At 40.1% G+C, this 57,671-nt stretch carries 53 protein-coding genes (2 of these 53 only partly in view); 27 read left to right on the top strand and 26 right to left on the bottom strand.

Annotated elements, in window-relative coordinates; translation table 11 throughout:
• From PSPO_RS12025 to rpmG, 6 genes are all read left to right on the top strand, one after another.
• Positions 1 to 318: the final stretch of a YggN family protein gene (locus PSPO_RS12025; RefSeq protein ID WP_010562027.1), read on the top strand. 465 nt of this gene lie to the left of the window's left edge; 318 of the gene's 783 nt are visible here — the last part of the coding sequence; the start codon falls outside the window, past its left edge; its stop codon occupies positions 316 to 318.
• A complete protein-coding gene (locus tag PSPO_RS12020; protein WP_010562026.1) occupies positions 318 to 1,175 on the top strand; it encodes a sulfurtransferase in 858 nt (285 codons plus the stop codon). Before PSPO_RS12025 ends, PSPO_RS12020 begins: the two co-directional genes overlap by 1 nt.
• 163 nt (positions 1,176 to 1,338) lie before the next feature.
• Positions 1,339 to 4,461 (top strand): efflux RND transporter permease subunit, encoded by a 3,123-nt coding sequence (locus tag PSPO_RS12015; protein WP_010562025.1) that lies wholly within the window; start codon positions 1,339 to 1,341, stop codon positions 4,459 to 4,461.
• 11 nt (positions 4,462 to 4,472) lie between these two features.
• Complete coding sequence (locus PSPO_RS12010) at positions 4,473 to 5,531, top strand: efflux RND transporter periplasmic adaptor subunit (protein WP_010562024.1); 1,059 nt, start codon at positions 4,473 to 4,475, stop codon at positions 5,529 to 5,531.
• 361 nt (positions 5,532 to 5,892) lie between these two features.
• Positions 5,893 to 6,129, top strand: coding sequence for a 50S ribosomal protein L28 (rpmB, locus tag PSPO_RS12005; protein WP_010562023.1), 237 nt, complete (start codon positions 5,893 to 5,895; stop codon positions 6,127 to 6,129).
• 12 nt (positions 6,130 to 6,141) lie between these two features.
• Positions 6,142 to 6,297: a 50S ribosomal protein L33 gene (gene rpmG / locus PSPO_RS12000; RefSeq protein ID WP_005493124.1), complete on the top strand. Its 156-nt coding sequence runs from the start codon at positions 6,142 to 6,144 to the stop codon at positions 6,295 to 6,297.
• 248 nt (positions 6,298 to 6,545) lie between these two features.
• Here the strand turns inward: rpmG and PSPO_RS11995 are convergent, their stop codons facing one another.
• Positions 6,546 to 8,558 carry a tetratricopeptide repeat-containing diguanylate cyclase gene (locus PSPO_RS11995; protein WP_010562022.1) on the bottom strand — a complete coding sequence of 671 codons (2,013 nt, stop codon included), beginning with the start codon at positions 8,556 to 8,558 and terminating at the stop codon, positions 6,546 to 6,548.
• A 124-nt stretch (positions 8,559 to 8,682) separates the two neighbouring features.
• Positions 8,683 to 9,603, bottom strand: coding sequence for a manganese-dependent inorganic pyrophosphatase (locus PSPO_RS11990; RefSeq protein WP_010562021.1), 921 nt, complete (start codon positions 9,601 to 9,603; stop codon positions 8,683 to 8,685).
• 166 nt (positions 9,604 to 9,769) lie between these two features.
• Here PSPO_RS11990 and PSPO_RS11985 point away from each other — a divergent pair, with 166 nt between their 5' ends.
• Both PSPO_RS11985 and mutM read left to right on the top strand, forming a co-directional pair.
• Positions 9,770 to 10,231 (top strand): hypothetical protein, encoded by a 462-nt coding sequence (locus tag PSPO_RS11985; RefSeq protein ID WP_010562020.1) that lies wholly within the window; start codon positions 9,770 to 9,772, stop codon positions 10,229 to 10,231.
• 7 nt (positions 10,232 to 10,238) lie between these two features.
• Positions 10,239 to 11,048: a bifunctional DNA-formamidopyrimidine glycosylase/DNA-(apurinic or apyrimidinic site) lyase gene (gene mutM, locus PSPO_RS11980; protein ID WP_010562019.1), complete on the top strand. Its 810-nt coding sequence runs from the start codon at positions 10,239 to 10,241 to the stop codon at positions 11,046 to 11,048.
• A 49-nt stretch (positions 11,049 to 11,097) separates the two neighbouring features.
• On the opposite strand, the gene PSPO_RS11975 is transcribed toward mutM, so the two are convergent.
• The 3 genes from PSPO_RS11975 to PSPO_RS11965 are packed head-to-tail and all read right to left on the bottom strand — an operon-like array spanning position 11,098 to position 13,632.
• Complete coding sequence (locus PSPO_RS11975; protein ID WP_010562018.1) at positions 11,098 to 11,598, bottom strand: DUF3299 domain-containing protein; 501 nt, start codon at positions 11,596 to 11,598, stop codon at positions 11,098 to 11,100.
• A 7-nt stretch (positions 11,599 to 11,605) separates the two neighbouring features.
• Positions 11,606 to 12,949, bottom strand: a complete 1,344-nt coding sequence (locus tag PSPO_RS11970) for an ABC transporter permease (protein WP_010562017.1) — start codon at positions 12,947 to 12,949, stop codon at positions 11,606 to 11,608.
• Positions 12,946 to 13,632, bottom strand: a complete 687-nt coding sequence (locus PSPO_RS11965; protein ID WP_010562016.1) for an ABC transporter ATP-binding protein — start codon at positions 13,630 to 13,632, stop codon at positions 12,946 to 12,948. The genes PSPO_RS11970 and PSPO_RS11965 overlap by 4 nt, the downstream gene beginning before the upstream one ends.
• 199 nt (positions 13,633 to 13,831) lie before the next feature.
• On the opposite strand from PSPO_RS11965, the gene PSPO_RS11960 reads away from it, so the two are divergent.
• Positions 13,832 to 14,932, top strand: coding sequence for a phosphoribosylaminoimidazolesuccinocarboxamide synthase (locus PSPO_RS11960; RefSeq protein WP_010562015.1), 1,101 nt, complete (start codon positions 13,832 to 13,834; stop codon positions 14,930 to 14,932).
• Between the two features lie 151 nt (positions 14,933 to 15,083).
• Positions 15,084 to 15,767, top strand: coding sequence for a CPBP family intramembrane glutamic endopeptidase (locus tag PSPO_RS11955; protein ID WP_054980534.1), 684 nt, complete (start codon positions 15,084 to 15,086; stop codon positions 15,765 to 15,767).
• Positions 15,768 to 15,774: 7 nt separating this feature from the next.
• On the opposite strand, the gene PSPO_RS11950 is transcribed toward PSPO_RS11955, so the two are convergent.
• From PSPO_RS11950 to PSPO_RS11940, 3 genes are read right to left on the bottom strand one after another with little or no spacing between them, the layout of a single operon-like run.
• Positions 15,775 to 17,028 (bottom strand): PH domain-containing protein, encoded by a 1,254-nt coding sequence (locus tag PSPO_RS11950; protein ID WP_021032975.1) that lies wholly within the window; start codon positions 17,026 to 17,028, stop codon positions 15,775 to 15,777.
• Positions 17,009 to 19,366, bottom strand: coding sequence for a bifunctional diguanylate cyclase/phosphodiesterase (locus PSPO_RS11945; protein ID WP_010562012.1), 2,358 nt, complete (start codon positions 19,364 to 19,366; stop codon positions 17,009 to 17,011). Before PSPO_RS11945 ends, PSPO_RS11950 begins: the two co-directional genes overlap by 20 nt.
• 6 nt (positions 19,367 to 19,372) lie before the next feature.
• Positions 19,373 to 20,026 (bottom strand): cupredoxin domain-containing protein, encoded by a 654-nt coding sequence (locus PSPO_RS11940; RefSeq protein ID WP_010562011.1) that lies wholly within the window; start codon positions 20,024 to 20,026, stop codon positions 19,373 to 19,375.
• Positions 20,027 to 20,770: 744 nt separating this feature from the next.
• Here PSPO_RS11940 and queC point away from each other — a divergent pair.
• Genes queC through PSPO_RS11895 form a run of 9 tightly spaced genes read left to right on the top strand, consistent with a single transcriptional unit; the run spans position 20,771 to position 38,025 of the window.
• On the top strand, positions 20,771 to 21,436 hold the full coding sequence (gene queC, locus PSPO_RS11935; RefSeq protein ID WP_010562010.1) for a 7-cyano-7-deazaguanine synthase QueC: 666 nt from the start codon (positions 20,771 to 20,773) through the stop codon (positions 21,434 to 21,436).
• Positions 21,433 to 24,528, top strand: a complete 3,096-nt coding sequence (gene dpdE, locus PSPO_RS11930; RefSeq protein WP_010562009.1) for a protein DpdE — start codon at positions 21,433 to 21,435, stop codon at positions 24,526 to 24,528. Before queC ends, dpdE begins: the two co-directional genes overlap by 4 nt.
• Complete coding sequence (gene dpdF, locus PSPO_RS11925) at positions 24,528 to 26,939, top strand: protein DpdF (protein ID WP_010562008.1); 2,412 nt, start codon at positions 24,528 to 24,530, stop codon at positions 26,937 to 26,939. The genes dpdE and dpdF overlap by 1 nt, the downstream gene beginning before the upstream one ends.
• Before the next feature lie 2 nt (positions 26,940 to 26,941).
• Entirely contained in the window at positions 26,942 to 27,943 is a 1,002-nt protein-coding gene (gene dpdG, locus PSPO_RS11920) for a protein DpdG (protein WP_010562007.1), read from the top strand.
• The gene (gene dpdH / locus PSPO_RS11915; RefSeq protein WP_010562006.1) at positions 27,943 to 31,089 is read left to right on the top strand and encodes a protein DpdH; all 3,147 of its coding nucleotides are present in this window, start codon (positions 27,943 to 27,945) and stop codon (positions 31,087 to 31,089) included. Before dpdG ends, dpdH begins: the two co-directional genes overlap by 1 nt.
• Positions 31,079 to 31,813 carry a protein DpdI gene (gene dpdI, locus PSPO_RS11910; RefSeq protein ID WP_010562005.1) on the top strand — a complete coding sequence of 245 codons (735 nt, stop codon included), beginning with the start codon at positions 31,079 to 31,081 and terminating at the stop codon, positions 31,811 to 31,813. Before dpdH ends, dpdI begins: the two co-directional genes overlap by 11 nt.
• Before the next feature lie 11 nt (positions 31,814 to 31,824).
• Positions 31,825 to 36,279: a protein DpdJ gene (gene dpdJ, locus PSPO_RS11905; RefSeq protein WP_010562004.1), complete on the top strand. Its 4,455-nt coding sequence runs from the start codon at positions 31,825 to 31,827 to the stop codon at positions 36,277 to 36,279.
• The gene (dpdK, locus tag PSPO_RS11900) at positions 36,276 to 36,839 is read left to right on the top strand and encodes a phospholipase D-like domain-containing protein DpdK (protein WP_010562003.1); all 564 of its coding nucleotides are present in this window, start codon (positions 36,276 to 36,278) and stop codon (positions 36,837 to 36,839) included. The genes dpdJ and dpdK overlap by 4 nt, the downstream gene beginning before the upstream one ends.
• Positions 36,823 to 38,025, top strand: coding sequence for a hypothetical protein (locus PSPO_RS11895; protein ID WP_148665245.1), 1,203 nt, complete (start codon positions 36,823 to 36,825; stop codon positions 38,023 to 38,025). Before dpdK ends, PSPO_RS11895 begins: the two co-directional genes overlap by 17 nt.
• Before the next feature lie 234 nt (positions 38,026 to 38,259).
• On the opposite strand, the gene dbpB is transcribed toward PSPO_RS11895, so the two are convergent.
• The 4 genes from dbpB to queD are packed head-to-tail and all read right to left on the bottom strand — an operon-like array spanning position 38,260 to position 41,884.
• Positions 38,260 to 39,354 (bottom strand): DGQHR domain-containing protein DpdB, encoded by a 1,095-nt coding sequence (dbpB, locus tag PSPO_RS11890; protein WP_010562001.1) that lies wholly within the window; start codon positions 39,352 to 39,354, stop codon positions 38,260 to 38,262.
• Positions 39,355 to 40,584, bottom strand: a complete 1,230-nt coding sequence (dpdA, locus tag PSPO_RS11885) for a tRNA-guanine transglycosylase DpdA (protein WP_010562000.1) — start codon at positions 40,582 to 40,584, stop codon at positions 39,355 to 39,357. It abuts the gene before it with no gap.
• A 2-nt stretch (positions 40,585 to 40,586) separates the two neighbouring features.
• Positions 40,587 to 41,522, bottom strand: coding sequence for a hypothetical protein (locus tag PSPO_RS11880; RefSeq protein ID WP_021032977.1), 936 nt, complete (start codon positions 41,520 to 41,522; stop codon positions 40,587 to 40,589).
• Positions 41,522 to 41,884 carry a 6-carboxytetrahydropterin synthase QueD gene (queD, locus tag PSPO_RS11875; protein ID WP_010561998.1) on the bottom strand — a complete coding sequence of 121 codons (363 nt, stop codon included), beginning with the start codon at positions 41,882 to 41,884 and terminating at the stop codon, positions 41,522 to 41,524. The genes PSPO_RS11880 and queD overlap by 1 nt, the downstream gene beginning before the upstream one ends.
• A gap of 139 nt (positions 41,885 to 42,023) precedes the next feature.
• On the opposite strand from queD, the gene PSPO_RS11870 reads away from it, so the two are divergent.
• Together PSPO_RS11870 and PSPO_RS11865 are read left to right on the top strand one after the other, a co-directional pair.
• Positions 42,024 to 42,218: a hypothetical protein gene (locus PSPO_RS11870; RefSeq protein ID WP_010561997.1), complete on the top strand. Its 195-nt coding sequence runs from the start codon at positions 42,024 to 42,026 to the stop codon at positions 42,216 to 42,218.
• A 505-nt stretch (positions 42,219 to 42,723) separates the two neighbouring features.
• Entirely contained in the window at positions 42,724 to 43,209 is a 486-nt protein-coding gene (locus PSPO_RS11865) for a hypothetical protein (RefSeq protein ID WP_010561996.1), read from the top strand.
• A 135-nt stretch (positions 43,210 to 43,344) separates the two neighbouring features.
• Here the strand turns inward: PSPO_RS11865 and PSPO_RS11860 are convergent, their stop codons facing one another.
• Both PSPO_RS11860 and PSPO_RS11855 read right to left on the bottom strand, forming a co-directional pair.
• Positions 43,345 to 43,659, bottom strand: a complete 315-nt coding sequence (locus PSPO_RS11860; RefSeq protein WP_010561995.1) for a hypothetical protein — start codon at positions 43,657 to 43,659, stop codon at positions 43,345 to 43,347.
• A gap of 112 nt (positions 43,660 to 43,771) precedes the next feature.
• A complete protein-coding gene (locus tag PSPO_RS11855) occupies positions 43,772 to 43,993 on the bottom strand; it encodes a hypothetical protein (protein WP_010561994.1) in 222 nt (73 codons plus the stop codon).
• A 197-nt stretch (positions 43,994 to 44,190) separates the two neighbouring features.
• Here PSPO_RS11855 and PSPO_RS11850 point away from each other — a divergent pair, with 197 nt between their 5' ends.
• Positions 44,191 to 44,850 carry a recombinase family protein gene (locus PSPO_RS11850; protein WP_010561993.1) on the top strand — a complete coding sequence of 220 codons (660 nt, stop codon included), beginning with the start codon at positions 44,191 to 44,193 and terminating at the stop codon, positions 44,848 to 44,850.
• Positions 44,851 to 44,981: 131 nt separating this feature from the next.
• Here the strand turns inward: PSPO_RS11850 and PSPO_RS11845 are convergent, their stop codons facing one another.
• From PSPO_RS11845 to PSPO_RS11820, 7 genes are read right to left on the bottom strand one after another with little or no spacing between them, the layout of a single operon-like run.
• Positions 44,982 to 45,530: a glycine-rich domain-containing protein gene (locus PSPO_RS11845; RefSeq protein ID WP_010561992.1), complete on the bottom strand. Its 549-nt coding sequence runs from the start codon at positions 45,528 to 45,530 to the stop codon at positions 44,982 to 44,984.
• A gap of 1 nt (position 45,531) precedes the next feature.
• Positions 45,532 to 45,666, bottom strand: coding sequence for a hypothetical protein (locus tag PSPO_RS21955; protein WP_010561991.1), 135 nt, complete (start codon positions 45,664 to 45,666; stop codon positions 45,532 to 45,534).
• A gap of 41 nt (positions 45,667 to 45,707) precedes the next feature.
• Positions 45,708 to 45,971, bottom strand: a complete 264-nt coding sequence (locus tag PSPO_RS11840) for a hypothetical protein (RefSeq protein WP_010561990.1) — start codon at positions 45,969 to 45,971, stop codon at positions 45,708 to 45,710.
• A 59-nt stretch (positions 45,972 to 46,030) separates the two neighbouring features.
• Positions 46,031 to 46,756, bottom strand: a complete 726-nt coding sequence (locus PSPO_RS11835) for a hypothetical protein (RefSeq protein WP_010561989.1) — start codon at positions 46,754 to 46,756, stop codon at positions 46,031 to 46,033.
• Between the two features lie 6 nt (positions 46,757 to 46,762).
• Positions 46,763 to 47,224: a hypothetical protein gene (locus PSPO_RS11830; RefSeq protein ID WP_010561988.1), complete on the bottom strand. Its 462-nt coding sequence runs from the start codon at positions 47,222 to 47,224 to the stop codon at positions 46,763 to 46,765.
• The gene (locus tag PSPO_RS11825) at positions 47,221 to 47,928 is read right to left on the bottom strand and encodes a hypothetical protein (protein WP_010561987.1); all 708 of its coding nucleotides are present in this window, start codon (positions 47,926 to 47,928) and stop codon (positions 47,221 to 47,223) included. Before PSPO_RS11825 ends, PSPO_RS11830 begins: the two co-directional genes overlap by 4 nt.
• A gap of 27 nt (positions 47,929 to 47,955) precedes the next feature.
• Complete coding sequence (locus PSPO_RS11820; protein WP_010561986.1) at positions 47,956 to 48,486, bottom strand: HEPN domain-containing protein; 531 nt, start codon at positions 48,484 to 48,486, stop codon at positions 47,956 to 47,958.
• Between the two features lie 775 nt (positions 48,487 to 49,261).
• Between PSPO_RS11820 and PSPO_RS11815 the strand changes: the two genes are divergently transcribed.
• On the top strand, positions 49,262 to 49,633 hold the full coding sequence (locus tag PSPO_RS11815) for a DUF6957 family protein (protein ID WP_010561985.1): 372 nt from the start codon (positions 49,262 to 49,264) through the stop codon (positions 49,631 to 49,633).
• 46 nt (positions 49,634 to 49,679) lie between these two features.
• On the opposite strand, the gene PSPO_RS11810 is transcribed toward PSPO_RS11815, so the two are convergent.
• Positions 49,680 to 49,973, bottom strand: coding sequence for a hypothetical protein (locus PSPO_RS11810; protein ID WP_010561984.1), 294 nt, complete (start codon positions 49,971 to 49,973; stop codon positions 49,680 to 49,682).
• Positions 49,974 to 50,193: 220 nt separating this feature from the next.
• Between PSPO_RS11810 and PSPO_RS11805 the strand changes: the two genes are divergently transcribed.
• A complete protein-coding gene (locus PSPO_RS11805) occupies positions 50,194 to 50,472 on the top strand; it encodes a helix-turn-helix transcriptional regulator (RefSeq protein WP_010561983.1) in 279 nt (92 codons plus the stop codon).
• Positions 50,473 to 51,229: 757 nt separating this feature from the next.
• Here PSPO_RS11805 and PSPO_RS11800 read toward each other — a convergent pair.
• Both PSPO_RS11800 and PSPO_RS11795 read right to left on the bottom strand, forming a co-directional pair.
• Positions 51,230 to 51,517, bottom strand: coding sequence for a helix-turn-helix transcriptional regulator (locus PSPO_RS11800; protein ID WP_010561982.1), 288 nt, complete (start codon positions 51,515 to 51,517; stop codon positions 51,230 to 51,232).
• Positions 51,514 to 52,848, bottom strand: a complete 1,335-nt coding sequence (locus PSPO_RS11795; protein ID WP_010561981.1) for a tyrosine-type recombinase/integrase — start codon at positions 52,846 to 52,848, stop codon at positions 51,514 to 51,516. Before PSPO_RS11795 ends, PSPO_RS11800 begins: the two co-directional genes overlap by 4 nt.
• 405 nt (positions 52,849 to 53,253) lie before the next feature.
• Here PSPO_RS11795 and PSPO_RS11790 point away from each other — a divergent pair, with 405 nt between their 5' ends.
• Positions 53,254 to 53,574: a hypothetical protein gene (locus PSPO_RS11790; protein ID WP_010561980.1), complete on the top strand. Its 321-nt coding sequence runs from the start codon at positions 53,254 to 53,256 to the stop codon at positions 53,572 to 53,574.
• A gap of 386 nt (positions 53,575 to 53,960) precedes the next feature.
• On the opposite strand, the gene PSPO_RS11780 is transcribed toward PSPO_RS11790, so the two are convergent.
• A complete protein-coding gene (locus PSPO_RS11780) occupies positions 53,961 to 55,163 on the bottom strand; it encodes a tyrosine-type recombinase/integrase (protein ID WP_010561978.1) in 1,203 nt (400 codons plus the stop codon).
• 204 nt (positions 55,164 to 55,367) lie between these two features.
• The gene (locus PSPO_RS11775) at positions 55,368 to 56,228 is read right to left on the bottom strand and encodes a YicC/YloC family endoribonuclease (RefSeq protein WP_010561977.1); all 861 of its coding nucleotides are present in this window, start codon (positions 56,226 to 56,228) and stop codon (positions 55,368 to 55,370) included.
• A 188-nt stretch (positions 56,229 to 56,416) separates the two neighbouring features.
• Here PSPO_RS11775 and rph point away from each other — a divergent pair, with 188 nt between their 5' ends.
• Both rph and pyrE read left to right on the top strand, forming a co-directional pair.
• A complete protein-coding gene (gene rph, locus PSPO_RS11770; protein WP_010561976.1) occupies positions 56,417 to 57,130 on the top strand; it encodes a ribonuclease PH in 714 nt (237 codons plus the stop codon).
• A gap of 11 nt (positions 57,131 to 57,141) precedes the next feature.
• A protein-coding gene (pyrE, locus tag PSPO_RS11765) for an orotate phosphoribosyltransferase (protein ID WP_010561975.1) crosses the window boundary here: on the top strand, positions 57,142 to 57,671 show its 5' portion. Its footprint extends 115 nt past the window's final position; the window shows 530 of its 645 coding nt (coding positions 1-530); it begins with the start codon at positions 57,142 to 57,144; its stop codon lies off the right edge, out of view.

Raw genomic sequence — 57,671 nt, 5'->3', positions numbered from 1 at the left:
TTTGAAAAAGAAATCAGTCAAAAAATTCACTCTGCTGTGCATGGTTCTCTCGGCGCTATTTTAGTTGCGCTTGGTGATGCATTTGAGTCAAATGAAGGCAATATCGAGCAGAAAATCACAGGCATGGGTGAGCGTATTGATATTATCGCCAGCGAAATTGATAAGTCATTACAAAAGAAAGTTGTGCAGCTAGAACAAAAAGCGAATCAATATTGCGGTTGTTTACGTACCTTAAATGAGACTGAAGATAAACTACAACAGCTAGTACCAGAACTTGCTGATTTTGATTTAGTACAAGTAAAAGGGTTGAGTTTGTAATGACTAATTCAGTATTTGATAAAACGGATTTTCAAGTGGATTGTACTTGGTTAAAGCAACACCTCGATGACACTAACTTAGTTGTTCTTGATGCCAGTATGGATAACCCGGTAAATAAATTAAAAGATCAAAGTTGTGGCGTGATCCCAGGCGCAATCCGTTTCGACTTTAGTAAATATATTGTAGATGTCGCCGCAGCATCACCTAATACCATGCCAAGTGCGCACGTTTTTGAAGATAAAATACAGCAGTTAGGAATTAATCAAGATTCGCATCTAGTTGTATATGATAAACAAGGTTTGTTCTCTGCAGCGCGCGCTTGGTTTATGTTTAAAACCATGGGCTTTGATAATGTTGCTATTTTACGTGGCGGCTTACCTGCATGGCAGCAACAGGGTTTTGACGTTGTTGAAAGTTACGCGATACCAGCATTGAAAGGTAATTTTAAAGTTCAGCAAGATAAGCAACTATTTGTTGATAAGCACTATGTATTGAATGCAATTAACAATGACGATATTCAAATTGTTGATGCGAGAGGTTATGGACGTTTTAGCGGACAAGAAGCTGAACCGCGTGAAGGGATGCGCAGTGGTCATATTCCAAACTCGCTTAACTTACATTACGCCAGCTTGCTCGAACAAGGTGAGTTGTTAGATAAAGCTGCGCTCAAACAAATTTTTAACGAACTTGTTCCCGCACCTAAAGAATTTATATTTAGTTGCGGTTCAGGTGTAACCGCGTGTATTTTGGCATTAGCCGCCGAGGTTGCGGGGTTTGAAAATGTGAAAGTGTACGATGGCAGTTGGAGCGAATGGGGTAAAGATAAGCTGTTACCAATCGATACTGTGTCAAACTAAATCATATAATAATACGAACTTTTAGATGATTTAGTTTGTTTCTATGTCATTTATCTTGGTTCTTTGTGTGTTCAACTTTTCGAAATATTTACACACAATTTACAACTAGCAATGATGATACAAACAACTAGACTACACCTAGTTATACCCCTGTATTATCATTATGAATATCACAAGAAGTTCCTTAAAAAACCCAGCCAGCGTGCTGGTGATTTTAGTGCTAATTATGCTGTTTGGTACAATTAGTATCTTTAAACTACCTATCCAATTAACCCCCGACATCGAGCAACCACAAATCACGATTATTTCAGGTTGGCGCCAAGCTGCTCCAGAAGAAATCGAATCAGTGATCATTGAGCCGTTAGAAAATGCGGTAAAAAATACGCCTGGTGCGCTTGAAGTAAATACGCAAATTAACCAAGGGCAGGGTTTTATTAATTTAACCTTTGCTGTTGGCAGCGATATGCAAGAGGCGATGCTAAATGTGCTAAACAGCTTAAATCAAGCACCGCCTTTGCCTTTAGATGCAATGGACCCAATTGTTACGGCAGGTGGTAATGCAGGCCCTGGCTCTGGTGGGCCAACCGCAGCAACGTTGTTGGTGGTACCTACTGAAAGTAGTGGCCAGCTTGATATGGCACGTTATCAAAAACAAATTGATGAATTAATTCAACCGCGTTTGGCTAAAATCCCTGGTGTGGCCTTTGTTAACTTAGCGAGTGAAAGACCACGTGAGCTGCGTGTTACTTTTGACCCCCATAAAGCGGCCGCGTTGGGTATAAGTTTAAGCCAAATTAGTCAAACCTTAGCGTCGTCAACTGACACTTCAGGTGGCATTGCTGATGTTGGACGTCGTCAATATACCGTCCGTTTCACTGGACAATATGATTTAGATAATATGGCGCAGATGCGCATTGGCTATTCAGGTGAGCGTGCTATTTTCTTAGGCGATGTAGCGAAAATTGAGAATACCGTAACAGACCGCCGTGCAATGTCACAACGAAATGGTAAACCTGCTTATTACATCACCCTTACCCGTGCCAATGAATCTAATACTGTTGCGGTACTTGATGAACTGAATGCCACAATTAAAGAATTAAACGAAGGTATACTAGCTCAAGAAGGCTTAGCGATTGAATTAAGTTACGATGCATCCGTGCATATTCGTAACGCATTACAGTTGGTAAAAAGTAACCTTGGCCTAGGTGTGCTATTGGCCTGTGGTATTTTGTGGTTGTTTTTTAGAGGTTGGCGTACAACGTTAATTATCGCATCGACAATTCCGGTATCGTTAATGGTGGCTTTTTTAGCGCTAAGTATTTTTAACCGTAGTTTAAATGTGGTGTCGTTGGCAGGATTGGCGTTTGCTGTAGGTTTAGTGCTTGATGCTGCGATTATTGTGCAAGAAAATATCACGCGATTAATGCAAACAGGCATGGCACGAAAGCAAGCCGTGTTAAAAGGCGCGGTGCAAGTAAGTGGTGCGTTATTTGCCTCAACTGCGACCAGCGTAGCGATTTTCCTACCGATTTTATTTATGGCGGGTATTGAAGGTCAGCTCTTTTCAGATTTAGCGTTAACGCTTTCTATTGCGGTAATTGCCTCATTAATTAGTGCTATCAGTATTATTCCTATTGCCAGTAAATATTTATTGAGCAATGAAAATAACGACGATCAATTTCATGCCTACTGGCGTCGTTTAACCAACTTAATTATGCGACTCACTAGCACGCGTACTAAGCAAGTTTCTTGGGTGGTAGGATTGCTAGGTGGCGCAGTAATAGTGACATATACCTTAGTGCCGCAAACTGATTTTATGCCGCGCGCACCAACTGATGGCTTCTTTTATAGTTTAGTTACACCAGCCGGTGCCAATATTGACTACATGGAAGAGGAACTGGCCGAGAAAGTAAAACAACGCTTAATGCCTTATTACTTAGGTGAGAAATCACCTGCAATCAAAGATTTTAATTTCTATGTGTTTGGTTCAAATGCGGGTGGCTTTATTTACTCTGCCGATGCTCAGCGCGTAGAAGAGCTAATGCAAGTTGCTCGCGAGGAAATATTTGCAGAGCTGCCCGATACCCAAGTCTTTTTATTTAGAGGCTCGATGATCCAAGTGGCAAATGGAGGCAACGGTCGTACTTTAAGTATCGACTTGCAGGGCTCTGATATGGAGCAATTGATGTCTACTGCGCAACTAGCATTGGCTGAAGTAAAAAAAGCTATGCCTGAGGCAATGGCGCAGCCGCAACCCTCTCTTAATATGGCAGAGCCTGAATTGCGACTCACACCAAATGATAGACGCATTACGCAAGCGGGTTTAACACGCCGTGACGTTGCAAGTGCGGTGCAAGCCTTTACCAGCGGTTTGTTTATTAGCGAATACTTTGACGGTAACGAACGCATGAACGTGATTTTACGTGCTAATCCATGGCAAAGCCCCGAAGAGCTAGCGAGTTTACCTATCACAACACCATTGGCAGGTGCGCAAACGCTGGGTGAGCTAGCCACTATTGAGCGAACCGTTGGACCATCTCAATTACGCCGTGTAAATGGCTACCGTACTGTTAGTATTCAAATTACACCGCCAAATGATATGAGTTTACAGCAGGCGCAAAAAATACTTACTGAACAAGTGATGCCCGTTGTGCGTGAAAATTTACCTCGCTCAGCAAACGCAATTTTGGCGGGTAATGCGCAAAAAATGAATTCAGCGATTGAAGAAATGGCCTACAATTTTGTGCTTGCGCTATTTATTTTATTTTTATTGATGACGGCGCTGTTTAAATCGGCTCGCGATAGCCTGTTGGTATTGTTAGTTATGCCTCTGGCCGTAGCGGGCGGCATATTGGCGCTAGCGGCACTTAACGTTGTGAGTTTTCAGTCACTCGATTTACTTACTATGATTGGCTTTATTATTTTACTCGGGCTGGTTGTGAACAATGCGATTTTATTAGTAGATCAAACTCGCCAAGGCGAACGCGATGGTTTATCACGCCGTGAAGCGGTTGAAAATGCAGTACTTATTCGTGCAAGACCGGTTTATTTAAGTACCTTAACCAGTTTATTTGGCATGTTGCCACTGATGATAATGCCGGGGGTTGGCTCGGAAATTTATCGTGGACTGGCGACTGTAATTGTCGGCGGTATGGCAATTAGTGCCATGTTTACCTTAATTTTAATGCCAAGTTTATTGCTACTAGGTAAACAAACGCCACCGCAATTAACACAAGCAAATACTAAAAACGATAAAACACAATTAGATCTGGTTGCTAATAAGTAGGGGATACCAAGATGAATAAACCATTAAATACGCTGTTAGTTGCTTCATCGCTGTTGGTTGCACCTTTATATGCATTACCAACAGTTGCGGTTAAATTGGTTGAACAAGCGCCACTTGTTCAAACCGTAGCTTTGAACGGCACTTTAAGAGGTAAAGGCGATGTTGATTTAACCGTTGGCACAGCGGGAAAGCTTAGTTTTGTTGCAGAGCCAGGCGCCATGATAAAGCAAGGTGATGTGATAGCACGAATTGAAATGCTACCGCTTGAATTAGAAGCGGCAGAGCAGCGCATTATGATTAAGCGTGCTGAAGTTAATTTAACTTATCAACGCCAAGAGCTTGAACGGCTTAAAAAATTAGCTAAGACCAGCAGTGCAGCGGCAAACCAAGTTGATTTAGTGCAAAGTCAGCATGACTTAGCTCTCACCGATATTGAGCTGGCAAAAGTGAAGCTGAAACAAATTGAAGACAGAATGGCGCGAGCAACTGTGGTTGCACCGTTTGACGGCATAATCAGCAAACGCTTTTTATTAGCGGGCAGTGATGCGAGCCGTGCCGATAAGTTGGTGCATTTTATTGATATCAACAATTTAGAAGTACGTTTTTATGCGCCGGTAAAATACTTGGCATATGCAGCGGTTGGTCAAAACGTTAGCTTAAGTAGTGGCAGCTTTGATAATTTGCAAACCGGTAAGGCAAGAGTAAGCGCGGTTATTCCAGCCACAGATTCACGCTCGCAGACATTTGAAGTACGCGCTAAGCTGCTCACAAACAATAAAATGAGTTGGGCCAGTGGCCAACTCGTTGATGTTGATTTTAATATTGAAAAAACACAACCAAGCTTATTAGTTGAACGTGATGCGCTTATTTTACGAAAAGCAGGCGTTCATGTTGTAAAAATACAAGATGACAATAAAGCACAACAAGTTGCCGTGGAAGTTGGCCAAGGACAAGGCAGTAAAGTTGAAGTGCGTCCTGTAACATTGGAGCAATTAAAACTAGGCGATAAAGTTGCCACCAGAGGCGCTGAAAGACTCACATCAGGACAAGAAGTGTTAGTGCAAGAGTAAGCTTAATTAAAAATTTTGACACAAAGTGAGAAAATTTATTGTTACTTTGTGCCTTTACTTACGAAATTAGTAGGCTAATTTAGTTCTGTTTGTAAAAAGAAAACTCGAAAAAACAGGCTGTTTTGCTTAATTCGCGGAAATAGTGAAAATAAAAGTAAGTTTTACTTTCCCTCGGGGCAAGAGATCACTATAATTAGCCGCTATAAAATTTACACATGAGCTGAACTAAAGATCGGGTTTCTTGATCTTAGCCTGTATTTGCTGTATAAAGAGCGCCCTTTGATTAATTCCGGGGCAGAAACGTACACAAACCTCGGAAGAAATGATTTAGCTCGAGCGAAGTTATTGGAGATAAATAGACATGTCTAAAGTCTGTCAAGTTACAGGTAAGCGTCCAGCGGTAGGTAACCACCGTTCACACGCTCGCAATGCGACTAAGCGTCGTTTTTTACCTAACCTACAAACTCACCGTTTTTGGGTTGAAAGCGAAAAGCGTTTCGTTACATTACGTACTACTACTAAAGGTATGCGTATTATCGATAAGAAAGGCATCGACGCGGTATTAGTTGATATCCGTGCTCGCGGCGAAAAAGTATAAGGAGCTTGAGTCATGCGTGATAAGATCCGTTTAGTTTCTACTGCTGGTACTGGTTATTTCTACACTACCGACAAAAACAAGCGTAACATGCCTGAAAAAATGGAAATCAAAAAGTACGATCCAAAAGTACGTAAACACGTGATTTTCAAAGAAGCAAAAATCAAGTAATTGTGATTTGCTGAAAGAATTAAAAAAACCCGAGTTTATCTCGGGTTTTTTATTGCCTGAATTTTAAGCCAGCTTAATTTAATAATATCCTCTCGCTTAAGTAAGTGTTTTACTTTAACGTTGTAAAGTTGTGTTGATGACAGGAAATGTTTTGCTGTTTAGTGGTTCTAATTGGGAATTGGCATCATCAAGTATTTAACTTAAATGTTGCTTGAGATGTAAGATTACTGCTTTCAGCTCATTTTTTATTACTGTGTGCGACTGGTAACCGTCTTACTAACAATCATATCGTAGTTATTAATCACACTTGCTAGGTTGATTTGATACAAATCTAATAGTTCCCCTTGATTTCGTCCCGCCTGCTTTGCTTTGTATAACGCTTGATCTGCAAGTTCTAGGGCAAAGTCTAATGTTGTCTCATCATAAATATTGACGTTGGAAGCAGCGCCAATCGATACAGAAATTGACACGCGATGCAGTTCAAATGTAATAGGTTCTGAATTAGTAATAGTGAGTAATTTTTTGATAAGTTGAGCATCAGCTTCTAAGTTGGTATTTTCAATCACCAGTAAAAACTCTTCGCCACCCATGCGAATCAGATTATCTTGCTGGCGAATTGATTGCCGAATGCGCTGGCAAAATTGTTTTAGTACCTGGTCGCCACAGGCGTGGCCATAGGTATCGTTGAGCGATTTAAAATGATCAATATCAAGGGCGAATAAGCTAAAGCTAACTTCAGGCACATTCAGCATGCGCTCGCGCTGCTGTACTTCAAAAAAGCGACGGTTTAAACCTTCGGTAAGTGGATCGATAAAGCGTTCTTCATTGAGTTTAGTATTGTGTTTGGTTAGTTTTTTATTGGATGTATTTAGCTTGCGATAAAAAAACGACAAAATAATAAAGGCCAATAAAGTGATAACAGCACTTAATACCCATATTCGTTTTTGCAATGACTTGTTTTCAATTTCAGTATTTTTGCGCTGATTATCAAACGCTAACTGCTCAATTTCTTGATCTTTTTGTGCCACCTCGTAAAGCTCTTTAATACGTAGCATACGGCTCTCGCGTTCGGTGTTAAATATCTTATCGCTCAGTTCTTTGTAGCGTAACTGTGCTTTATATGCCGCTTCAAAATTTTCAATGCTGGCCATCGCTTCCGACCAAGATTTATAGTTATCTGCCAACAAGCTAATCATTTTATACTCTTCAAAATAGCTATTGCCTTTATCGAAGTACTTTTGAGCTAGATCGAGCTGATTTAAATAAACATTATTAATCGCCATAATAGAGTAGGCGTGCGCAGCGAGGGTTTGATAGTCACTTTGTTGTGCATATTGCAGCGTCTTTTTTGCGTAGTCATTTGAAAGCACAAGTTCGCCTTCAGTAAAGGCAATTGCAGCTAAATTGCTGTAAATTTCGTGAATTGCATCTTGGTTTTCAAGTTTTTTAGCCTGTTCAATAGCATTTAGGTAAATGGCTTTTGCTTGAGCTGTATTACCTTGGCTATTCAGAATAAACCCTCTGTTTTGATACAGACCTAAAATGGCATTTTGTTGGTCTACACTTTTATACCAATCAATCGCCCATTGGTTATTTATCAGTGCGTCGTCAAAAAAACCTAGTTCTGCTTCTGAGATTGCGATAATGGCTCTACTGGTGGCTTCTCGGTAATTGTCTTTATTCACGTTAGCAATGGTCATTGCCAATTTTGCTGCCTCAATTGCCGCCGAGTGCCTGCCTGTATCTTGCGCCATCATGGCAAAGCTAATAGCAATCCAGTATTTAAGCACAGGTGTTTGTGCATTCAGTGCATAGTTAAATGATTGCTCAATGTAGAGATCGTATTGCTTAGCATCTTTTTCAAAATAATAGCGCCAAGATTTACAAAAGCTGGTTGCTGCAGAAATAGCGGGGTCTGAGGCTGAGCTGATAGTCAGTGCTAGTAAACTTTGTTCTGTTTGTTGGTAGGCATCTTGTTGGTTATTCACCAGTTCCAGATAGCAGCGGTAACTTAATAAGTAGGCGAGATCGTTTAAATTATTTGTTGGATTTTGTTCATTAAACTGATTCAGCGCAGCCAGCATCTCAAGGTTGTCTTGATTGTGTTTCAGCGAAAGCTGTTCAATACGATCTTCGTAATTTGAGAATGTTAAGTTATTTTGCTTTTGAATGTGTGCGCTAATATCTTGCTGTGTTTCTTGTTCTGTCGCATCAAGCGCAACAGTAAATAAAACACAAAACAAAAATATTATTTTTGGCATCGCAAACTTAACTTGTTAAATTTATATAAGCATAGAGCTTAATTGAAGGCTTGCATAGCGAAATGGCGCTTTATCTTAAGCATTAAAAAAGGCGCTAAACGCGCCTTTTTGTTACTAAGCTTAATTAAGCAAATGCATCTTGTAGTGGTGGTACTACTTGCTTCTTGCGGCTTAGTACGCCATCTAGCCAAACGCGGCTTTGCTCAGGTGCAACACCGTAAGCACGCTCAACAATGCCTTCGTCATCAGATGCAATAAGCATTTGTGAACCTTCTTTCATGATGTCTGTAAGTAGTAAGAATACAGAGTGACGGCCGCCTTCTTCTTTCAGCTTTGCGATGTCAGCTTCAAGATCAGCTTTGATGTCGTCAAATACAGCTAGGTCGATAACTTCTAACTGACCGATACCTACTAGGTTACCGTTCATATTGAAGTCTTTAAAATCACGCATAACGAGGTCGCGAGCTGGCGTGCCTTCAACTGCAGACTTAACTTTAAACATTTCCATACCGAATGCTTTGTAGTCTTCGATACCTGCGATTTCAGCAAGTACTTCAACACACTTGATGTCAGCAGTAGTACAAGTTGGTGACTTGAAGATTACAGTGTCTGATAGGATTGCACCTAACATAAGACCCGCGATGTTCTTTGGAATTTCAACACCGTAGAAGTCATACATCATCTTGATGATGGTGTTTGAACAGCCAACAGGGCGAATCCAACACTCAAGTGGTGTAGACGTTGTTAAATCGCCCAGTTTGTGGTGGTCAACAACACCAACAACCGTTGCTTCATCAATGTCATCTGGTGCTTGTGTTTTTTCAGTGTGGTCTACAATGTAAACCTCTTCACCTGCGTAGCTCATTTTAAGCTCAGGTGCTTCAAAACCAAATGTGTCTAGAATGAACTGTGTTTCAGGTGATACATCGCCTAAACGTGTTGCGATTGCTGCTTCACCAATTTGGTTTTTTAAATATGCAAGTGCAATTGCACCACAAATCGAATCTGAATCAGGGATCTTGTGACCCACTACATACATTGCCATGGACGGAACTCCTTAAATTTTGGCGCATAGTTTAGCAAAAAAATAGCCATTTAACAGCGACAGAAATTACTCATTTGGTATTACTTATACACTACCTAAACGGGTGCCAAAACTGCTTGTTTCATATAGACTTAGTTATACTTAAATAGGCGCGTTTAGGATCGAAATGATTAGGCTTGGGCGAACTGGTTGGAATAATGTCATTATTTTTGCCATGTTAATAATGATTTTTTTGTTTAATGGACTGCATCATAAAATTATCTCGTCTTCAGACGATGAGACGACTCAATCATTGTTGCCACCCAATAGCGCGGTGCTGACATATCAATACAGCGACTTCAAAATTGAGCGAATTGGCACAAGTTGGCGCACTAATAAGCAGTTAAATATTGATGTTGAATTGTTCGATGTAAATTGGCGTCAAGCAAGTGGTGAGATTATTCCAATAACAAACGAACAAGCCTCATCACTTGCAAGTGTTGAGCTTTATATTGCTGGCTATGATCGCAGTTTAGTGTTCGATGTTTTCGCTACGTTAGATGGTTGTTTTGTTGATGATAACCAAGCACGTCGCATAAAGTTAGATAAACAAACTTGTAGCCAGTTATTTCCTACCACGGAGTTTTAGAGTTTTTATGCCTGAATTACCAGAAGTTGAAGTGAGCCGTTTAGGCATTACGCCACATATGCTAAACCAAACGGTGAAACAAGTACGAGTTCATCAAACCCAATTGCGCTGGCCGGTACCAGATGACGTTTATCAGCTTGAACGCAAAGTAATTAGCGAGATTAGCCGTCGCGCAAAATACCTAATGATTAGTGTGGATACAGGCAGTGTTATTTTACATTTAGGCATGTCGGGTAACTTGCGGGTGGTTGATAATTCTGTACCACTCAAAAAGCATGATCATATCGAAATAGAACTCGAAAATGGCAAAGTGCTACGCTTAAATGATCCTCGCCGTTTTGGCGCTTGCTTGTGGCAACCAGCGGGTGAAGTTCATAGCAGCTTACTAAAATTAGGCCCAGAACCATTAACCGACGAATTTGATGCTGATTATTTGTATGAAAAATCACGACAAAAGCAAACTGCGATTAAACAGTTTTTAATGGATAACAGTGTAGTTGTGGGCGTGGGTAATATTTATGCCAATGAGTCTTTATTTAAGGCGGGCATTCACCCTAAACGCGCGGCAGGTAAAATTTCTAAAAAGCGATACCAACAATTAGTGCCTATCGTTAAACAAACATTAGCGGATGCAATCGAACAGGGTGGCACAACGTTAAAAGACTTTGCCCAAACCGATGGCAAGCCAGGCTATTTTGCACAGAAGTTACTAGTGTATGGGCGTAAAGGCGAGCCTTGTGTAACCTGTAAAGAGTCGCTGATCGAAATTCGCCAAGGACAACGCAGTACCGTGTATTGTAAAAATTGTCAGAAATAGAGTTAAAATAAAAAAAAGGCGCCGTAGCGCCTTTTTTGTTTAGATGTATTTAAAGGTCAAATGGCGCAACGCCTACACCTTCAATACGATAACCAACTTTAGCCAGTTCGCCTTCCCAGCTTTCGGTTTTCATTTTACCGGTAACAGAAATGGCATCGTACAGGCTTTCAATTGGCACACCATCTTTAAAGGTTACGTGCACAATCTGATTTGGTGGCGGTGGTGGCACATGAATACACGCGCCGAAATATGGCACTAATAAAAACTCGGTGATCACTTGATCATCACCCTCAAGTGGTACAACAAAGCCAGGCAATGTCACCATGGTATTATTGAGCTCTTTTACAATAGGCGCATTTAAGTCGGGTTGCACCCAATTAGCCTCAGAGTTTTCATTGTGCGCGGCTTGCCCTTCAACAGGTGATGAAGAATAGCCTTTAGGAATGAGGTCTTCCCAGTAAAGCTCTTTTGCTTTGCCATTGGCAAACAGCGGATTACTTAATAGCGTTATTAAGGCGAAGAAAGTAAACAATAGCGAATGTTGTTTCATATAAATCTCAAACTTTTATGGTTAAGCCATCGCTCAATGCGTAACGATATGCTTTGTAAGCAGGTAAACAACCAAATAAGGTGCCAAGCAAAATAATACCAGCCAATAAGCTCATTTGATATTGGCTCAGTGCCATAAGCTGCAAATGAATACCACTGATGCTGCCAAGCATATTAGCAAGCAACAGAATTACAAGATAATAAAATGCGATAGCCAGCAGGGTAGCACACACTGTGATTAATAGTGCTTCTAACCCGAGCAAAGTAAATATGGTACGTGGCGAAGCGCCCACTGAGCGTAAAATAGCAAGCTCGCGGCGGCGCTGGCTTAAGCTTGCCAATAAATTAGTCAGCATACCAAGTAAAGCAATAACGACAACAGCCCCCGAGATAACCAATAACGCTTTTTCAAATACACCGACCACTTCCCATAGTTGGCGCAAAGTAAACTTTGGCATAATCGCCAGCAGTGGCTCTTGCTTATATTGGCTGATATTACGTTGTAGTTGCAGTGCAAAAATCGGACTTTTTAGGCCTAATAAAAATGCGCTGATTTGTTTTGGTTGGCCGGTGAGTTCCGCATTTGATAGTGCAGGCAACTTGCTATGTTCATCACGCTGTTCGCTGTGATGTTGATGATCATCATGGTGGTCGTGGTCGTGGTCGTGGTCATGACGCTCATCTGCCTGATGTTTCTGGCTAATACTAGGCGTTGCTGAGCCATGAATATTATCAATTGCAACGAGTGGCACATGCACACTGTTATCTACTGCCGTGCCGGTTGAAGCTAAAATTCCCACGACTTTAAATGGGTGATCATCGTGATGATGAAAGCTGGTATTGCCAGCACCGTGTGACATTACAATCGAGTCACCTAAATGGTAATGCAGCTTTTTAGCAACATTACTACCAAGCACCACATGGTTTACTTGTTCAAAAGCGTGCCCTTTTGAGAATGCGAGGTTTTGCTTATTGGCATAACGGTAATGGGTGAAGTAGTCATTATTAGTACCAATAACGCTAAAACCTTTGTGGCTATCGCCAAGTGAAAGTGGAATAGCCCATTTTACTGAGCGCTTGCTAGTAATATCTTGATAGCTTGTGAAGCTTAAATTATTAGTTGGGTGACCGATGCGAAATACCGAAAAAAGCAATAGCTCTGTGCTGCCGGTGCGGGCACCGACAATTAAATCGGTACCTGATACCGTATTATGAAAGCTCGCTTTGGCATCAACACGGGCACGTTCAATAAGTAGTAACAAGGTAATGCTCAGTGCTATCGCAATAGTGGTTATCGCAATGCTTGAAAAACGATTCAGTAAGCTTTTGCGAGAGAGGGTTAATAAGCTCATAGAGTTTGCTCCTGCATAAAGCTTGCAAGCGCCACTTGCCTATCAAATAAATTTGCGAGCGTTTGGTCATGGCTGACAAACAAAATACTGGTTTGATTATTGTTAGCTTGCTCAAAAAGTTGGTTAATAAATTCTTCTCGGGCGTCGTTATCAAGGGCTGAAGTTGGCTCATCAGCAATGATGAGTTCTGGTTCACCAAGTAATGCTCTGGCAGCAGCAACCCGCTGTTGTTGCCCTATGCTCAGTTGATTGACCGGCTTGGCAATATTTTGTTCGCTCAAACCAAGCGCCATTAATAACTTATTCGCACCTTTTTCAACACTGCCGTATTTAGTTATGGCTTTTTCAGTACGTATTTTTGAGAACTCACATCCCAGCGCAACGTTTTCAGTTGCAGACAAAAAAGGGATTAAATTAAATTGCTGAAAAATATAGCCAATATGATCTGCGCGAAAGCGATCTTTTTGTTTTTGTGACAGAGCTGAAAAAGCGGTGTCTAAAATCGAGATTGAACCACTGTTATGTTGCTGCACACCAGTAATTAGCGAGAGCAAAGTTGATTTACCACTGCCGCTTGGGCCGTAAATAAACACATGTTCGCCTTTTGATAAGGCAAAATCATGCAGCACAAATTGGCTGCGAGCGCCTGGATAAGAAAAAGTGAGATTATTAATCGCTAACATGACTGCACAAAATAAATTTAAATTGGTGTGATACTATAACAACAACACCTTGAAACCAATCTTTTGCGATAGCAATTCATACCCTTGCTTTTTTTGTTCAATTATTGAGTTTGCAGCGACTTTTCACTAAAATTGGCGCACCCCAATTTAGAGCGCATAAAGTGCTTTTCTAGTATCAAAAATATCTTTTGGAGTTTCCATGAGTTCATATAAGGTTTTGGACGTAAATGACGATTTACCGATCCGTACCAAAGGTAAGGTTCACAGCGGTAAAGTTCGCAGTGTTTATTGGTTAACCGAGCAAGACAGCGTTCGTTTAATCGAAGAAAAGGGATATAACATTCCAAAAGATACACCACTTGCACTTATGGTTATTTCAGACCGTATTTCTGCGTTTGACTGTATTTGGCAAGGCGAAAATGGCCTAAACGGTGTACCAGGTAAAGGTATTGCGCTTAACTCAGTGGCGTCTCACTGGTTTAAATTATTTGACGAAGCAGGCCTTGCGGGTAACCACATTGTTGATATTCCACACCCTTATGTATGGATTGTACGTAAAGCCGAAACTGTTCGCGTTGAAGCAATTGCACGCCAATACATTACGGGTAGCATGTGGCGCGATTATGCAAAAGGCGTTCGCAACTTCTGTGGTATTGATTTACCAGAAGGTTTAGAAGCTCACCAAAAATTAGATAATGTATTAATTACACCATCGACTAAAGGTATTATTACTGGCGTAGCAGAAGTGCCTGAAGTAGATGATGTAAACATCACGCGCGAAAATATCGAAAACAATTTAGCTGCATTTAACTTTAAGTCGGCAAGCGATATCGATTTATACGAAAAGCTATTAACTGAAGGCTTTAAGCTAATTAGCGAGCAACTTGCTGAGCTTGACCAAATTTTTGTCGATACGAAATTTGAGTTTGGTTATGTAGAAGAAGTAGATGGTTCGCATAAGCTTATTTATATCGATGAAGTTGGTACACCAGATTCATCACGTATTTGGGATGGCCCAGCTTACCGCGATGGTAAGATTGTTGAAAACTCGAAAGAGGGTTTCCGCCAGTTATTAATTAATAACGTACCTGATAGCGATGTATTACTTAATAAAGATCGCATGGATGAACGTGAAGAACTCGCCAAGGGTTACAAACTACCGGTCGATGTGATGATACAAGTGTCAGACACTTATGTTGGTATTGCGAGCAAAATCGTTGGTAAACAACTAGAAATTCCAAGCGATCCGCGCCAAGAAGTGATCGACATTCTTGATAAAGAGTATGGTCTAATCGACTAAGCTTTAATGCGCCTTAAATAACCCTTATTTAGGGCGCTTTATAATATAGTGCCAATTTTTATCTCACTAAACTAATCTTACTGAGTCATTTCACGTTAAATTCATTAAATTTTTAACCTGCCTTTCTATACTGTAATAGGAGGGCATGCTATTGAAACTCGATCCTACCCGTTGGGCACCTAAGCATTATTACAAACGCATTTTGATTTGCGAATTTGTATTTTTATTCTTTTGTTTACCCGTATTTTTGTATTTCGTACGCGATGTGATTGCGCCTTACTTACTGCTTTTTTTGGTATCGGTAGTAGGGTGGTGTGTTTTACTGTTGTTAAGTGATCCGCGTTTTAAGCGTTTTCGCCTTTGGAATCCGGTGCAGCTTAAATTATCGCTCGATAGAGTAGTTGCTACTTTTTTAGTCGCAGCGCTATTAATGATGATAGCTAGTTGGTATTTTACGCCCCAATGGTTCTTTACGTTACCCACGCAACAAACTAAATGGTGGTTCTTGCTGTTAATTCTTTACCCTATTTTTTCAGCCTGGCCGCAGGAAGTAATTTTTCGTACCTTTATGTTTCATCGCTATAAACGAGTCTTTAAAAGTAAGCAGCTACGTGCATATTTAAGTGCGACAAGTTTTGCATTAGCACATCTGTTATTTGCAAATTGGATTGCGGTAGTGGGAGCCTTTATTGCAGGTTTAGTATTTTCATTTACCTATATTCATTCGCGCAGCACCTTGTTAGTAGCTGTTGAGCATAGTTTATGGGGATGTTGGTTATTTACAGCTGGGCTCGGCATGTATTTTGATAGCACAATGCGTTTATATGGCGAATAATTCACGTTTAATGTTTGAAGTAATAGCGGTAACCAATTTGATATTGGCTTTCTTTTTTATCTACTGCTTGGTTTACGTACCAGCGCGAAGGGCGTGTTGAATCGATATAGTTATACTCAGTTAGAATAAATGATTGTTTAGAGAGCTTATAGCGATAAGCGAGTGAAAACGCATTACCTTGCTCGTTGTTGTTATCACCCCAAATGTTATCTAAATCATCCACATTAAAGTGCTCAAAGCGTGCTGCAATATGATGGTTAGACCAAAAATGACGTAACATTACAAATGCGTTGTCGAAATCATTATCGACCACTTTTTCTTGGTATGGTGATGTCATGTAAGTATTGCCTTTCATATATTGCGCAATGACTTCCCATTCTTTCGCAAAACGGTATTTCAACGCTGAATGAATAAATTCTGTTGTCCATGTGTATTGACCATTTTCAACAATGCCTTCTTTAGCAAAGTTATCGTAATAGCCTAAGTTGAATTTAAGTTTATTTGCATACTTCCAATTGGCTGAAACATGCAAACCAAAGCGGTCATCAAGTTCTAAAAAAGGGTCTGATTCAGCGGCTTGTGCAGCGAGCTTCTGTTGGCGTGCGGGGAAATCTTGTACAATTAATTTTTCATGTAGCAAGGTTTGGCGACTACCAACAGTCCAACCGTGCCACGCTAGCATTGCACCAGCAGGATCGTTGTTTTTAAACAGCGAAATATCGCCTGAAAAATTATGCTTTGAACCTGAGAATTTCCCCAACTTTTCAAGTGATAGGTTTATGCCTGTATTTCGAAGTTCCTCACCAACCCAATTGTTTAAACTGCTAGAGGTTAATGTATAGGGGGTAGACCAGGCAGTAGCTACATTTTCAAAACTAATCGTTGGATAGAAAACACCGAGTTTTGATTTTATTCGCCAGCCATTGCTTGAAGGCAGGCCTTTGTAACTAACAAAGCCTTCGGTTATACCAATGACACTATTACCTTTGTTAGCAAATGCGCTAGCGACTAATGTTGCAGACCATGTTGAATTAAATTCCAAATTAAGATGGGCACCTAACTGTCCGAGTGCTATTCCAGAGCCATCGTCAAAACGAAACTTTCCGTAATCACCGGTTAAATAGCTATTACTATCATCGCTTGTTACATGATAAGCCCTTAAATCAATTAGCCCTTTTATATTTGCATCTACGGCCAATAATTGGCTACTTGCGCACAAAAGGGAAATAAGTAAAAGGCTTTTAATCAAGGACTTTCGCATGTGTTTTCGTCTGTTTTTTATAGTTAGATTGAGATAACCATGCCTCAAATTCATGAGCGGGTAATGGTTTACTAATAAAGTATCCTTGTGCTAATTCACATGCTTGAGCTTGAAGAAATAGTAATGTGGCTTCGTCTTCAATACCTTCCGCAACAACCGACAACCCCATATTATGCGCAAGTTCGATGGTTGATTTAACAATGATTTGATCATTCTCATTATCGAGCAAATGCTGTACGAAGGAGCGATCTATTTTTAGCTCTTGCACTGGCAGTTGTTTTAATTGCGCGAGTGAAGAATATCCCGTGCCATAATCATCTATCGATAATTTAAAGCCGCTTTGATTTAGGTAGTTCAGTACCTCGGTTGCCTTTTCAGGATCATCCACGACGGCATCTTCGGTAACTTCTAAAGTAATCGCGCAATCGGCTAATTGATGTTGTTGTTTTAACGAGATTACATAATCTGGATAGGACTTATCTAATATATTTTCGGCAGAAATATTTATTGCAATGTTGATGTGGATTCCATTTGATTGCCATGCCAAATATTGATTAATTGCCGCATTCGTTACCCAGCGAGTTAACGCATCCATTTGCCCGGTTTTTTCTGCAATGCTAATAAAACTATCTGGTGGAATTAAGCCTTTTTCAGGATGTAGCCATCTTACTAAGGCTTCAACGTGACTTATCTCCATTGTTTTTAACGAAAGCTTTGGCTGAAAAAACAGAGTGAGTTGGTCTTGTTCGATGGCTGTTCGCAAATTATTGGTTAAGAACAGGCGCTCAATGGCATTTTGGTCAAAAATTGGGTCATAAATTTGGAATGCTTTTTTGTTGTTTTTGGCGCGTTGAATTGCCACGTTGGATTTTTGTAATAACTCGGCCACAGAACAGTTTGGGTGTTGTGACGCAATAACAACACCAAAGGTAAATTGCAGGTGCAGATGAATGTTTTGAAATTGGCATTGCATTGTTAATGCTGATTGCAATGTGTCGATTAATGCGTCGATGTTTTGGTTTTCAATTAGAAGTATAAAATTTTCGTTACCTAAGTGATAACAATCAAAGTCATGTGGTGTGTTTTCAATACGATTTGCAACCTCATTGATGACATAGTCACTCGCCTGATAACCTAGGGTTTCGGCGATTTCCTCTGCTCTTAAAATACTCAGTTGTACAATTAAAAAGTCATGCTTGGATGTTTGACGTTTTTCTATTGCAGTAACAAGTGCATTTCGATTAGGTAAATGTGTTAGTTGGTCATGAAAGGCTTGAAAGCTAATTGTTTGCTCGCGCGAGATAATCGCTTTTGTCATGTCGTTAAATTCATTAGAAAGTTGTTTTAACTCTCGGCTACCCGATACATTTACTATTCCGTCGTAATTACCTTTGGAAATTGATTTTACTTGGCTTATCAGGCTTTTGATTGGACGGGTAATGCCTCTTGCAATGGCAATAGCGCCAAACGTCGATAAAAGCACCGTAATAAAAACCAGTAAAGCTAGTCGCGGCCATTGGATATCAATGCTTTTTAATAAATCTGCACGAGACTCAAAAAGCACCGCTGAAATATACCCATTGTCGGTGTTGCCAAGTTCTATTCGGTTATATAAATATTGGTGTTCTGTATTGGCAATTATACGTTTAAATACATCGGCTTTTATTGGGTAATTATCTTCATCTGAGCTGGCAATCACTTGGTAATGCTTACCATCAAAGCTGGCAAAACCAATGTTTACATCGGTCAAGGTAGCGAGTTCATTAGCAAGTGCGTTATTAATCAAATAACCAAACCCCACCCAACCAACAATGCGAGAGCCACTTTTAATAGGTGCAAAGCTCAGTTGATAAAGTAAATCGTCAATAAAGACCAGTTGTGCAGTTTCTTGCTGTAAAAAGCTGGTGGGTTGGCTAAAAGGTTCACCTTGTCCTTTGCCCACTCGCACTTTTACTATTCCATCATCGTTTGTGTAAGTAACTAGCTGTGCAAAAACGGTTCCTTCGCTATTGATTGCCATCGCAAGGTCACTATCAATGCGTTTTCGGTGATTGTTTAGGGCAACTAAAAAGCTTTTTGTATCTTCGTCTAATACAGATTTTAGGCCGTAATCTTTTGCTGCTGTTTCAGCAAATGCAGAGAGGTAATAGCGGCGATTATTAAACTGTGTTTCAAATATATTAGATGCATTGCTTAAGCGATTATTTAATTGGGTACTCTCAAGCTTTACATTGGTGTGATAGGTAAAGTAGAAGCTAACCAGTTGCACGAGCAATAGTAAAAATAAGAACAATATTAAAATTTTACTTTGTAAACTGCGCACTTTGAAAAGTCTCATAGTTGATTAGTACTCTTCTAAAAATTCAAATTCTTCTTGCCCAACTTGTTTGGGAATAGGTAATAGTGGTTTGGTTAGGGTTAATGTCAGTGTTTTTTTATCTGTGCTGAGCGAATGGCTTTCGGTTATTTGATGTGATGGTGTATCAAGTTGAGGATGCCAAACTGAAATATCATATTGGCCTGAGTTTTTTACTGTAAATACGGCGCTACCGTTTGTGTTTGTTTTAGTAAAATATGGTGTGTCGACAACCAATATGTAACCACTCATCCAATCATGAATGTTGCATCCCATTGCAACCTCTTCGGCTGCATTCATATCAGAGATATGCTTAGAATCACCCGCTTTTAACTTAAATTCAAATCGATTTTTACCTGACACAGAGTAAATATGATGGGTAATATCATCCTTATTTGAGAAAACAACATTTTGCCCTTTTTGCATCACGGTAATATATGGCGTAAATTTTTTACCTTGTTGATCAATGACCAATTTCTGGTTGTTACTTGGTAAATCGGCGACCCCAGCTTTTGGTGTTACAAACACGACGACTTTATTTACAGCGTTATTATTTTTATCAACGACGTTCACCGTGAGCTCGAGTGCATTAGCTTCACTAAATGTAGTAACCGCTGATATTAAAAGTAATAAGTACCTCAAAAGATTTTCCCCATGCAATGCCAAGCTCATTTCAAATTAATTGTTAATGTTGAAAAGTGATTTTATGAGCTAAAAGTAAGTTTAGACCCGTTTATAGCTAGAGCGAGGTTTTAAGGAAAAAATTGCAAGATTTATTAATAATATAAAAAAAGCCAATCGGTGTTCGATTGGCTTTTTCGATATAGTAGATGTAAAAAGAGTTTATTCGATGTTTTGGAACTCAACGAAGAACAATATCCAGAGCGCCTCTGCAGCCCAATAAAATCAAGCCTTTTAGCAATGTCGTCCTGGCAAGATTAACACTGAACTACCACTTGCGCTACCATTTTTGGTTTTGAGTTATAGAAACTTATTTTTCCCTTTTCTTGTTAACGTAGGTACTTTAATTATTGGTCCGACTCTCTGGTTTGTAGATTACAAAATAGATCAATACCTAGACGTTTATACTAATTATTTTTGACATCTGTTTGTTAGTATAGATAAAAATTTTCAAAGCTAAGTGAAATTTACACAATACGCTGTTTTCGAAGTAGGAAAAGTCTCATCACTAGTTCGGCTAATTCATCTTCGCCATGTTATCTGAACCTATAATGGAAAATTACTGCGTCATAGAATCAACAAAGTGCATACAATAAAGATGAAATTAATAGCAATTAATTGAAATGTAATGTAAAAATAGTGGCTAAAGGATGGAACACTTTTGAATGCAAATTAACAGCATTGTAATTATTAGGAGATATAGAATTGTCAAGAGCCGTAGTCGTTTTTAGTGGTGGACAAGATTCTACAACATGCCTTGTTCAAGCATTGGATTTATATGATGAAGTTCATGCTATTACATTTGATTATGGGCAGCGACATAAGCGAGAAATTGAAGTAGCCAAGGCATTAGCGGCTAAATTGAATGTTACTAGCCATAAAGTCCTAGATGTAACAATGTTTAACGAGCTAGCTGTTTCAGCATTAACTAAAGAAGATATCTCTGTTTCTCATGAACTTATGGAAAATGGGTTACCAAATACGTTTGTTCCGGGTCGCAATATTTTGTTCTTAACTCTTGCTGGTGTATACGCATATCAAGTAGAAGCCGACATTGTCATTACCGGCGTATGTGAGACTGATTTTTCTGGCTATCCTGATTGCCGAGATGAGTTTGTTAAGTTAATGCAAGAAACATTGTGTAAAGGGTTGGATAGAAAGATTGTTATATCTACCCCGTTAATGTGGTTAAACAAGGCTGAAACATGGGGTCTTGCCGATAAATACCAGAGTGTAGAGTTGATCCGTAATGAAACATTAACTTGTTACAATGGCGTTATAGGCGACGGATGTGGTGATTGTCCTTCTTGCCTACTTAGGAAGCGTGGTTTAGAAGAGTATTTGAACAGTAAAGGTTCAACTTCGAAATGATAGTTATAGGCTCTTTAGTAACTGCTTCCTATGTTTTTAAAGGTATGGGTAAAGTTAAATCTATCGATTATGATTTAAAGACTGCGTCTATAGGCTTTTTTTCTTCTCCTCTGACCCCTTACGCAAATGTTATGGAAGTAGCTTTATGTGATCTTGAGGTAGTTACATCTTTGGGAGTCAGAGCTGAGGTATTCGTTCAGTTTCCCAATTCACAAACATGGAAAATGGGTCACTATGATGGTGAAAGACCTGGCAATCAAGCGCTGGTTACTTTCTCTAGTAGTATGCGTGATGTTTTTGATTTTACTGAGTTGTTTGTCCCTAATGCTCATCCAGAAAGTGAATACAATCCCTATGAATATCTAAAAGGACGAGCGACGTCATCTCCTTATATTTGCGGGGCGTTGTCTGCATTCTACCAAGCCTACTATGAACAAAGACGGGCTTGTCGTTCCATCTCTTCATTGATTTCAAGTTCCGTAGAGCTAGAAAAGCACCAACTCGCTGTTGTCTACGAAGTACTCAAAGACACAGAAAAAAAATACTTGTTATGTGATGAGGTCGGTTTAGGTAAAACAATAGAGGCCGGTTTTATCATTCGCCAGCATGTCCTTGAGTGTGGGCATGACAGTCGAGTGTTGGTTTTGGTACCAGGCCCCTTAGTTGGGCAATGGCAATCTGAGTTATCAACGCGATTTCATCTTGGCGACCTGCTGAATACTGAATCTGAAGACGAAGAGCCTAAAATCCAAATTTGCTCTTTTGCCGAAGCGCTTATGTATTCTGATGTCCCCTCCATGGTCGTTGTGGATGAAGCACACCAGCTCTCAAGTTTCCCTTTTAGCGGAAAGTTCAAGGAGGAAGCGCTGTTTGATGCTATTGCCGATCTTTCCCACCAAGCGGATATCACCTTGTTATTGACGGGAACGCCAATGGCAGGGCATAGATCGGCATATTTTGCTCTTCTGCATTTACTGAATAGCCAGCATTTTCCGCTCAACAACCAAGCCATTGAAACATTTAATAAAACGTTACCGCAGCAGGGACGTCTTAGAGAAATATATCGCCTTTTCAAGGCGGAGAACGATGATGGTTTAATTGATGCTGCGCTAGATGATCTCGAAAGTTTAAATTTGCAAGACGATGAGTTACAGCAACTGATTGAGCTCTTGAGACCGTTGGTGGATATGTTCGCAGATAGCATAGACTTAGTTGCTCGTGATCAATCAGTCAAAGCGCTTTCCGAACATATCGGGCGAAAGTATCTCTACGATTACAGAATGTTGCGAAATTCACGTGCAACAGGCTTCGAGACGGCGCAACACAGCGAGATTGAAGCCCTTTTTCCTGGCTTGAATCCTGCTGAGTTGATTCATTGGCGCGCACCAGAAGAAGGCGCTTATCTGGATGAACATTTTGAGCAATACCGCAGTGAAGCTGTTTTTGATCAAGCGTCATTTCTCGCATTACCCGTCTCTGATTTTAAGCAATGGTCAGAGGCACTGCTGACAAGCCCATTGTGTTTCGCGAGCAAAATTAAGACGTATTTGGCAGACAATACGCTATCAGAGATAGAGATTGAGCATTGGCAGCACATGTTGGCACAGACCAACGATGAGCAAATCCAAAAAAATGCTTCACTGAGCGAAGCTGTGGGTGGATGGCTGACAGCGAATGAAAACGGCAAAGCGGTTATTTTCTGTGGCGAAAAGCAGACAGCGGACAACGTATGCGAGTATTTATCTGCGCAACTAAATGTAGGTGTAGAACGGCATAATGACAAAGATGTGATTGCATTCAACTCAGATGATGAAATACGCGTCTTGGTGTGTGACGAAAAAGGGGAAGATGGCTTAAACCTGCAAGGTAAAAAGCGTCTGTCGGTTCATTACAGCATGCCTATTTTGCTTAGCCGATTAGAGCAGCGAAATGGTCGTTTGAATCGTTATAGTGCTTTATCAACTGGTGTTAGCCCTATTGATACATTTATTCTGGCACCGGCGCGAGACACTTTTTACAGCAAGTGGATTGAAGTATTGAAAGAGGGGGTAGGCTGTTTCGAGTACTATCGCGCCAACATTCAAGATGAGATAGACCTGAAACTTGAGCAACAGATCTGGCCAGATATTCGTAGTAACGGCTACGCAGCTTTAGAGTCTGCGATTGGTGACTTGCAAAAGTGCACAAAAGATATCTATCGAAGCAGAGAAATCATTGCGAAATTGGCGACCATTGATCTGGATGCTGAAAAAGCCGAAAAGGTTTTAGCCCAGATGCGTCAATCTGACGAAGTATTTGAAGAGTCTGGCGCGATAAGTCATTGGATTACAGAAGGTGTTCTCTTTGATAGAAAAAAAGAAGGGGAAGACCTATACCGTTTTCGCTTTCAGTCAGGAAGAACAAAATTAAGCTCTTCAACCTTGCTAAGTAAATGTATTGTCGGCATCGATATTGAGTCTTCGTCCTACATAGCACCAGTAACCCGCGTACTATCGTTTTCGAGGAGACGTTGTGTTGAAAATGGAAGTTACCCTCTAAGGTATGGTCAACCATTTGTAGACGCTATAGCGGATGTTTCCAAATCATCTCCATTTGGAAACAGCAGTGCAATAATCCGTCAGATTGGGGGGAACATCGAGCCGAAATTGTTTTTTATCCCTCAATGGTTAGTTGAAGCAGAAAGTTCATCGAAATCAGAGCAGATTGCAATGGACTCTGTGGCGCCTCCTACCGTCATTTCTGCGGTGTATACAGAAACTGCTCAGCAAGAATCAACACCTATCATCAATACATTGATTGCAGCACCATATAGCAAAGGCGGCACACGCGTATATCATGGTGACCAACTTATTGATTATAAAGATGAAAATATCACGATTGCTGGGGGGCAGGAACTTGTTGATATTTGGGCGTTAGTTGAAGGGAAAATTGATAGAACACGTTTTGTTTCTGCGCTGGATTCGGTTTATGAAGCGAGTAAATCAGACGCTATACGGTCGTTTTATGACGGCGCGGAATCGGTTGGGGATATCACCGCAAAAGCCACGCTTTTAACCCTCAAGTATGTACTCCTGTTTGGGGGGGGGTCGTAATGCGCTTTTGGGACTTTTACCCATTAGAAAAGAAATCGGAACTTCTTAGTAATATTGCCGTGTTTAACGAGACGCAGTTTAAGAGTCGACTAGTGCAAGCTTTAGAATCTTCTAATTTGAGTCTCAATGAGTTTTGGTATCTGGTTAAAGATCTGCTCGCGGGTGATAACAAGGGTAACGAATCCAGCCTTTTTTTTGGGATCAGACCGACCTTAGAGCAGATTAAGACCGCTTCGAAATGTGGGTTGGAGTTTGATGCGGCATCGATGTCAGTAGTTTTGAATCAAAAGGCGTTATCAGATTATATAAAGCCCGTTTATGCGCTAAAGAGGAAGCGTTATTCCGAAGAGCCTAAGCATGATCCGATCCTGAAAAACCTAAATTTGCCGTATTCGACTTATACCAGTCAGGCTCAGCAGGAAGCGGTGAGAACAGCACTTTCTTCAGAGATTGATACGACAGTTATCGTTAATCTACCCACAGGGTGTGGAAAAACCCTAGTGACAGAGGCGTTGACGGCATTTTCCAAAACGGATGAGTTAAACATCGTTGTTGTGCCAACGACGGCGCTTGCGTTAGATCAGGCTCGGAGAATGAAAACCTTTGTTCAAAATATGGGTTTTCCTGCTGCGCCAGAATATGCCTGGCGGGGCGATCTTAGACCGGAAGTAAAAGCGCGTATCAAAGCGGACATTTTGTCAGGCCAACAATGGGTATTGTTTGTCTCACCTGAGTCTTTGGTAGGCGGTCTTCTACCAACACTGTTTAAAGTGGCAAAATCGCAAAAGCTGAAGAATGTGGTTTTTGATGAAGCCCACCTAATTGATACGTGGGGAGAGTCATTCCGCCCTGAATTTCAAAAAGTCGGTGCATTATTGAGTACGTTAAGGCAAATGGGCGGGGTGTTTAGGACTGTTTTTCTTTCCGCGACCTTCTCTGAACAAACATTAACGACTATCACTACACTTTTTGGTCAACCCCAAAAGCCTCCCGTTTTAGTTAATGGTGCATTTTTACGCCCAGAACCGATTACACGAAAGACAAAAGTACCTGAGGGCACCTATTTTGACGAAATTATCGGCAAAGTACTATCTAGCCCTAAACCGCTGATCGTATATGGCGCGACAAAATCAGACTGTACAGACCTTTACAATCGTTTATCTGAACTAGACATTGCGCGAATACGCTTATTTACCGGTGACACGGGTGATGACGAAAGAAATCGCGTCATTCGTGATTGGAGTGAAAATGGTGTCGATATTATTGTAGCGACATCAGCATTCGGCGTTGGTATGGATAAAAGTGATGTACGCACGGTTATCCATGCGGGTATTAGCGAGAACATTGATGCCTTTTATCAAGAAATTGGCCGAAGCGGACGTGATGGTAAAGCGGCATATTGTGAAGTGATTTACCATGCAAATCAGTTGAATCGTAGAAACCAAAATAAAAAAATTAGCACGGAATTGGGTCATGCTCGCTGGCAGGCAATGTGGAAGAGCAAAACAGAGGTGTCTGAAAACATCTACCAGATCCGTGTGACAGCGCAGGCTAGTCATATCGAACGCTACACTGAAGCGAATGAGAATTGGAACTGGAAAACACTGCTAATGATGCAGCGCGCAGGTTTGATACGCCTCTCCTATCCTGATGTATCTGGTCTACCGAGCGAACATGAAGATCAACCCGAATTTTGGAAAGATTTCTCCAGCAAAGTTTTGGTCGAAATCAGGCATGATCGGCATGTGGTTGAGGATACTTGGGACAGCATTGTTGGCCCTCATCGTAAGCGAGAAATTCAAATAGAACGCCAGCGATTCAAAGATCTACTGGAATGGCTAAATGACCAAACCCAACTTTGCGATGTATTGCAAAAAAGCTACCAATTAGACGGGTACATGCCGGATAAGGTATGTGGGGCCTGTGATGTGGTTAATAATACTCCCGAGCGACTTTCTCTCGTAGGTCAGAGTGTCCGTGTAACAAAGCCATTTGAAGATTTCCCTGAAAATAGCTTGTTTTATTTTGAATATTCACCTTACACACTAGAAAGTATTGTTAAAGCATTCAGGCAAGCGCTGATTGATGGCAAAGTTTCTATGCTCGTGTGTTCAGAACAGTTCCTGAAAAACGCTGAGCCTTATTTAAAACAACTCAAATATCTTGTTTGGTTTTATGCCCCGCTTTCAGACTATTTAAAAGACAAATGCGCGCTTCACGATTACCCGAAGTTTATCATTCAAGACGATGTTAGCGGCCCAGCAGCACCAAAGTTACCGGATGAGTGGTTAGAAAAGCACTCGAATATTTTTGTCGCGAATGCGCAACTTAATGACCCTGATCATCCTTATCGTAAATGGTGGGAGTCGGACAACTCCATACAACCATTGGCCAACATAGTGAGTTCATAATTATGGCAATCATAAATAATGCAAACCGAGGCAGCCATATCCCGACTCTGCTGCTCATAGATGAATTGCTGGCGAAATACAGCACCAAAAATCTGGGTAAATACTTTCCGCGTTCTCAATTGTTAGGGGCTGCAATGCCAGAGTCTCTCTATTTGAGAAAAGAGAAAAATGAAGCGGGTACCTACAGCATAAACACCAACGCAAAAGATAAAATGACGGAGTCGCTAGACTTTTGGTCTGAATACGGCTTGTGGGATTCGACAACTATTGAGAATGGCGAAAAAGGTTACCAATGCAATGATCTTTCGGCGACGCATCGGAATTTACCGAAACGAGTTTTGGATGTGATCTCTCGGCATTACTACCCTGATGGAAACCTGCACATTACGCTGGAAGAATTCCGAAATAATGCTGAACTATCGCGGGATTTCAGTACCTTTGTTTTTGCAATGTGCTTTTTTCTGCATCAGGAAGAATCTAACTTTCAAAGCCAGAATTTTCTTACCCAAAGTAAAGCCCGTGAAATGATGTCGGGTGCCGTTCAAAGTGGCGACGTGAGAATTACTTTCAACAAGTCAGAAGAAGCCGGTGTTATGGATTATGGCCACCTTCTCGGCTTTTTGGAGGTCGTAGGAAAAGATACATATATTGTTGACCCAACACGATTCGTGATGTGGTACTTGAATGACATTTTTAAAGGCCAGTCGGCCTTGTCAATTCAGGAGTTTCTGGACAAGTTAAACCGCATACTTCCAATCTTTGATACTGGGCCTTATCAAGAAGCGCTACCTAACTATTTGAACACAAAGCGACCTTCTATGAACTTTAACGATGGTAATGTGCTAATGTCATCTGCGTTGAGCTTAGCCTTGTTCCGGCTTGAAAATATGAAACTGCTTCGGCTGGAAGTGCGCTCAGACAGTACGGTGCGCTTTGATTTAAATCTACCTACATCTGCGGTAAAGCAAGTGACACACATTCAATTTGTTGGTGAGGTGGCGTAATGAGTCTTCAATCTTACTGGCCAACCGAAGCCAACGTTCATAATTGTATTCAAAGTGAAGCAGAGCGATTAAGCGATAAACTTCTGGTTGCTGTTCACCATCCGACAAAATTGATTTCAACCGATTATGGCACCCAGACGCCTGAAGTGAGAACCCAGCAAGACCTGTTAGAGAGATTGCTTCACACGAACGACATCATCCCGTTGTTGGGGGAGTCGGGCAGCGGAAAGTCGCACCTTATTCGTTGGCTTCATGCCGTTGCGAATACGCATCCGAAGGCCATTGAAGAAAACTGGCACATTATTCGTATTCCCAAAAATGCCAGCCTTTCGCAAGTGCTAAATATCATGCTTAAGGGGCTAGATGGCGAGGTTTTCGAGCAAGCCCGCGAGCGTATTGGTCAGGTGAGTAATTCACTAAGCGAGGAAACGACCCGAGACTTACTGTTTACGCACATCAATGAGGCGTTAAAAGCTCAACCAGGACAGCTTAAAAATGAAGGGCGTTCCCTTCAGGCAGAAGGGAAGCTAACGGCTGAAAAGAAAGCCGAAATCCGGGATCAAATTAATTTTGCCACGCAACTCGATCATTTTTTCGCTGACCCACATATTAAGGCGAAATTCTCAGGACCAAAATCGGTTATCAATAACCGAGTTTCGCGATTAATCGAAAGTAAGAGTTATGCAGATCTGCTTGATGAACATTTTGACTTGTCTGAAAACGACTTTTTGTTTTCTTCCAGTGAAGAAGTTTCTGTTCATCTTGGTAGCCAGGCGAAAAATGCATACGCAAACCTGCAGTTAGAGTCTGATGAGTCTAAACGCAAAATGGCAGCGGTTGTTACCAACCAAGCGATTGAACGGGCATGTAAGCTTATGTTTAACCGCTTGTTCCAGTTTAGTACCGGTAACTTCCAGGATTTGTTTAAAGAAATCCGTAAGTACCTCTTGGCTGAAAATAAAACACTGGTTGTGCTGGTGGAAGATCTGGCTGCGATTTCCGCAATTGATGACGTTTTGATTGAAAGTTTGTTGGAACAAGATCAGAACGACGGCGTACAGGTTTTGTGTAAGATGAAATCTGTCATTGCTGCGACAGATGGTCTGGAAAGCTATCAAAGCCATAGAAGTACCATTTGGACACGCGGAACCTATGAATGGCGTTTGCCGTCAGATAATGATATTCGGCAGTTTCCTGAGTTGGCTTTTACCGGTGACGATGTTCTGGATTTTTGCGCAAGATATATCAACGCAGCCCGTCATGGCTTAGAAGGTATTGCGAAGTTTGCAGATGAAACGAAAGTCAGTGAAGGTATCCCTGCTTGGAACCAAGAACTAAGCGACGCTGATGGCAAAATACTTAAAGATTTTGGTTGCTCTCCAAGTGGTATTTCGCTGTTTCCTTACAATAGACAGGCTATTTTAAAACTGGCTCAAAAGCATGTGTTTAGTGGTGGTCGTCCCCGCTTCAATCCACGCGTCGCGATTCAACATGTGTTGTTGGCCATACTTCGTGATCACAACAAGAGTTTCCAAGAAGGACGCTATCCGAGTGCTTGGTTCGAAGGCCAGCTAAATGAATTTCGTCATGACGAAACAGCGCAGCAAATCTTACTCAACGTTTCTAATCCCGAGATGGCGAAGCGACTTGTCGGCTTTATGTCCTTGTATACGGATGCGGATACCGTCAAGGATAACCTTGCGCAGGTAAGTAAAGGGCAAGCGCAAATATTTGGTCTAGATGCATCAATGTTCGAAGAAGATGCTACCGTGGAGTCTACTGGGAAAATTACGGTCGTCGAAACACCCCCAACGCCTGTTCCATCTAGAAAGGAAATACCGACACCAACCAAAAAAACGGAACCCAAGCAGACCCCTGCGCAAGATCCCTTGAAGAGAAAAGTGGAAGAGTGGTTTGCGGGTACAGCGCAGTTAGATCAGGGGTTGAGTAATCAGTTGCGACAAGGCCTGTACCAAATGCTGGAACAGCATAAAGCTTTCGCAGACTACTCCGTTGATAAGTCGAAAAAATGGGGGGCACAAGAGAATAAAAGCTTGCTTGAATTCGCTCTAAAAGAGCGCTCGATTATCAATATTGGTGTTCCGGGTTCGGCGACGAACAACTCCAACAAGAAGGTAGTGAATGCTTTTGCAGATAAAGAGTTATCAGACGCATTAGAGTCAATGGAGTTGAAAAGGCAAATGTTGGCCATTTTGCGCTTTGCAGAAAATAATCCGACGGAAAAATCCAAAGCAGGTCAAGCAAAAGGGTGGGGCTACCCAGAAGGTTTTGATGATTACATTCATTACCAAGAGTTTGCGCGGAAATGGGTGCCAGCGGCGATGCAAACTTGCCTGAAAGTCGCTAAACAATCGGGTGTCGGGTCTTTGGCGCAACAAATTGCGTTAGCAAAAAATCTTGGCGTTGATTTATCGGCTAAATCTCAAAGGCTCAGTAACCTTGTACTTAGTTCAGAGCATATCAGGGATAAACTTGCCGATCCGATAAACGATAGACACAAAGACGTGCTGAACAGATGGCTTGAAGGTTGGGACAGCAACCGTGCCAAGTGGTTACGTACTGTCTCTGTGGGCGCGAATAATGCGATCCACCCAATTGATTTCCAAGGTACCTTTAAGCAGGTGAGTGAAGTACCAAGTAGCACTTCCGACTTGCTGCCTATTGTTCGAGAGTTAAAAACCGAGGCGCAACTGTTTGCTGAGTATCTGGATGGAACAGAGACCAAAGCACAGTTAACAGAACTGTTGGAGTCGTTAGATCTGATTTACAAACAGATCCCGGACGAGATGAGACCTAATTACCATGTTCAGCTTAAAACAGTGCGTAGCAAGGTGAAGGAGTTACAAAAAATCGTAACTTCGGATACCCCTAAATCAGTGTTAGGGCTTAAAGAGAGTAATGACCCATTGAAGTTACTGCACAAGATAAGTGGACAAGAGCTGAAAAAGTGGAAAGAGGTGCTCGAAGACTGGAAAGCCATCTTCCCTCAAGTTATTAGGATGATTCAGAAGTTTAATCACGAAAATGGTTCAAACAAGGTGGAACACTATAAGCAGGCGATCAATGACCGCTTGATGGTGCTAGAAGCAAGCCTTGCGGTATTAGGAGGTCAGAATGAGTCTTAAAGACCAACTTGCACAACTGCAGCAAGAGATTGTTTATTATAGAGATGCGGCCAGTCTGGAAGAAATAAAAGACTCGATGAAGACAATTTCAGAGCGAATAGATGGTGCAGCCAGAGGTGTAGAAGGCGAAGCCAGAAAAAATGAGTGCCTGAAAAATATCGAAGACGTTGATCTGTTTGTTGAAGGTGGAGTGGAAGCCTTGCAACAAGCGACAGAGAATCTGGAGGCCTTTAAATCGCTTTGGGCGGATGTTGAACACGAAAGTATATCGGATGAGAAAAACACACTCTATTTGTTAACCGATGCACTCAAGCAAACAGCGAAATTGTATTCGGAAACTCACCAACAATTATGGCGTGATTGGTCTGAAGAGCAAAAAAGCCTAGCACAGGTAGATCAGTTCATTCTGGAACAGCAGAAAAAAGTGCATGGCAATGCAGAACTCTATGACCGATATGTCAAGGCGAAAAAAGACTTTGATGAGCAAGTTAATGGTTTTAACTTTGACAATGTCAGGTTACAGCGTATTCAGCAGCTCGCACAAAAGTGTGCTGAACTAAAAGGCGAAATGAACACCGAAGATCTCCCTGAAGGTGTAAAGAAGCTTTTCGACGAGTTGAACCGCATCGGTGGTGTTGCGCTTGTTTCAATGCTGACACCGGAAGTCATGCAATGGCTAGAAGATAATAATAAATTGAATAGCTTAGTGATTAAGCAACGTTAGTGAGTGACTTAATGGATACGCAAAAACTGATTGAAGCACTTGATAGATTAGAGAATAAGGAAACGGAACTTTTAGCTTGGGGGGATATCGATGTATCTTCGAGTGAAGCTGAAATTCGAGATAGTATCCGAGAGTCTGGCGTCAACGATATTTTTGTCGATGAGTATTTTGATGCGTTGAAAAGCCGGTGTTTTATCTTTGAAGTCGAAGCAGGGAAATATCGCTCAAGAATGGCTGAAACTGTTCGACTTCAGGTGCTATCACGCCAGTGGTTTAGAAGTAAAGGTGCAGAAGATACCAAGCCGCTTATTTCTGACTTTCGTTTTTTAAAACGCGCGCGCCAGTACCCGAAGCGAGATAAGCATGCTAAAACGCTGATTGATAATTGGGAACAAAACCGATTATTTAGTTCAGCAGAAGAAAAGGTCATACTCAGCAATCTTCTAAAAAATGGAGATGACTGGTTTAAGTTGTCTGGTTTTCAGGTGCGCTCAACAGAGCGCATTTTAGAAAAGTTTGATAAGCATAAATATAAGAGTGCTAAGGATGCCAGCGCGACGATCGTTTGTGCTGGAACGGGCAGTGGTAAAACGCTGTCTTTCTACCTTCCAGCCATGACTAAGCTGGCGGCTAGTTTGCTTCAAGATGCTCAGCCTCGCGTTCGAATTCTGGCTATTTATCCCCGAAAGGAACTGCTGAAGGATCAGTTTGCAGAAACCTATAAAGAAGCGCGAAAACTTGATGACTACCTGCTTTCTAAAGGTCGGCGTAAAATTTCCATAGGCACCTTCTATGGCGATACCTTTTTTGAAAATTATACCAAGGACGGCGCTGCTTTTGAGGCGATGGTCTGCCCGCAAAAGCCAAATGGAAAACACTGTGGCGGCACACTGAACTTTAGCAAAGCCACGAAGCAGGTTATTTGTCGCTCCTGTAGTGCTGTTTTGCCGGAAGATGAAATTCTGGCAACAAGAGAGCGCGTTAAAAAATCGCCACCTGATATCCTGTTTACAACGACTGAGATGCTCAACCAGCGCCTGAGTGATGGGTACTCCAATCATCTTTTCGGTGTCACCCGAGATCAAAAGTCGATTCCACTGGTGTTATTGGATGAAGTGCATACCTATGAAGGGAGTACCGGTGCACAAACGTCATATCTTTTAAAACGCTGGATGAAATTCAGTGGCATCAAGCCGCATTTTGTCGGTTTATCGGCAACCTTGGCAGACGCGAAGAACTTTTTTGCGGATTTGACCGGCACTAAATCTCACTTTACCGAGTTGGTTGAATCGTTCGAACACGAGTTAGAAGAAGAAGGCGCTGAATATATGTTAGCGCTGCGCGGGGATCCTGCATCTCAAACGGGTTTGTTATCTGCTACAATTCAGGCAACCATGCTTGGCAGTCGTATGCTGGATACGCACCAAGGGGTGGGCAAGAACATATCTCAGGGCATCTTTGGACAGAAAGCGTTTGTGTTTACTGATGACCTTGATGTGATTAATCGCCTTTATAACGATTATTTAGATTCGGAAGGTAAGAAAGACTTCTACGGTGAAATAAGACCTAGAGATGGGGACGATTCGCCACTTGCTTGGCTACGTTCCTCTCACCACCCAAACTATGACCAAGAACGTCAAAAGGTGTTAGGGCTTGATTGGTCTTCTGCTGAGGAGATCGGCCATAATTTGTCTGAATCTACTCAGGTTGAAAGAACATCTAGTCAAGATAGCGGAGTAAATCAAACCGCTAATGTGGTGGTTGCAACGGCCTCTTTAGAAGTTGGGTATAACGACCCTGATGTAGGCCTTGTCATTCAGCATAAGGCACCCCGCAATGTTGCTTCTTATTTGCAACGTAAGGGGCGTGCAGGCCGACGCCGTGGCATGCGCCCGTGGATGTATACCATTTTGTCAGACTTTGGTAGGGATCGAATTGCGTTTCAGCAGTATGAGCAATTAATTGACCCAAAGGTCAAAACGACAAAGTTGCCAATTGAAAACTCTCACATACATAAGATGCATGCCGCCCTCGCTACGTTAGAGTGGTTAGTGAAAGAGTACCGTATGGACTGGGTGAACGTTTGGGCAGTACTCAGAGAACCAAACCGAGCCGACAAAGAAGGTAAACTTACGAATGGAAAAAGCCTTCAGCAAATTAAGGATGCCGTTACAGATGTAATGGCATCTCAGGCAAAAACGCGCCAGTTGACAGACTATTTACAAGACACGCTTACCCTCAGTGATGATCAGGTCAAAGTGGTGATGTGGGCACCGCCACGTTCGATCATGATGTCTTTCCTACCTGAACTTCGTCAGAACTTACAGTTTAAATGGGGTGCGAAAGGAAAACGGTGGGATAGCTTGGTCGAGCAGCAGTCTGGGCCTATGCCGAAGTATATTTCTTCGCAATTGTTTTCGGCACTGGATACACAAGCGCTGACGATTGCATTGGATCGTTCAACTAAGAAAGAACTCCGCACAAACAGCGAGCCAATGGCCTTCTTCCAAGCGTTAAAAGAGTTTGCTCCAGGGCGTATGTCTAAGCGCTATACGGTGAAATCTTGGAATGTGCCTGACTGGCTGGTACCGGCAGACTTTAATCCAGTGCCAGATGCGACGGTTGATGTTGACTTCGACATCGAGGAAGCATTTGGCAGCATTGGTAAACAGGTTCACCAGGAAGACATTTCACATGAAGGAGAGCAGATCCCGGTGTATCAACCGAGGTTTGTCCGCACTCAGCGTTCAAGTAATCCCGTACTGAGCAACAAAAGCAGCAGTGTGTTGCGATGGCATTTTGATATATCAGAACCTAAATCACTCAGTCACATCAACGTGCCCCAGAACAGTGAATGGCACAATGTACTTCGTGGTATCGAGTTTTTCACTCACGACCACTCAGCTCCCGTGGAACTTGTACGTTATTGCACGGGTGCAAAGGCGTGCATTCCATTTTCTAGTGGTGATAACGCGAATGTTAACTTTAATTGGACGCTTGAAGGGGAGCCTGCGGCCATCGGCACCAAGTTGTGGGTAGATAGCGCCAAGTTTTCGTTTAGCTTTTCTGAAGCAGATATAAAGGGTCTTCTTCGTCACGAGCAGAACAAGAAATCCTTGTATTACCAATACCTTCAACATGCGTTTGTTCATTCCGATTGTTACAAAGATAACTTTTTCTTTGCAAACTGGGTATTCGAGTGCCTGATATGTTCGTTGCTTGTTTTGAGCGAACAGAAAGGGCAAGCATTACATGAATCCTTTGAATACCTTTATTCTCAGCAAGGAAAGCAAGTTGTCGACGGGGTTATTAACGGGCTTTTTCAGCGGCGAGAAACCGCAGATGGCAATGATGAAGAGCAAGATCTTCACAAGCGCTTAACTGAGTATTTTTCAGAAGAAAGCAATCTTCATGATATGAAAGGGGCGCTAAGGCTTGAACCAGATTATGCAGATAACTCTGAGTACTACAGTTGGGCAAGAGATTTACTGGGACAAACTTTGTGCGGTGGCATTAATGCCATGTTCCTGAAACTGGTCTCAGACGTATCGGAACAGTCCTTTAGCTTGGATCACCGTTGGGACGGAGAGCAACTCAACGTATGGGTAAACGAAAATGAAGTGGGTGGAATTGGTTATATCACCAAGTTTAGAGAGGTGTTTAAGGAAGACCCGCTTCGCACCCTTGGGCATTTGACTCATGCATTTGAAATTGGTGAATACGAACAGGTGAATTTCGACCTACAGTATTTTCTCGATGAGTTGAACGGTAACGTAGCATTGCGTGACACTCTTAATCAGGTACGTAGTGCGAAATCGCTGGCTGAACGTTCTGAAAATACAAAAAGATTAAAACAGCAGATCGCTAAACTCGGCATATTACCCACCCATACTTGGGAGAGCGTTTTATATTCGAGAGTATTAAAGAGCGGTGCTAACGAGAAATCAGATCAACGACTCACGGAACTCCTGCAGCAATGGACGGGCTATGAGGAGCGAAGTGAACTGGAGATCCCTCTTCATATCGCATCTTACGTGCTTGCGGCCAAGCAGGGTGGAACATACAGCGATATCTATCGTGAGAAAAACCGTATTCAGTCTCGCATGTGGCAGCGGGGAGCAATAATCCGCGAACAAGAGTTGGGCTTTTATAACCAGTTCAGTGCCAGCAACAATAAAACTGAGCGGTTATTGTTGTCGAAAGTCATTACAAATACAGAAACCTTAGTGGACTATGACGAGCGCGGCGAATGGCTGCAGACATTGTCTAATGCTTTGCAAGCCACAGGAAAAGGCACACTGGTGTTTACGGGTCAAGAAAGAGGCTCTGTGAAGTCAGTGATTAGCCAATTGAATGTCAGCATGCTGGAGTACAACAAAATGTTGTTCTATCCACGAATTACTAAACTGCAAACCCGGTTGTCATCGATTCATGTGACCGTAGAAGTGAGAGACATTTTACAATGATTTTGCAAGAAGAACGCTCTATCGAAACTAAAGAGGCGATTGGACGGGCACATATAAAGGATCTGCTTTCGTCATTGCTGGTGGCTGAGTCATTAAACCCCGGTGTGATTTATATATTAAGCCCCTGGATATCTGATTTTCCGGTTCTAGACAACACGACAGGAAATTTCGATGCTGTTAACCCGACATGGGGACATCGTCAGGTATATTTCTTTGAGCTTCTTCAAAACTGTGTTGAGGCTGGCGCTACGCTGAAATTAGCGATTCGCGAGAACAGGGAGAAAATGCGCCAACTAGAGCAAAATCTCTGCAATTATCCTTCCCGGTTTAAAGTGGTGGAACTGAAAGATCTCCATGAAAAAGGGCTGTTGACCGACTGCGCATTGATCCGTGGTTCAATGAACTTCACTTACTTTGGCGCAACGGTAAATTACGAGTGTATTACGTACACCACTAACCCCGCCCAAATTGCAGAAAAAAGGAACACCTATGAAGACTTGTATTTTAAAGAAGTTCAAGTGGAAGAGGTAGATTTGGAGGACGATGATGACTGGTATTGAGTCTATTCTGCTTGGCTTTTTTCAAGGTGATAACAAGATTACGCCAGAAAGCAAATACAAGGATAAAGTTGACCAAGCAAAATCAGTTCTTCTAAATTCGGAAAAAATTAAATACCTGATTGGTTATCCGCAAGGCAGTGATCCCGCTTTTTATGTTTTATGCGAAACAGAAGAGTTGATGGAGTATACGAAAGATTGGCTAAACTGTGCGTTGCCAAGATTTTGCTGCAAATATGCGCGACCTTGTAAAGAGGCCGAGTATTCGTTTGAGTCGGTGTTATTTAGCCAATGGCCGCATGGTTTCTTGAAGGTTGCAATCTGGACCCAGCAACACACTCCGTTTGACAAAGATGAATACCAGAAGTTTGTTCCTTATGCGATTAAGGAAATGCAATCAGCATTGGAGGAAATGGTATCCCGTTTTAATCACTCTCCTGTGATTAAACAAGACTCTGGAAAATCAATAGGAATGCTGATTAACGGGTTTATAAATGCGTATAAAGAGCATGACCTTGATCTGATGGACTCGTACTACCGCGAAATTATGTCCAGAGACGAGTTAGAACGGCGGAACAAAGATACTTTGAAGTTCATGTTTATGGAAAAAGAGCGAAAGTGGTCGGCTATTGTTCAATTTGCTCATGAGCGAAACGTTATTTCTCAGGTGATTTCCAGTGGTGTCGTAACAGCCATTATGAATGCGCTGGTTTATTCGTCTTGCGAGGATGAAGAGGCGTTAACGTGCTTTGAAATTGACTGGCCTGCTCTTTATTACGGTGCGCAAGAGTTTTGCCCTTTGCTCACAAAAACTCCGGCGTTTGACAGCGAATCAGAGTGGCGTCTTTGGGCTATTTTGGCTCATGTCCTCAATATTGAAGGTTTTGCAGATAAGGTGGCGGGCAATGTCGACCAAGTGTGGCTAAGCCAGTTGCTTGAGCAAGATACCAGTGTCAATGCTCAGAAAATTGATTTAGTAGAAGCGCTGGATGTCAGCAAGCTAAGCTATGAAGAACAAACAGTGAGTGAGGTGCTCAATTATGCGCAAGCTTGCCATGAATCCGAATTGATGAGTTTGTATGAATGGCTAGAGGCGACGCCAATTCACATCAAACTTTCACTTAAAGGGCAAGCACCAATGCGCCGACTCTGGCAACAGGTGGAGTTGAATGTTGCTAGTTGTTTGTAAATAAACTGTTTGTATTCATAACCTCGCTCAGTTACTTTTTTGTTGACTGCTTTAGTAATCTCCCTTTACCAATAAAATTTTATGGAGAATTAGATCTATCAAATAATTGAGCGATATTACTGTCTAAAATTGGCATTCTTAATTCTCTTATTCAGGTAGGTTAGAATGCCATTTATACCTATTTTTTTACTCTAACTCATTCCGTCCGAGTATATTACAACTACTTTTACCACGTTATTTCCAAACTTCCATTCTGTATTTACGTAGTAGGTGATTTGTTAATTTTTGTATGTCTTTAGTTATGTTTTGAAGATCATTCCATTTTACTTTATCATCTTCACCAAAATTCCAAGTGCCATTTGTCCAGTGACAATATGGTTTCATTTGTTCTAAATCTTGCTTAAACTGTTCTCGGCTAACACCTTCTTTCTGCTGGTCTATATGGTAACGAGCGAATATCTCATCCATCAACTGCCCTAAAGCAGTCATGCCAGCACCATGCATTAAACGAGACTCTTTTGGTTTTTTAGCCCATGCTTCAGGAAATACATCACTAACCGCACCCCAGAAATTACATAGTACTATGATCATAGCTTCTATATCACCCGTACCTGTTGCAGCATCACGATAATTATATAATGCACCTTCATTTAAACTTGCTTCGATAAGCTTAAGAATTGAGTTATCTTTTACCAACCCACTCGGATTAGTTGCAGTTTGAATAAGCTGATAAAAAGGTGAGTCTTTTCTATGGTTCAATTCGTCTAATATTCTCGCAGGAAACCTTCTTTTTTGGAGAGATGAAGCCAATTTTGTTTCTGTATATGGTAATAGTTCATATATTAGACCTTTAGGTAAAGGCTTGGTTGAATTCACTAAAATAAATTGTTCTCTTTGTTCTTGAGAGTCATCAGTAATAAACGCGCTTACCGGCATTTGGAAAGAATCAATATCAGCTTCACGCATTGCAGCAGCTCTTTGCTGGCCATCAACAATTAAGCCGGGTTTACTATCATCACCTTCAATAATTGGGATGACTAATTCGCCGAAGCTCTTGTTGTGGTCTGAAGGAACAAATTTAACAGAACTATTGAAAGCAATAACTAATGCATTAGGAATCATTGGATTCTCTGACTCTAAGTACCTTTTAATTTCATTAATATGGTTGGACACTTCAGGTCGTTGATACCCAACTAATTCATCTTCATGCCTTTTCACACGAGAAATTGATGCTATAGATTGAATTTCTTTCCCTTTGATTGCAAAACTAAAAAGGGCCCTTCCCGGACCTTGTTCAATTTTTAGAGCTGGTACGATAATCGTATTCATTTATTTAACCTGATTCATTTTATTTAATTCTGACTGTAGTTTTTCATAGGCAACGTAAAGATTATGAAAACCTCTTCTTCTGTTGCGTGCAGCGGCTCTTTTGAGTATTACATGTATGCCTATGTCTTTGCAGACATCGCAAGGACACTTTTTCCAAGGTTGATCTGTAAGAACTTTATCCATTAGGTCAACTCTTGAAGCTTTGGAGTTGTACAACTTTTCGTATTCAGTTAGAGCAGATAAAACTTCTTTTTTAGCAACCACACCTTTCTCAAAACCTATTAAACTTTCTAGACAAGCTTTTTCTAATTTAAATGCCTCGTTTTGATTTATTGAACCTGATGCGACTAATTTTCTCATGTTATTATTGGCGTCTACTTGAGGTACACCAATAGCGGTATAATCTTCTGTTGCAGTATGATAGTTCTTTTTATCATCCTTAAGACCTCGCATTAATGGAGAGGTACTATCAAATGACGTTACACCGTAGTTAGAAAATTCAGCAATATGCTCTAAACGGTTTACCCCCAGTAAATGAAATTGAGTTTTCGTATTTCTAATATTATTAATGCATTTTAAAACGTTGAGAATCTCAGAGCTTTTAAGCGGAATCATACCTCCTAAAGCGATCCTATCGTATCCGATTTTTTGTAATTTTATTACAGAATCAGCATAAGACTCAGGACTCCAACCGTGAGCAACGCCGTAAGGGGCAAAACTCATATCTTTGTTTTTTATTAGGAACTCTTCGGCTTTTTCTAATGTGATTTCTTGGCGTCTTAAACACTCTTCTAATTGTTTGCCAGTGACCTTTTTCTTAGGAGTCTCAAAATCAAAAATAATGTGGTCTAAAGAAATACCATAAGTAAATCCTGAATTTGAATAAAACTCGTTAACCTCATCCACCGTATAGATAGGCTCATATTCTTTTGCGTAACTAAACGCTCCGCAATCACCCATGGTTAAGTAGTGCTTAGGTAGTCTAAAAAACCTATAAATACCTTCTCTAAAGAAACGCTGGCGTTGAGCAACAGAATAACGCCCTTGAACACCTTTAACTCCATCTACTATCGCTTTAGATACAAGAATTCCATCATAGACGGGCTTTGAAAAAAGCTCATGAGCATATTTATCATCACGTTGTATTACTCTATGTTCATTGTTTTTTTCGGTTTCAAAGTTGAAGGATGGATCAACATAATCGTGACTGTCTGGAAAAAAAAACTTCATGCTTACAACATTTCCACTTTGTTTTTATTGATAACGTTTCTATAAAGCGAGCTAAACCTTTTTTGTTCGCAAGCCAAGCCTTTATTTCTCAACGTTCGCAATAATACAGAAGCAGAGATCTTAGCGCTATCACCCAAGTTAAGTTCACTTTCGATAAAGTTCATAAGCTCCGTATCAGACAATTTTTTTCGATTATATTTTTTTGCTGGTTTTGCCTTTAAAACTAGTGCATTGAACTTGTTTTCTAATTGATTTCTGATATGACCAGATTTATCTATATCTTTAATAAGGTATTTAGCTAATCTAATATTTAGTGAAATTCTACTTCCCCCTAGTTCATGGCAAAAATCTTCTGAGTTCTTGTAATGCAAACTCTTTAATGAACTGTGTAAACTTACATCTCTACTGATAATTGCAGTATTCATAATATTAATTTTTTTTGTCGCAACTAGTTCAATTAGTTCGGGCTCAAGCACCTTCAAATAGTCAGGTGTTAAAGCAATAATAAAAAATGAGTCTAAATTTTCATTAACTAATGATTTTACTGGGGAAGTGTTTGAGCTAATTTGATGAATAGTTTTCCACCATTCAACATTCCTCTCTGAGAGATAGTTCGACTTAAATATTTGTCCAACTGAATTTTCGGTATTAGCCGAAAAAGTTGCATCATACGAATTTATTAAATGTTCAGATGATACTAAGCCATAGCCCGCCGATACGATAGAAATCGGAACACCTAAATTATGTATCTCACGTACATTGTTCCAATGATCTCCCACGTACATATCGATAGCTTTTATAGTTGGTTTACTATCGTTTAATGCTTCTAACCAGCTATGAGCAACATTCGAGTTGTTGATGAAATCAGAAAAGTGGAGCTTATATTCAGCTTTAGAACTTTTGCTACTAGTACAATTCGTAATTAGATGAAACTTCATTATTCTCCTCTATAAACGACACCGCAAGTGCACGTTTCCTTTAGTTCAACGGCCATAAGCTCTTTTAATGAAGGCTTTAAGTTTTCCCAAATCCATTTGGCTATATTCTCTGCTGTCGGATTTTCTAAGCCATCAATATCGTTTAAATAATTATGGTCAAGTTGCTCATAAATAGGCTTAAATATCTTTTTTACATCTGCAAAATCTATGAACCATCCATCAATACGATTAACCTCCCCAGATAAGTGAAGTCTCAGATTATATGAGTGGCCATGAAGTCGTCCACATTTATGGCCTTCAGGGACATTTGGTAACTTATGAGCAGCTTCAAATGTGAAGTCTTTGTATATTTCAGCGTTCATTATCTTTTTGAAAAGTTAGAGCAGTAATTATACCTAAGAGTTTACATTAAATTTTACCTCACAGCTACAGGAGAAGCGATTGTTAATAAAGAGGAGAATGTTATATTAATTATATATAAATACATTTAAAGGAATTGCTATGGAATTATCATACCAAAGAACCTTGGCAAAAATTATTTTACTTCTTCAAACGAATCATCAGGGATGCAAGCAAGAAGTTGTAAATATTGCAAAAGAAGAGTTGGGTATAGAAGTAGAACACAATACTATTCGCGAAATGATGAATGAGATTTCAGAATCAGAAATTGATAAATTTCTGGCTGCATTGAAATAATCGAAGAATAGAGAATTTAGAATATATCGAGGATTATAAATTTTTGATCTTGGATGTAATAAAAAGGTTGTTTGATTGGAGGGTGAAAATGCAATAAAAATACTCTTGTTTTCAGATGAACTTAAGAAAACTATACTCAGTTCTTTTTGATTCAGCAGATAAAGAGGTTTTTATTATAAGCTTAAACCTAATTTAAACTCTGTATGATAATGTTCATGAGATTCAGATTTATCAGTCTCAATTAGAATATGTAGATCGAGGAACCGGGCTGTTCAGGAAACGTTGCCTTATGCAAAATAACTTGTTCTACAAACATTAATAATGTGGGTTATCATTCCATTTACAGTTGTTCCGAAATATCTCTGCGGTAAAATATTCAATTTATGTCACGACAAGACAGTTGATTGTTTTTGCAAAGCTAAGCTCCTCACTATTCGCCTGTTTTTTGACAAGTTGTTAAACTAACTGAATATGGTGTTCAAGCTAATTAAAACGGAAAAACACCATGTTAAGCTTTAAGCAAGAATATTACTTACCGACTGCTGAGCAGCATCAACAAGCTTTAATTTCAAACCTTCAAGATGACTTAATGTCAGAACCAGAGTTCAAATCCCTGGTATCCAATCTCATGATCACCGATAGTGGCTTAGAAGCCGTTTTCGCAATGTCGTTAATTGACTTGAAGGTTAAGCAAATGAATCAGCATAACCAGAAGAACTATCAAGAACTAATTAATGACGCAGTGACTGCCATAACTGTCCTTAACGATGAAATTGATTACATTGTTGATGTTGCAGATGAAGAGCTAACTGTTCACGCAGTTATGCAGCCTATACTTGCAGTCACTACATTCCTATTGGGGAAATCACCTATAGTTCGGTTTTGTGAAGATAGGGAAGAAAAAGATCTTATGACTCGAGTTGAAGAACTTATTAATTCTTTTCATTCTACAATCCATAAATCTGCAGAGCATAACCGTCAGCCTCATTAGAAAAAAGTGGGAAATCGGCGATTAAAAGATAATGGTAAAGCTCAAAGATAAAAACCTACCGGGTAGGTTTTAGTTCTGATTTTACTTTGCTAAGAAAATCAGGCTGCAAAATATCTTTGCAGCCTGATGTGAATATTACTTTTCACTTTGAGCTGAAATAGCTTCTTGAAACTCATCTACCAAAGCTTGAGCATTAGATATTTCCCGTAATAGATACTCAGGATCTTCAATATTAGCAAGCCTTAAGCTATAAAAGTTATCATCTAGCTCGAAGTACTCTGCGAGCTCTTCTAAGGTATTCTCTAGTGACTCTTGAATAGTTAAGCCTTTCGACGTAAATAGTTCATGGTACTCGTTTAATGCCTGTTCGAAAGCACGACTGACTGAGATCCCACCTTGAAGTGCTTCAATAGTGTCGTGAATATAATCTGTGTCAACTTGGTACTTCATTTAAACTGTTTCCTTTAATTAATGTAAAGCGTAAGCAGTTTAAATCGATGTAAATTTTTTCTAGAGTGTGTATAGTTGACATCAATTATGAGTGTATGAGCAGCTTATTTAATTAAGTAAAAATCAAAATGGCAGTTAACATTGCACTGCCAATGCTAATTATCTTCAAGTTATAGAAGTTCTCATCAAACCAGGTGTTTACACGTAAATCTCGGTTCATTTCTATTGCCGTTTTGTAAGCAAATTCGCGCCACTGAGCAACATCTTCAGGCTGATATTTATTTTTATATCTTTTAATTCGTTTTGCTCTTGCGAGTCTATGTTTGTTGTCCATTAGTTGGCCCCATAGTTTTGCTTTGTAGTCAATTATGGCGCCAAAAGAAAATCGAGAGAAGGCCCATTAATTCTACTTTTCAATATTTGAGTACAACGGACGTTTTTTGACGAACCTTCCCACGCAGGCAATCTACTAAGTCTAAATACAAACACACAAAACGAAGGTATTGCGCCTTTGTAATTAAGGAAAATATGATGAACTTTATTGCTTACTATCGTGTGTCTACACAACGACAAGGTCAAAGTGGTCTTGGACTAGAATCTCAGCAATCTGTTGTGGCTGATTATATAAATCGACAAGAAGGAGCCTTGCTTCATCAATACACTGAAGTTGAGTCGGGAAAAAATAATAACCGGCCAGAGTTAGCTAAAGCACTTCAACATTGCCAGCTAACCAATTCAACATTAATCGTTTCAAAGCTGGATAGGTTGTCTCGTGATTTGCACTTTCTAAGTTCAGTGATGCAAAGCAATATTAAGTTCATCTGCTGTGACCAGCCAAACTCTGGCCCATTAGTTTTACAGGTGCTAGCTGCAGTTGCAGAAGAGGAAAGAAGAGCGATCTCAACAAGAACAAAATTAGCTTTAACAGAAGCTAAAAAGAGAGGCGTGGAATTAGGTAACCCTAACTTTAATGAAGTCAGAAATACTTGTACCAGCAATGCTCATTCACAATTTATGACAAACACAAAAAAATACCGAGAGGCTATTTTGCCCGTTATTGAAAATGTGAAAGCAGCAGGAACAACAACTTTAAAAGGCATTGCAGAAGAACTAAACCGGCTAGGCTTTAAAAGCCGAACAGGTAAGCAATTCTATCCCTCTACAGTAAGAGGTTTGATAGGTCAAAATTAACGACCTATTTGTAATATCTTGTCTTGGCAGGACCATATTGGCGATGAACTTCGAGTTGAGTACATAATTATCCATCAAGAAATTAGTGCCCACCTAATTTGATAAATGAGCAGACACTAATTATTCACCTGTTACTTACATGCACCAGGTGTTCTGCATGCGCAAGTTGATGGAACATGGCAAGCATGGTCCTCGCAACGAGATGCCTCAATAACCTTATTGCCATATAGTTCATTAGTTGGATATTTACCAAAATGGTTTTCATATAATGCTATTGTGCTCTCAAAGGAAGCTTGCAGCGCTTGCTGATCTTCATCGCCATAAATTCCAAAGTAAGGATAATGATGTATGAAATGTCCAAACACCTTATCGCAATCTTTAGCATATGACTTAGTATCTAAAATATGTTCATGCCAAAACTTATCTATTAATTTGCTTGGAACCAAAGACACTTTCGGATAAAGCATTTTGAGTGTTAAAAACTTTTTATACTCAATTTCTGCAAATTCGCACAAAGCTTCAGTCCATGTAGCTTCCGAGGATTTAGTTAATTTCCACTTAAGCTTTTCAAAATCAAGAGCCATAACTAATGAACTAATTTCATTAGTCGAGCTACTTTCAGCAGCATTATCGACAACATCCAATGTTGATTGCTGATTAATTTGAATGCTTTGCATCATTTTAGTTACCTCCCTGCTGTATTTGTTTACTACGATTACCGTGTACCTGCCCGTTTTGGCGATTTGTACCAGATGTACCTTTATTGGGGTTTTTCTGGTTCGATGTATTATCGATAGGTTTAATTTTCTTAGTCATATTTAATTCCTTAAGATTAATGGTTGTGATACGAGTGTGTATCACCTTCGTTTAAGGAAGCGCTCAAGGCTTTTACGTGGGATAAGTGCTTCTGCGATAAAGCCCGAACTAGTATGCTTAAATATCAGTCGATAATGTCCAAGTTTAAAACGAATTAGGTCTTTCGCTATTGTGAGTTTTCTTCCACCTAACTTTTGATAGTCAACAGAAGAATTAAGGCTTTGCTCTATAGCAATAGCTTTATCAAAATGTCTTTGGCAACTTGCCGAAGGGAGGTGTTTAAAAAGTGTTTTAATGGTTTTCATTAATAGCTCCATCTAAGGTTGTGAAGCCATCATGAAGTTGTGCTGCGCACAAACAATAGTTAATTTAAAATTTTCTGAAAATAATCCCAAGCTTCCTTTGCTTCTAATTCTTCAGCAATAATTTTTCTATTAAGCGCCTCAACAATAGGGAGCCGAATAGTCGCTTGAACCTCTAAATCACTAAGAACTTTTTTAGCATTGTCGAATTTTTTTTCTTCAAAGTATTTTTCGGCAAGCTGATATTGTTGCATGTAATACTCCCAAGGAATATCTTGGGAATGTGCTTGTAGTATTGGGCTAATGTCTGATGAATTTTTTGTCGAGTCAGAAAATGGAGAAGGAAGTTTTTGCGTAAATAAATCGAACTCTGGTGATTTTAAACATTGGATTATTGCCTGGATTTTATCTCTCACCACACCAAAGCAAAAAAACTCTAAATATTGCTTAGTGGTTAAGTCAACTAATTCAGTTAGCGCTTCCTCGAAAGTTCTTTTCTGCGCATAGTCCTGCAAAAAACACTTTGTCTTTTTAGTACTGCCTCCAAGCAAATACCAGATTATTAATATATTTCGAACACAGCTCCGGCGTCCTTTAATAATAGGGTGCTTGTTTTGCTTTTCACCAGTACTTTTCTGACAAATTATCTTTTTTCGGTAATGTTGAGCATTAGATGATTTGGTAAAAATAGTATTTAAAGCATCCCTTATAGAGTGTGGAAGCTGCTGATCCGTAGCTAAATCTCTTCGAGCTATTTCGACAAATGATTGAGGCTCTATATCATTCACTAGGTCTTACCTCTCATGACAAAGCGCTTTTCTTAAATTTTTTCTGTTTACCTCACCAAATAAACCTGCTCTTATGATATCAACAGCATAAATTCCTTTAGTACATTGATAAGTTCTATAGCTATAGTGATTTACAGGTTCGTCATTGTAACGTTGATATATATAATTTATAGCACCTACGCATTGTCCTATACGAATAGCTTCAGATTTTGATAATGAAAAAATGCCTAAGATATTTCGCCTATCTTCATCAACTTCGTTACAAGCTTCCAACATATTAAATGGTAAATTTGATTTAATAGCATTAATCGCCAAACATTCTCCCAGCTCAATAAACTCCTTTTTACTAAACAAAACAAAGTCGAGCTCGGTGACACTTTGAAGGTGTGAACAGTCACTAGGTAGTCTTTCTTTTCCATAGCTTGTAAAGCAGCATAAAAGCAGCAATAGCCCTAACCAATGCCTCATTGAATTTCCTCTTTTCCTTTTCCGCAATACTTAAATGCCCTTATAAAAACGATGCTCAAAATAAACCAGTGTATTATTAAAAAAGTATCATAGAGTACACCGTCGTACAGTTTTTCTATTGCAGAATCAACACGTATTTCGCTGTAATCGATGATTAGAACCGCTAAATCGATAGCGAAAAAAAGAATGAGTAATTTTAGGTAATTTAAATTAATGAGATTAAAAGCATTGGCAAATAGAGCTAACTGATAACGTTTATTAAACTCACTAACTTTGGAAGATAATACTTGTTTTAATTTTATCAGTGGATATACGGTGACAAAAGTAAGTCCTATTATATCTAAAACTGATAGGTCACTAACTTCACCGAGCCCTGTTATAACTACTTTAGTTTCTGAAATGTTTAATATAGATAAACCATAAAAGATGATTAAAGAGCAACAAATGCTTAGTACGTGCCAAAATGAGTGCAAGTAGCTAATTTCAACGTGCCTAAAGTCATAAACCCCAGCAGGATCAAAAAGCCGCAGTTGCTTACGTTTTTTCTTAATGTATTCCAGTTCGTTTGATGTGATGGGCAAACCATTTTCGCTGTCAACAGAAAGCGTGTTGGCTTGTTCACATACGTCTGATTCAGACGGGTCTATTGCTTTTTCTTCATCAACTAAAACAAAATTAGGTTCGAAAGAAGATTCTCCATTCACGTTACTACAACTCCTGTTTTGTGATGGTTAAATTTTATTAGCTTCGATATCTGTCGCTTTAGCTAGCTCATCAATAAAACGAATACATTTTGAAAGTTCATCCTTACGTATTATGTGCGGCTGGCTGGCGTCTGTTTCTGCACGATGTACGGCATCACCTCGAATAGAGATCCACTTATTTAATTGCGTTCTAGCCTCTTTAGGTAGCATGTTATTCCACTTCCACCCCTCAGTAATATCTATACCGAAAAATTCTTCAAACAAATGTTTTGTCTTTCTTGAGTCTGGGTTGTGAAATTGTTTCAGTCTCTCTTCTAGCTGTCTTTCTGCAAAGTTACCTAAAGTAGAACCCTTAATAACACTAAATTTGGTGTCAAAAAGTTCAGTGACTAGGTCTTCTATGTAAGTTTCCCATGCGGTGAGGGCAAGAATCAGGCTGGCCTTTTTTAAGGCATCAGGAGGGACGATTTCATCATGTCCGTTTAAGGTGTCGTAACATGACAACAATTCTTTAGCTTCAGATAGTGCCCGATGAAAGGTATTTAACGATTGGGTCATTTATGCTCCTTGCATTCCTAGATTTCCTTTCTTCAAGAAGCTAACTTGCTTCACATTAATCTATGATATTGTGACTATTTAGTAAAAATAAGTAAATACCAAAACTATTGATCTTCCATTAGAATGTTGAAATTTAAGGCTGAAATACTAACGCGAGTATTGGCAATGAATGAGGAAGGGGGAACGACATTTATGCACTGTACGTGATTAATAGCTTTAGCCGCAAAATCATCAAATAAGCTATCGAAAGGCGTTGTTGGCTATTACCAATATTCAAACCTAGTTGAACCTGTTAATTTAACTCAGTTTATTACCGTCTTTGATAGTAATATGGAAAATTATTATAAGGTTTATAGAGCCTTGAAATAGTTTATTAAGAGTGAGAGCGCAGCAGGTGTTAAGCTTTAAATCGATACCTGCTTTGCCTCAATTCAGACAATCAAAATTTGGTTACCTCACTATTCGTTATTAATTTAAATTAAGCTCAATGAGCCCTCGAGTAGATTTGGTGCCATGCAATAATTTAGGTACCTAGCAGTTAGCTAAACTGCCGCTCGATTCACACAAGAGCATTTACTGCTCATATCCGTTTTACATGCCAGCGAGCTGTTATTACAAATGCAGCCATCCTTTCCACAAGCAAAATGAATCATCCATTTTTATTGAGTTCAAGGTCGGAAGCCTTTTACACACATTTAAATTCGAATTAGATTCTTTTTGACAGACTAGAGAGTGTGCTCAAGCTATTCATCACTTCTAACAACAAGAGATAATTATGACTAATGAAATGAAACAAGAGCTCGCTAAGCTTGCAGGTATTTTGTATGAGCCCGGGGTATTAACGAGCTTTGGCTGCTCAGAATCACAAATCGAACTGATGAAACTAAAATGTGAGCACTTATCCCCAAATAAGCCAATATGCGTAGTTAAGGATTGGGCTATATGGGACATTGAATCACCACAATCAGCACCTGATTTTGTAATATCGCTGATAAAGGCTGACTACATAATTTACGATGAGCTAGATAGATTTCCTGTTGGTGGTTGGCTGCGTACAACAGCAATTCTGAGTATCCACGAAAACAGCATTTTCACGACTAATAACACTAATTATATTTTAGTGGGTAAAGGCACTAGAAAACGTTGAATTTAAAGACATGATGAAGTTTTTCTGAGATTGATAATAAAGCAGGTTACCCCTGCTTTTTTTGTTCACTTGGAACTTCCTCGCTCTCTTTAGTTTTTTTCGTAAAGTAGCGTTGATCAATACACAGCGCTAACAGATGATTAATTGATGCGTCGGTATTCCCGTTCTGAAAGATGTCCATGGCATCTTGAAAGCTTATCTGTTTATCCAACAAATGTTTTGCCCAAGTATCCGCTTGTACTTTCTTGATACCTAAGGCTTCTAAGTCTTCGCTTTTTACAGCATCTTTAACTAATAAAATGGCAATTGCGATACGCTGCACTTTAGTAAAATTTTTCATAAGCTATACCTCTGTTTTGGTTACAAAGGAGCTTAAGTAATTAATAGGCTGGTTTTTGGCTAAAACTCTAAGAAAACCTGAGGACTTTCAGGTTGAAAATGGTATTGGAGTTCCTATTTAGGTCGACTGTTAGCGATCTTTCGGTAGACTGTTACCGAAAAGTTGCTAATATTTATTCATAAACGGTAATAAACTACCGGGGTGGAGGTGGGAGTCTATAATGACTAGCTTGTCGGCCGAACAGCGAAAAGAAATTCTTGCGAAGCTAGAAAGTGATGTTGCCAACAATGTAATCACTATTGGTGAATTAGTTAAGCAAGTTCGCACACAATTGTATGGTATGACACAAACTCAATATGCAAAGTTTATTAAGGTGTCTGACAAAACGCTTAGGGATATTGAAAAAGGCAATACTGATCCAAGAGTCTCAGTGCTTAATAAGATTTTAGCCCCTGGAGGCTTTCAACTATCAGTTCGTGCGGTTCGCCGTGAGATTTGAATTTTTTATAGCTTAGGTGGGTAACTTAAGGAGAGAAGGTGCCAATTATTACGATTTCTGTATTTCTGATAAGTGTATTAGTACTGATTGTTGCATTCATACTTTTATATAAGCGTAAATAAGTAGTGTATAGTTTTGCCTTTAATATATTTTGTTCAAGCAACTCAGTGATTAATGAGTTGTTATGAATCAAGAGTACACAGATGAGTCTTGATTGGTTCTGTAAAATATTCGAACTTGCTAAACGAACTTTTTTCTAAAGAGACTAACTAAAACAATTCTTTTGATATGACCTAGTCCCATCATTTTTTCAATATTCACACAATATTTTTTAATTTTTGGTTCTAGTTTCATTTTTACAATTTAAATTACCCTCAGGTAGTTGGAATTTTTTTTTAAGTAATCAAAATCAACTCACTGATTTGTAGAATCCAACGACAAGATATATATCAATTTAAAAATACTCGATATTGTTATTTCACTATAGCGAGATAGTTCAAAGCATAACCTTATGCTCTGCCCGTTGTTTAATCCTCATTATGTTGCAACGCCAAAGGGGTATTACCTCTGCATATTATTCCTCGCAGGAAAGCAGTTTTCCTGCAATAGGGCACTGGTTTTCAATTGAAGTGTTTTCTGCGAGGTATTGCAAAAACATATTCATATAAAGTGTGAATGCTTTGATTTAAACAGAGAGTAGATGAATAAAACCCTGCAATATCTCGCAGGGTTTTGAGTACGACTCTTAGAGCATGTATTAAAACTTGAACGTCATTGTGCAAGGTATTGCAGGATAGGATGTCATAGCACTTCCAGACCAATTGTAAATTTGGTCAGAATTATTCGATTCCTTTATGGCTTTGATCGCTAAATATTGCTCAATAGCTTCACGACTCCATAAGTTTTTTTTGCCGACCTTCCGATCTGGTTTGGGAAATTTTCCCGCTTTCATTTGGCCATAAAGCCAAGATTTTTTGTACTTAAGAATCGCAAGTACTTCATTAAACGTTAGCGACGGTTCAACTTTTTTAGATAGTAAACTCATGACTTGGTGCCCTCATTGGCTCGTTTGATTAAGGTTTCTATCAAGTTTGATAAGTCTATTGCTGCCTCTTTTCTTTTTGAGTACAGATGAAGAGCATCATGCAGATACTTCTTTTTGGAATGGGTAATGTATGAATCCCCAACGTCATCTGGAATCTCAAGATTACTAAGTAAGGTTCGAGTTGTGTGCCTGAGTTCATGCACCACAAATTTTAGATCTGAAGCAATTCTAGCTATGAATTTGTTAAGCGTTGAGGCGCTAATATAAGGAGATTTGCTTGCAGAAGTTCTTGATGGAAGTAAATACTTTGAGCCATTATTCAACTCCACTAGTCGGTCTAAATATTTTTTCATGAGTGGAGTAATAAACTTAGCCCTTGTGGCACCAGTTTTTGTTGTTTGAAGTACCCAGCACATATCTTCTTCAAAATTTAATCCTCCCTTTAGAGGAATTAGCTCCATTCGGAACTCTGAGATTTTTGCTTTCACGAGTTCCATTTTTCTAGCGCCAAATAGAAGTAATAAGTACACGGCGCACACATTAGCTGGCTCAGATTCCATGCTCTTTTCTAGCCGTTTAACTAAAGTGGCTAACTCTTGCATTATTAGTGCTCTACGATTGCTTTGGGGTTTATAGCCAACGTCTTTGGCTTTAATAGTAGCAGCCACATTTTTCTTAATTATTCCATATTGAACACCTAACTCTAAAACTCTTTTTAGCACATACAATACAGAGTTAGCTAATGCAGCATAATCGTCTAGATTTTCGCAATGTTCACAAACACTGTACATTGAACATAGAGGGCACTGTGACTGTGGGGATTTTTCGTAGACCTTGTTCATTACTCTTATGATGTGTTTCCTATCAATACTGGCGACAAGAGTTTCACCAATATAACTTTGTGCATATTGTTGGTACTTCTTTTGAAGAGCTGGAAGTTCTTTTAACGGCTCTTTGCCTGTAGGAAAGTTGATTTCGTCGTGATGTAAGAAAAACTCACACGCTAAGTCATTGAGAGTCTCGATAGAGTTAATACGCTTTTGTAATTCAGTAAATTCTTGATCTACAAAACCATGAGTAAGCATGGACTTCTCATTCTCCCAACAGTCGGATAAGGCTTTTTCTACACAGTAGTTCTTAGTTAGTTTACCCAGAGTGATATAAGGCCGTTTTCCTCGTACTTGCTTGCGAAATACGGCAGTCACATCACCATCTGTTGATTTCACGTACAGACAGTCATATAGCTTGGTAAGCTTAAAGTTCTTGCCTTGTTCCAGTTCAAGCTTTTTTAACTGCGTTTTTGCACGCTTCACGCGTTTTTTTAGTTTCAACGTTTTCTCCATCGTTATTTTTGTCGATGGCTGGAACATATACTGGCAATGAGTTGTACGGAATTATGACTATAACGCTCAAAATCTTGTTTAGTGGTGCAGTTATTAGGAATGTAAAGAGAATTCAAAAGAGCTTGAACTGGTGCAAGCCTTGTTTAGTGGTGGCTAGCGAGGGAGTACGATAAAAAAGTATCGGTTGTATTTACATTAAGAGTTGTGGAATTCACTTAAATAACATGAACATGAACATGAACATGAACATGAACATGAGCATGAGCATGAGCATGAGCATGAGCATGAGCATGAGCTTAAAGCACCTTTTAAAAAATATTTTATTTTACAGCCGCTTGCGATGCTTTGTGATAGCATTATCATACGATGTAAATGTAAAAATAAGGAGAATATATGTCGTATATTATTAAAGGGTTGATTCCGGCTTCTAAACTGCAATATGTAAAATTAATTAAAGATCGGAATGAAATGGACAGTGATAAGTATCTAGAGGTTCATGGTTGGGCTCATGTATGTTATCACGATGGTGTAGGTGGTAGTGAGGTGACGTTTGATGATGATTCTGAACGGGATAAATTTTATAATAAACAAGCTATTTTGCCGCTGGTAATGGATAGCGATCTTAAAGAACTTGAACCGGTTCTGTTGACATCAACGAATAAGTACTTCAGGAGTATTTATGAATTCGATGGTGTTGTAGACCGAAAGCCTTAACCAATTAATTAATCTATTGAATTGAAAAACTGGATGCTTGGCGGGCTTATTGTAAGAAAAAGTGAGTGCAGTGTCATTGCTTTTTCTTTTTTCTAAATTCAACTGTAGCCGCATAAATTACTTTTACGTAGAAACTTGCAGGCGCTTATGTAAAAACGCCTGCCATGTTTTTTAACTTGGGTTTGATTTTCTTCAACTACATGAATACCAGTGGCTACCTTGTTTTCTGACCTTTCCCCTTTTATTCGCCCTAATTAAGGCTCGCTTAACTAATTGTTCGTTGAGCATAGGAAAGGTTTGGATAATGTGCTCTGTGGTAGGTGGGTAGCCATCCCAGTGTTTAAGATCTTGGATTGTTTCGATGATTCTTTTATCTGTTAATCGCTTCATATCACTGCTCTTCTTTTAGGTAAGCATTTGCAAAAAGTTTCAGATAGCATCAGCAGAGCCTCACGTTTTTCTGGCAAGAAAGAGTACTTGTTATAGATGTGCTGCATCTTTGGGAGTTTATGGTTTAAGCAAATCTCAGCGACCTGATCGGATACGCCTAGTTTTGCGAGCAATGTTCTTGTTGTTCTGCGGATATCATGTGGTGCTAGTGCAAACGGTAGATTTAGATTCTTGAATGCGTGGTTTAACGTGTCGTGGTAGACATGAGGTATACGGCTTTGCTTTCTTGCCGGAAACACATACTCGCTGCCACAGGCTCTTATTTTTAGTTCATCAAGCCAAACGATGACTTGTGGTGAGAGTGGAACTAAGAACTCTCGGCGCGGTTTTGTGCGCTCCGCTGGAATTGTCCACAACAACTCGTCAAAGTCGAACTCTTCCCATCTAGCGCCTAATAGTTCCATTTTTCTAGTTGCAGTACAAAACAGCAAGCAGGTTGCTAGATAGTTATCTCTACTAAAGGCGGTGCCTGCTGCTTCGGCTATGTCGAAAAACTGTCTGATTTGTTTTTCATTTAAATAAGTATCTTTTGGCCTTTCTTCGCCGCCTGCGTCCATCGCGGTGAAGGATAGGGCTAGGTTATGACGAATTAAATCGAGCTTAACAGCATGTTTAAATAACGCCTTCAGTAAATAAAGCGATTTATTTGCTATCGAAGGTCTCGGTGCTTTTGTTCGTGTGCCTTTTTTGATTTTCTGCAGTACATCCGAAATCTCCAAGCCATTTATCTCCGATATACTTCGCTTGCCCAATGGCTTTTTTAGATTCATTTCATAAAGACGCTTTAAACGCTCAGCATGTGAGTAGCGTGATTCGATGATGGTTTCAAAGTAGTGCTCAAATACGGCATCTAAAGTCTGTCTTGCTTGATGTTCAGCTCTTCGCTTTTCCATAGCTGGATCAATATCGTTAGCTAGCTGGTGGCGAAGAGCCACTGCTTTCTGCCTAGCTTCTTTCAGAGAAAGTGCAGGATATGGCCCGATGGTGATAATGGCTCGCCGACCATTTATCTGATAGCGGAATTTAAAACTGGCATATCCCGATTTGGTCAATGAGAAAAACAGGCCATCCTTATCTCCTATTCCCCGAACAGGGGCGGCCTTTTTAATGATAGATTTTAGTTGCGCTTCGGTTAACATTTATATCCTCCAAAATAATAGGGTTATTTGGACGACATTGGTGACTCGGCTAGTGGGTCACCACTCGGGTCACCACCGAACTAACACTCGCACTACCACTTTTTTGTATTTTTGGCCTAAATTATTCAATATAATTTGGACGCTAAAAACACAAAAGCCCAGTATGACTGGGCTCTGGCGGAGGTGTTTGGATTCTAATGGATATTATTCTATATTTTGAATTTGCTCACGCATTTGTTCAATTAGTACTTTTAACTCAACAGCTGCGTTGGTTACTTCAGTATTGATAGACTTTGATGCGAGTGTATTTGCTTCACGGTTAAACTCTTGCATCATAAAATCTAAACGGCGGCCGCATGCGCCACCTTTTTTCAGGATTTTACGGGTTTCTTTAACGTGCGATTGCAGACGATCAAGTTCTTCAGCAACATCTTGCTTTTGTGCAAGATAAATCAGTTCTTGCTCAAGGCGGTTTTGGTCAATCTCTGCTTTTAACTCTTCTAAACGGTTCGTTAATTTTTCACGCTGCCATTTCATTACTTCAGGCATTTGTCCGTTTACAATTTCAACTTGATCAATAATCGCGGTTAAACGGGTATCTATCATGGTTTCAAGGTTTGCACCTTCCGAACCACGCGCATCAATAAAATCAGAAACAGTTTTATCAAAACCACTTAGCAATTCTGTTTGCACTGAATCCATATCCATTTCTTCAGCTTCCATAACACCTGGCCAACGCAGAATGTCCATCGGACTGATTTCGCCATCAATTTGTTCTTGTAGCCAAGTTGCATTTTTCATAATTTGCTTAGCTAACGCTTGATTGATTTTCATCTCGCCAACATGCGCAGGGTTGGCATTAAACTTAAGTGACACTTCTACTTTACCGCGCTGCAATTGCTTGCGTAGTTTTTCACGGATAACAGGCTCTAGTGCTCTAAATTGTTCCGGTAGACGAATAAAGGTTTCTAAGTATCTTTGGTTAACAGAGCGAATTTCCCAAACGCCGTTACCCCAGTCACCTTTAACTTCATGGCGAGCGTAGGCTGTCATACTATGGATCATGTGCGGTTTCCTAAGTTTTTAGAAATGATAATTTATGCTTGGTCGCATTATAGCGGAAGTTGTTAAGCAGCTTACAGTAAATTTTATCTGATAAAAATATAAAGACTGTGCCTTTTATGACTTTTCCCATAGCGATTCGAACAATTAGTTCTTATAATATGCCAAATCTTGAATAGTGAGGATATCCAATGCGTCCTAGTGAACGAACGCCTAACCAAATTCGCCCAGTTTCTTTTACTCGTAATTATACAATGCATGCTGAAGGTTCAGTATTAGTTGAGTTCGGCAATACCAAGGTATTGTGTACTGCAACAGTTGAAGCAGGCGTGCCGCGCTTTATGAAAGGGCAAGGTAAAGGTTGGATCACGGCTGAATACGGTATGTTACCGCGTTCAACTCACAGCCGTTGTGGTCGTGAAGCTGCAAAAGGTAAACAAGGTGGCCGCACTATGGAAATCCAACGTCTGATTGCACGTTCGTTACGTGCAGCAGTTGACTTAGCTGCGCTTGGCGAAAATACAATCACTATTGATTGTGATGTTATTCAAGCTGATGGTGGTACACGTACTGCTTCAATTAGTGGTGCATGTGTAGCATTAGTTGACGCACTTACCTACATGCGTACCAAAGGCATGATCAACGCAAATCCACTTAAGCATATGATTGCTGCAATTTCGGTAGGTATTTATAACGGTGAAGCGGTAACGGATCTTGAATATTTAGAAGATTCAGAAGCTGAAACGGATATGAATGTAATTATGACTGAAACAGGTAAGTTTATTGAAGTGCAAGGTACTGCTGAAGGCGAACCGTTCTCTTATGATGAATTAACTGACTTACTTGAATTAGCTAAGCATTCAATTCGCGAAATCATCGATATGCAAAAGCAAGCGTTAGCGTAATAGGTTACAACATGAAAGATTATCAAAAAGAGTTTATTGAATTTGCACTTGAGAAGCAGGTGCTTAAGTTTGGTGAGTTTACACTAAAGTCAGGTCGTACTAGCCCTTATTTCTTTAATGCAGGTTTATTCAATACTGGTCGTGACCTTGCACGTTTAGGTCGTTTTTATGCAGCAGCATTACAAGACTCTGGTATTGACTTCGATGTGTTATTCGGTCCTGCATATAAAGGTATTCCAATTGCAACAACAACCGCAGTTGCATTAGCAGACCATCATGACCGTGATATGCCTTACTGCTTTAACCGTAAAGAGAAAAAAGATCACGGTGAAGGTGGTACATTAGTAGGCTCTGCACTTGAAGGTAAAATCATGCTGGTGGATGACGTAATCACGGCAGGTACAGCTATTCGTGAATCAATGGAAATCATCGCAGCAAATGGCGCTGACTTGTCAGGTGTTCTGATTGCGCTTGATCGTCAAGAAAAGGGTAAAGCTGAATTATCTGCAATCCAAGAAGTTGAACGCGACTTTAATACACA

Origin of the sequence: Pseudoalteromonas spongiae UST010723-006, from assembly GCF_000238255.3 — a bacterium.
In the GTDB taxonomy this organism is placed as follows: Bacteria; Pseudomonadota; Gammaproteobacteria; order Enterobacterales; family Alteromonadaceae; genus Pseudoalteromonas; species Pseudoalteromonas spongiae.
The sequence above is the reverse complement of the archived record's forward strand: the minus strand, read 5'-3'. Positions and strand labels throughout refer to the sequence as shown.

Excerpts from the sequence above, each read along its gene's own strand:
- PSPO_RS12020 (WP_010562026.1), top strand. The coding sequence starts at position 318 with ATGACTAATTCAGTATTTGATAAAACGGATTTTCAAGTGGATTGTACT.
- PSPO_RS12015 (WP_010562025.1), top strand. The coding sequence starts at position 1,339 with ATGAATATCACAAGAAGTTCCTTAAAAAACCCAGCCAGCGTGCTGGTG.
- PSPO_RS12010 (WP_010562024.1), top strand. The coding sequence starts at position 4,473 with ATGAATAAACCATTAAATACGCTGTTAGTTGCTTCATCGCTGTTGGTT.
- rpmB (WP_010562023.1), top strand. The coding sequence starts at position 5,893 with ATGTCTAAAGTCTGTCAAGTTACAGGTAAGCGTCCAGCGGTAGGTAAC.
- rpmG (WP_005493124.1), top strand. The coding sequence starts at position 6,142 with ATGCGTGATAAGATCCGTTTAGTTTCTACTGCTGGTACTGGTTATTTC.
- PSPO_RS11995 (WP_010562022.1), bottom strand. The coding sequence starts at position 8,558 with ATGCCAAAAATAATATTTTTGTTTTGTGTTTTATTTACTGTTGCGCTT.
- PSPO_RS11990 (WP_010562021.1), bottom strand. The coding sequence starts at position 9,603 with ATGGCAATGTATGTAGTGGGTCACAAGATCCCTGATTCAGATTCGATT.
- PSPO_RS11985 (WP_010562020.1), top strand. The coding sequence starts at position 9,770 with ATGATTAGGCTTGGGCGAACTGGTTGGAATAATGTCATTATTTTTGCC.
- mutM (WP_010562019.1), top strand. The coding sequence starts at position 10,239 with ATGCCTGAATTACCAGAAGTTGAAGTGAGCCGTTTAGGCATTACGCCA.
- PSPO_RS11975 (WP_010562018.1), bottom strand. The coding sequence starts at position 11,598 with ATGAAACAACATTCGCTATTGTTTACTTTCTTCGCCTTAATAACGCTA.
- PSPO_RS11970 (WP_010562017.1), bottom strand. The coding sequence starts at position 12,949 with ATGAGCTTATTAACCCTCTCTCGCAAAAGCTTACTGAATCGTTTTTCA.
- PSPO_RS11965 (WP_010562016.1), bottom strand. The coding sequence starts at position 13,632 with ATGTTAGCGATTAATAATCTCACTTTTTCTTATCCAGGCGCTCGCAGC.
- PSPO_RS11960 (WP_010562015.1), top strand. The coding sequence starts at position 13,832 with ATGAGTTCATATAAGGTTTTGGACGTAAATGACGATTTACCGATCCGT.
- PSPO_RS11950 (WP_021032975.1), bottom strand. The coding sequence starts at position 17,028 with ATGCGAAAGTCCTTGATTAAAAGCCTTTTACTTATTTCCCTTTTGTGC.
- PSPO_RS11945 (WP_010562012.1), bottom strand. The coding sequence starts at position 19,366 with ATGAGACTTTTCAAAGTGCGCAGTTTACAAAGTAAAATTTTAATATTG.
- dpdE (WP_010562009.1), top strand. The coding sequence starts at position 21,433 with ATGATAGTTATAGGCTCTTTAGTAACTGCTTCCTATGTTTTTAAAGGT.
- dpdF (WP_010562008.1), top strand. The coding sequence starts at position 24,528 with ATGCGCTTTTGGGACTTTTACCCATTAGAAAAGAAATCGGAACTTCTT.
- dpdG (WP_010562007.1), top strand. The coding sequence starts at position 26,942 with ATGGCAATCATAAATAATGCAAACCGAGGCAGCCATATCCCGACTCTG.
- dpdH (WP_010562006.1), top strand. The coding sequence starts at position 27,943 with ATGAGTCTTCAATCTTACTGGCCAACCGAAGCCAACGTTCATAATTGT.
- dpdI (WP_010562005.1), top strand. The coding sequence starts at position 31,079 with ATGAGTCTTAAAGACCAACTTGCACAACTGCAGCAAGAGATTGTTTAT.
- dpdJ (WP_010562004.1), top strand. The coding sequence starts at position 31,825 with ATGGATACGCAAAAACTGATTGAAGCACTTGATAGATTAGAGAATAAG.
- dpdK (WP_010562003.1), top strand. The coding sequence starts at position 36,276 with ATGATTTTGCAAGAAGAACGCTCTATCGAAACTAAAGAGGCGATTGGA.
- PSPO_RS11895 (WP_148665245.1), top strand. The coding sequence starts at position 36,823 with ATGATGACTGGTATTGAGTCTATTCTGCTTGGCTTTTTTCAAGGTGAT.
- dbpB (WP_010562001.1), bottom strand. The coding sequence starts at position 39,354 with ATGAATACGATTATCGTACCAGCTCTAAAAATTGAACAAGGTCCGGGA.
- dpdA (WP_010562000.1), bottom strand. The coding sequence starts at position 40,584 with ATGAAGTTTTTTTTTCCAGACAGTCACGATTATGTTGATCCATCCTTC.
- PSPO_RS11880 (WP_021032977.1), bottom strand. The coding sequence starts at position 41,522 with ATGAAGTTTCATCTAATTACGAATTGTACTAGTAGCAAAAGTTCTAAA.
- queD (WP_010561998.1), bottom strand. The coding sequence starts at position 41,884 with ATGAACGCTGAAATATACAAAGACTTCACATTTGAAGCTGCTCATAAG.
- PSPO_RS11870 (WP_010561997.1), top strand. The coding sequence starts at position 42,024 with ATGGAATTATCATACCAAAGAACCTTGGCAAAAATTATTTTACTTCTT.
- PSPO_RS11865 (WP_010561996.1), top strand. The coding sequence starts at position 42,724 with ATGTTAAGCTTTAAGCAAGAATATTACTTACCGACTGCTGAGCAGCAT.
- PSPO_RS11860 (WP_010561995.1), bottom strand. The coding sequence starts at position 43,659 with ATGAAGTACCAAGTTGACACAGATTATATTCACGACACTATTGAAGCA.
- PSPO_RS11855 (WP_010561994.1), bottom strand. The coding sequence starts at position 43,993 with ATGGACAACAAACATAGACTCGCAAGAGCAAAACGAATTAAAAGATAT.
- PSPO_RS11850 (WP_010561993.1), top strand. The coding sequence starts at position 44,191 with ATGAACTTTATTGCTTACTATCGTGTGTCTACACAACGACAAGGTCAA.
- PSPO_RS11845 (WP_010561992.1), bottom strand. The coding sequence starts at position 45,530 with ATGATGCAAAGCATTCAAATTAATCAGCAATCAACATTGGATGTTGTC.
- PSPO_RS21955 (WP_010561991.1), bottom strand. The coding sequence starts at position 45,666 with ATGACTAAGAAAATTAAACCTATCGATAATACATCGAACCAGAAAAAC.
- PSPO_RS11840 (WP_010561990.1), bottom strand. The coding sequence starts at position 45,971 with ATGAAAACCATTAAAACACTTTTTAAACACCTCCCTTCGGCAAGTTGC.
- PSPO_RS11830 (WP_010561988.1), bottom strand. The coding sequence starts at position 47,224 with ATGAGGCATTGGTTAGGGCTATTGCTGCTTTTATGCTGCTTTACAAGC.
- PSPO_RS11820 (WP_010561986.1), bottom strand. The coding sequence starts at position 48,486 with ATGACCCAATCGTTAAATACCTTTCATCGGGCACTATCTGAAGCTAAA.
- PSPO_RS11815 (WP_010561985.1), top strand. The coding sequence starts at position 49,262 with ATGACTAATGAAATGAAACAAGAGCTCGCTAAGCTTGCAGGTATTTTG.
- PSPO_RS11810 (WP_010561984.1), bottom strand. The coding sequence starts at position 49,973 with ATGAAAAATTTTACTAAAGTGCAGCGTATCGCAATTGCCATTTTATTA.
- PSPO_RS11805 (WP_010561983.1), top strand. The coding sequence starts at position 50,194 with ATGACTAGCTTGTCGGCCGAACAGCGAAAAGAAATTCTTGCGAAGCTA.
- PSPO_RS11800 (WP_010561982.1), bottom strand. The coding sequence starts at position 51,517 with ATGAGTTTACTATCTAAAAAAGTTGAACCGTCGCTAACGTTTAATGAA.
- PSPO_RS11790 (WP_010561980.1), top strand. The coding sequence starts at position 53,254 with ATGTCGTATATTATTAAAGGGTTGATTCCGGCTTCTAAACTGCAATAT.
- PSPO_RS11780 (WP_010561978.1), bottom strand. The coding sequence starts at position 55,163 with ATGTTAACCGAAGCGCAACTAAAATCTATCATTAAAAAGGCCGCCCCT.
- PSPO_RS11775 (WP_010561977.1), bottom strand. The coding sequence starts at position 56,228 with ATGATCCATAGTATGACAGCCTACGCTCGCCATGAAGTTAAAGGTGAC.
- rph (WP_010561976.1), top strand. The coding sequence starts at position 56,417 with ATGCGTCCTAGTGAACGAACGCCTAACCAAATTCGCCCAGTTTCTTTT.